This is a genomic window from Actinomadura meyerae, assembly GCF_900188445.1.
Classification (GTDB): domain Bacteria; phylum Actinomycetota; class Actinomycetes; order Streptosporangiales; family Streptosporangiaceae; genus Spirillospora; species Spirillospora meyerae.
On the sequence record NZ_FZOR01000051.1, the window covers coordinates 1 to 56,253 of the forward strand.

At 74.1% G+C, this 56,253-nt stretch carries 51 protein-coding genes, 1 tRNA gene, 1 other RNA gene and 2 pseudogenes (1 of these 55 only partly in view); 36 read left to right on the forward strand and 19 right to left on the reverse strand.

Annotation, left to right across the window (positions count from 1 at the left end):
- Together CHF16_RS34525 and CHF16_RS34530 are read right to left on the reverse strand one after the other, a co-directional pair.
- Nucleotides 1-218, reverse strand: a pseudogene (locus CHF16_RS34525) (IS1380 family transposase); the annotation flags it as partial.
- The gene (locus tag CHF16_RS34530; protein WP_089330389.1) at nt 215-1,192 is read right to left on the reverse strand and encodes a helix-turn-helix domain-containing protein; all 978 of its coding nucleotides are present in this window, start codon (nt 1,190-1,192) and stop codon (nt 215-217) included. The pseudogene CHF16_RS34525 and the gene CHF16_RS34530, both read right to left, overlap by 4 nt.
- Nucleotides 1,193-1,387: 195 nt before the next feature.
- Between CHF16_RS34530 and CHF16_RS34535 the strand changes: the two genes are divergently transcribed.
- Nucleotides 1,388-1,882, forward strand: a complete 495-nt coding sequence (locus CHF16_RS34535; RefSeq protein ID WP_089330390.1) for an ATP-binding protein — start codon at nt 1,388-1,390, stop codon at nt 1,880-1,882.
- Entirely contained in the window at nt 1,879-2,253 is a 375-nt protein-coding gene (locus tag CHF16_RS34540) for a VOC family protein (RefSeq protein WP_089330391.1), read from the forward strand. Before CHF16_RS34535 ends, CHF16_RS34540 begins: the two co-directional genes overlap by 4 nt.
- Nucleotides 2,254-2,338: 85 nt before the next feature.
- On the opposite strand, the gene aceE is transcribed toward CHF16_RS34540, so the two are convergent.
- Complete coding sequence (aceE, locus tag CHF16_RS34545) at nt 2,339-5,119, reverse strand: pyruvate dehydrogenase (acetyl-transferring), homodimeric type (protein WP_089330392.1); 2,781 nt, start codon at nt 5,117-5,119, stop codon at nt 2,339-2,341.
- 322 nt (nt 5,120-5,441) lie between these two features.
- Between aceE and CHF16_RS34550 the strand changes: the two genes are divergently transcribed.
- The 5 genes from CHF16_RS34550 to CHF16_RS34570 all read left to right on the forward strand — a co-directional run bounded on the left by CHF16_RS34550 (nt 5,442) and on the right by CHF16_RS34570 (nt 7,805).
- Nucleotides 5,442-5,639: a DUF1918 domain-containing protein gene (locus CHF16_RS34550; RefSeq protein ID WP_089330393.1), complete on the forward strand. Its 198-nt coding sequence runs from the start codon at nt 5,442-5,444 to the stop codon at nt 5,637-5,639.
- Between the two features lie 90 nt (nt 5,640-5,729).
- Nucleotides 5,730-6,137, forward strand: a complete 408-nt coding sequence (locus CHF16_RS34555) for a YjbQ family protein (RefSeq protein ID WP_089330394.1) — start codon at nt 5,730-5,732, stop codon at nt 6,135-6,137.
- Between the two features lie 243 nt (nt 6,138-6,380).
- Complete coding sequence (locus CHF16_RS34560; protein ID WP_089330395.1) at nt 6,381-6,809, forward strand: DUF3052 domain-containing protein; 429 nt, start codon at nt 6,381-6,383, stop codon at nt 6,807-6,809.
- Between the two features lie 17 nt (nt 6,810-6,826).
- Nucleotides 6,827-7,333, forward strand: a complete 507-nt coding sequence (locus tag CHF16_RS34565; protein WP_089330396.1) for a peroxiredoxin — start codon at nt 6,827-6,829, stop codon at nt 7,331-7,333.
- Between the two features lie 70 nt (nt 7,334-7,403).
- Nucleotides 7,404-7,805, forward strand: a complete 402-nt coding sequence (locus CHF16_RS34570) for a hypothetical protein (protein ID WP_089330397.1) — start codon at nt 7,404-7,406, stop codon at nt 7,803-7,805.
- A gap of 242 nt (nt 7,806-8,047) precedes the next feature.
- On the opposite strand, the gene CHF16_RS34575 is transcribed toward CHF16_RS34570, so the two are convergent.
- Nucleotides 8,048-8,998, reverse strand: coding sequence for a phosphoribulokinase (locus CHF16_RS34575; protein ID WP_089330398.1), 951 nt, complete (start codon nt 8,996-8,998; stop codon nt 8,048-8,050).
- 192 nt (nt 8,999-9,190) lie between these two features.
- On the opposite strand from CHF16_RS34575, the gene CHF16_RS34580 reads away from it, so the two are divergent.
- Complete coding sequence (locus tag CHF16_RS34580) at nt 9,191-9,847, forward strand: response regulator (RefSeq protein ID WP_089330399.1); 657 nt, start codon at nt 9,191-9,193, stop codon at nt 9,845-9,847.
- A complete protein-coding gene (locus tag CHF16_RS34585) occupies nt 9,844-11,049 on the forward strand; it encodes a sensor histidine kinase (RefSeq protein WP_089330400.1) in 1,206 nt (401 codons plus the stop codon). The genes CHF16_RS34580 and CHF16_RS34585 overlap by 4 nt, the downstream gene beginning before the upstream one ends.
- Here the strand turns inward: CHF16_RS34585 and CHF16_RS34590 are convergent.
- Entirely contained in the window at nt 10,985-12,232 is a 1,248-nt protein-coding gene (locus CHF16_RS34590; protein WP_089330401.1) for a saccharopine dehydrogenase family protein, read from the reverse strand. The two genes, CHF16_RS34585 and CHF16_RS34590, sit on opposite strands and share 65 nt — an antisense overlap.
- A gap of 124 nt (nt 12,233-12,356) precedes the next feature.
- On the opposite strand from CHF16_RS34590, the gene CHF16_RS40635 reads away from it, so the two are divergent.
- Complete coding sequence (locus CHF16_RS40635) at nt 12,357-12,533, forward strand: hypothetical protein (protein WP_179271846.1); 177 nt, start codon at nt 12,357-12,359, stop codon at nt 12,531-12,533.
- A 4-nt stretch (nt 12,534-12,537) separates the two neighbouring features.
- On the opposite strand, the gene CHF16_RS34595 is transcribed toward CHF16_RS40635, so the two are convergent.
- The gene (locus CHF16_RS34595) at nt 12,538-13,440 is read right to left on the reverse strand and encodes a LysR substrate-binding domain-containing protein (protein ID WP_089330402.1); all 903 of its coding nucleotides are present in this window, start codon (nt 13,438-13,440) and stop codon (nt 12,538-12,540) included.
- Nucleotides 13,441-13,686: 246 nt separating this feature from the next.
- On the opposite strand from CHF16_RS34595, the gene CHF16_RS34600 reads away from it, so the two are divergent.
- The 9 genes from CHF16_RS34600 (at nt 13,687) to CHF16_RS34640 (ending at nt 20,343) form a co-directional block, all read left to right on the forward strand.
- Nucleotides 13,687-15,120 (forward strand): form I ribulose bisphosphate carboxylase large subunit, encoded by a 1,434-nt coding sequence (locus tag CHF16_RS34600; RefSeq protein ID WP_089330403.1) that lies wholly within the window; start codon nt 13,687-13,689, stop codon nt 15,118-15,120.
- On the forward strand, nt 15,120-15,548 hold the full coding sequence (locus tag CHF16_RS34605) for a ribulose bisphosphate carboxylase small subunit (RefSeq protein ID WP_089330404.1): 429 nt from the start codon (nt 15,120-15,122) through the stop codon (nt 15,546-15,548). The genes CHF16_RS34600 and CHF16_RS34605 overlap by 1 nt, the downstream gene beginning before the upstream one ends.
- Entirely contained in the window at nt 15,545-16,519 is a 975-nt protein-coding gene (gene cbbX / locus CHF16_RS34610; protein ID WP_245869706.1) for a CbbX protein, read from the forward strand. The genes CHF16_RS34605 and cbbX overlap by 4 nt, the downstream gene beginning before the upstream one ends.
- A gap of 79 nt (nt 16,520-16,598) precedes the next feature.
- Nucleotides 16,599-17,507, forward strand: coding sequence for a PAC2 family protein (locus CHF16_RS34615; RefSeq protein WP_218826983.1), 909 nt, complete (start codon nt 16,599-16,601; stop codon nt 17,505-17,507).
- A gap of 117 nt (nt 17,508-17,624) precedes the next feature.
- Nucleotides 17,625-18,044 (forward strand): CBS domain-containing protein, encoded by a 420-nt coding sequence (locus CHF16_RS34620; protein WP_089330407.1) that lies wholly within the window; start codon nt 17,625-17,627, stop codon nt 18,042-18,044.
- The gene (locus CHF16_RS34625; RefSeq protein WP_089330408.1) at nt 18,041-18,676 is read left to right on the forward strand and encodes a dienelactone hydrolase family protein; all 636 of its coding nucleotides are present in this window, start codon (nt 18,041-18,043) and stop codon (nt 18,674-18,676) included. The genes CHF16_RS34620 and CHF16_RS34625 overlap by 4 nt, the downstream gene beginning before the upstream one ends.
- Nucleotides 18,676-19,839 (forward strand): geranylgeranyl reductase family protein, encoded by a 1,164-nt coding sequence (locus tag CHF16_RS34630; protein ID WP_089330409.1) that lies wholly within the window; start codon nt 18,676-18,678, stop codon nt 19,837-19,839. Before CHF16_RS34625 ends, CHF16_RS34630 begins: the two co-directional genes overlap by 1 nt.
- A gap of 57 nt (nt 19,840-19,896) precedes the next feature.
- Nucleotides 19,897-19,971: transfer RNA gene (locus tag CHF16_RS34635), tRNA-Val, on the forward strand.
- 150 nt (nt 19,972-20,121) lie between these two features.
- Nucleotides 20,122-20,343 (forward strand): hypothetical protein, encoded by a 222-nt coding sequence (locus tag CHF16_RS34640; protein WP_089330433.1) that lies wholly within the window; start codon nt 20,122-20,124, stop codon nt 20,341-20,343.
- Nucleotides 20,344-20,474: 131 nt separating this feature from the next.
- Here CHF16_RS34640 and CHF16_RS34645 read toward each other — a convergent pair whose 3' ends face one another.
- The gene (locus tag CHF16_RS34645) at nt 20,475-21,158 is read right to left on the reverse strand and encodes a DUF899 domain-containing protein (protein ID WP_089330410.1); all 684 of its coding nucleotides are present in this window, start codon (nt 21,156-21,158) and stop codon (nt 20,475-20,477) included.
- Nucleotides 21,159-21,241: 83 nt separating this feature from the next.
- Here CHF16_RS34645 and CHF16_RS34650 point away from each other — a divergent pair, with 83 nt between their 5' ends.
- Nucleotides 21,242-21,634: a VOC family protein gene (locus CHF16_RS34650; protein WP_089330411.1), complete on the forward strand. Its 393-nt coding sequence runs from the start codon at nt 21,242-21,244 to the stop codon at nt 21,632-21,634.
- A gap of 38 nt (nt 21,635-21,672) precedes the next feature.
- Here CHF16_RS34650 and CHF16_RS34655 read toward each other — a convergent pair whose 3' ends face one another.
- On the reverse strand, nt 21,673-23,046 hold the full coding sequence (locus tag CHF16_RS34655; protein WP_089330412.1) for an alpha/beta hydrolase family protein: 1,374 nt from the start codon (nt 23,044-23,046) through the stop codon (nt 21,673-21,675).
- A gap of 63 nt (nt 23,047-23,109) precedes the next feature.
- Between CHF16_RS34655 and CHF16_RS34660 the strand changes: the two genes are divergently transcribed.
- On the forward strand, nt 23,110-24,039 hold the full coding sequence (locus CHF16_RS34660; protein ID WP_089330413.1) for an ArsR/SmtB family transcription factor: 930 nt from the start codon (nt 23,110-23,112) through the stop codon (nt 24,037-24,039).
- 63 nt (nt 24,040-24,102) lie between these two features.
- Here CHF16_RS34660 and CHF16_RS34665 read toward each other — a convergent pair whose 3' ends face one another.
- The gene (locus CHF16_RS34665; RefSeq protein ID WP_143228230.1) at nt 24,103-25,167 is read right to left on the reverse strand and encodes a right-handed parallel beta-helix repeat-containing protein; all 1,065 of its coding nucleotides are present in this window, start codon (nt 25,165-25,167) and stop codon (nt 24,103-24,105) included.
- Nucleotides 25,168-25,500: 333 nt separating this feature from the next.
- Here CHF16_RS34665 and glnII point away from each other — a divergent pair, with 333 nt between their 5' ends.
- Both glnII and CHF16_RS34675 read left to right on the forward strand, forming a co-directional pair.
- Nucleotides 25,501-26,517: a glutamine synthetase gene (gene glnII / locus CHF16_RS34670; protein ID WP_245869707.1), complete on the forward strand. Its 1,017-nt coding sequence runs from the start codon at nt 25,501-25,503 to the stop codon at nt 26,515-26,517.
- A gap of 216 nt (nt 26,518-26,733) precedes the next feature.
- Nucleotides 26,734-27,357, forward strand: coding sequence for a hypothetical protein (locus CHF16_RS34675; protein ID WP_089330415.1), 624 nt, complete (start codon nt 26,734-26,736; stop codon nt 27,355-27,357).
- 45 nt (nt 27,358-27,402) lie between these two features.
- On the opposite strand, the gene CHF16_RS34680 is transcribed toward CHF16_RS34675, so the two are convergent.
- Nucleotides 27,403-28,224 carry a hypothetical protein gene (locus CHF16_RS34680; protein ID WP_089330416.1) on the reverse strand — a complete coding sequence of 274 codons (822 nt, stop codon included), beginning with the start codon at nt 28,222-28,224 and terminating at the stop codon, nt 27,403-27,405.
- 335 nt (nt 28,225-28,559) lie between these two features.
- On the opposite strand from CHF16_RS34680, the gene CHF16_RS34685 reads away from it, so the two are divergent.
- From CHF16_RS34685 to CHF16_RS34720, 5 genes are all read left to right on the forward strand, one after another.
- Nucleotides 28,560-29,612 carry an alpha/beta fold hydrolase gene (locus CHF16_RS34685; RefSeq protein WP_089330417.1) on the forward strand — a complete coding sequence of 351 codons (1,053 nt, stop codon included), beginning with the start codon at nt 28,560-28,562 and terminating at the stop codon, nt 29,610-29,612.
- Between the two features lie 268 nt (nt 29,613-29,880).
- The gene (locus tag CHF16_RS34690) at nt 29,881-35,703 is read left to right on the forward strand and encodes a beta-ketoacyl synthase N-terminal-like domain-containing protein (RefSeq protein WP_089330418.1); all 5,823 of its coding nucleotides are present in this window, start codon (nt 29,881-29,883) and stop codon (nt 35,701-35,703) included.
- Nucleotides 35,700-39,935: a beta-ketoacyl synthase N-terminal-like domain-containing protein gene (locus tag CHF16_RS39835; protein ID WP_143228231.1), complete on the forward strand. Its 4,236-nt coding sequence runs from the start codon at nt 35,700-35,702 to the stop codon at nt 39,933-39,935. The genes CHF16_RS34690 and CHF16_RS39835 overlap by 4 nt, the downstream gene beginning before the upstream one ends.
- Nucleotides 39,932-41,173, forward strand: a complete 1,242-nt coding sequence (locus tag CHF16_RS34715) for a glycosyltransferase (RefSeq protein ID WP_089330419.1) — start codon at nt 39,932-39,934, stop codon at nt 41,171-41,173. Before CHF16_RS39835 ends, CHF16_RS34715 begins: the two co-directional genes overlap by 4 nt.
- A gap of 52 nt (nt 41,174-41,225) precedes the next feature.
- Entirely contained in the window at nt 41,226-41,963 is a 738-nt protein-coding gene (locus CHF16_RS34720) for a maleylpyruvate isomerase family mycothiol-dependent enzyme (protein WP_245869708.1), read from the forward strand.
- A gap of 84 nt (nt 41,964-42,047) precedes the next feature.
- On the opposite strand, the gene CHF16_RS34725 is transcribed toward CHF16_RS34720, so the two are convergent.
- Nucleotides 42,048-42,701, reverse strand: coding sequence for a DUF1361 domain-containing protein (locus CHF16_RS34725; RefSeq protein WP_089330420.1), 654 nt, complete (start codon nt 42,699-42,701; stop codon nt 42,048-42,050).
- A gap of 41 nt (nt 42,702-42,742) precedes the next feature.
- The gene (locus CHF16_RS34730) at nt 42,743-45,553 is read right to left on the reverse strand and encodes an ATP-binding protein (protein WP_089330421.1); all 2,811 of its coding nucleotides are present in this window, start codon (nt 45,551-45,553) and stop codon (nt 42,743-42,745) included.
- A gap of 171 nt (nt 45,554-45,724) precedes the next feature.
- Here CHF16_RS34730 and CHF16_RS34735 point away from each other — a divergent pair, with 171 nt between their 5' ends.
- On the forward strand, nt 45,725-47,836 hold the full coding sequence (locus tag CHF16_RS34735; RefSeq protein ID WP_143228232.1) for a hypothetical protein: 2,112 nt from the start codon (nt 45,725-45,727) through the stop codon (nt 47,834-47,836).
- A gap of 49 nt (nt 47,837-47,885) precedes the next feature.
- Here CHF16_RS34735 and CHF16_RS34740 read toward each other — a convergent pair whose 3' ends face one another.
- The 5 genes and pseudogenes from CHF16_RS34740 to CHF16_RS34755 all read right to left on the reverse strand — a co-directional run bounded on the left by CHF16_RS34740 (nt 47,886) and on the right by CHF16_RS34755 (nt 50,597).
- On the reverse strand, nt 47,886-48,920 hold the full coding sequence (locus CHF16_RS34740) for a M48 family metalloprotease (protein WP_245869709.1): 1,035 nt from the start codon (nt 48,918-48,920) through the stop codon (nt 47,886-47,888).
- 135 nt (nt 48,921-49,055) lie between these two features.
- Nucleotides 49,056-49,154: pseudogene (locus CHF16_RS42240) on the reverse strand (DUF2510 domain-containing protein); the annotation flags it as partial.
- Between the two features lie 70 nt (nt 49,155-49,224).
- Nucleotides 49,225-49,623, reverse strand: a complete 399-nt coding sequence (locus CHF16_RS34745; protein ID WP_089330424.1) for a hypothetical protein — start codon at nt 49,621-49,623, stop codon at nt 49,225-49,227.
- A gap of 49 nt (nt 49,624-49,672) precedes the next feature.
- Entirely contained in the window at nt 49,673-50,017 is a 345-nt protein-coding gene (locus CHF16_RS34750) for a DUF6191 domain-containing protein (protein WP_089330425.1), read from the reverse strand.
- A gap of 58 nt (nt 50,018-50,075) precedes the next feature.
- The gene (locus tag CHF16_RS34755; RefSeq protein WP_089330426.1) at nt 50,076-50,597 is read right to left on the reverse strand and encodes a pyridoxamine 5'-phosphate oxidase family protein; all 522 of its coding nucleotides are present in this window, start codon (nt 50,595-50,597) and stop codon (nt 50,076-50,078) included.
- Nucleotides 50,598-50,709: 112 nt separating this feature from the next.
- Between CHF16_RS34755 and CHF16_RS34760 the strand changes: the two genes are divergently transcribed.
- The 4 genes from CHF16_RS34760 (at nt 50,710) to rnpB (ending at nt 53,846) form a co-directional block, all read left to right on the forward strand.
- Nucleotides 50,710-51,531, forward strand: a complete 822-nt coding sequence (locus CHF16_RS34760) for a Nif3-like dinuclear metal center hexameric protein (protein WP_245869710.1) — start codon at nt 50,710-50,712, stop codon at nt 51,529-51,531.
- The gene (locus CHF16_RS40640; RefSeq protein ID WP_179271847.1) at nt 51,528-52,271 is read left to right on the forward strand and encodes a zinc ribbon domain-containing protein; all 744 of its coding nucleotides are present in this window, start codon (nt 51,528-51,530) and stop codon (nt 52,269-52,271) included. The genes CHF16_RS34760 and CHF16_RS40640 overlap by 4 nt, the downstream gene beginning before the upstream one ends.
- Nucleotides 52,268-53,398, forward strand: a complete 1,131-nt coding sequence (locus CHF16_RS34765; RefSeq protein WP_179271848.1) for a bifunctional RNase H/acid phosphatase — start codon at nt 52,268-52,270, stop codon at nt 53,396-53,398. Before CHF16_RS40640 ends, CHF16_RS34765 begins: the two co-directional genes overlap by 4 nt.
- 51 nt (nt 53,399-53,449) lie before the next feature.
- An RNA gene (rnpB, locus tag CHF16_RS34770) (RNase P RNA component class A) lies at nt 53,450-53,846 on the forward strand.
- A 30-nt stretch (nt 53,847-53,876) separates the two neighbouring features.
- On the opposite strand, the gene CHF16_RS34775 is transcribed toward rnpB, so the two are convergent.
- Nucleotides 53,877-55,040, reverse strand: coding sequence for a tyrosine-type recombinase/integrase (locus CHF16_RS34775; protein WP_089330428.1), 1,164 nt, complete (start codon nt 55,038-55,040; stop codon nt 53,877-53,879).
- 2 nt (nt 55,041-55,042) lie between these two features.
- The gene (locus CHF16_RS34780) at nt 55,043-55,645 is read right to left on the reverse strand and encodes a helix-turn-helix domain-containing protein (RefSeq protein ID WP_089330429.1); all 603 of its coding nucleotides are present in this window, start codon (nt 55,643-55,645) and stop codon (nt 55,043-55,045) included.
- Between the two features lie 104 nt (nt 55,646-55,749).
- Between CHF16_RS34780 and CHF16_RS34785 the strand changes: the two genes are divergently transcribed.
- The 3 genes in view from CHF16_RS34785 to CHF16_RS34795 are tightly spaced (each overlapping or abutting the next) and all read left to right on the forward strand, a layout consistent with a single transcriptional unit that may run on beyond the window.
- Entirely contained in the window at nt 55,750-55,944 is a 195-nt protein-coding gene (locus CHF16_RS34785) for a helix-turn-helix transcriptional regulator (RefSeq protein WP_089330438.1), read from the forward strand.
- Complete coding sequence (locus tag CHF16_RS34790; RefSeq protein WP_089330430.1) at nt 55,944-56,240, forward strand: hypothetical protein; 297 nt, start codon at nt 55,944-55,946, stop codon at nt 56,238-56,240. Before CHF16_RS34785 ends, CHF16_RS34790 begins: the two co-directional genes overlap by 1 nt.
- On the forward strand, nt 56,237-56,253 hold the beginning of the coding sequence (locus CHF16_RS34795; RefSeq protein WP_143228235.1) for an AAA family ATPase. Its footprint extends 2,116 nt past the window's final position; only the first 17 of its 2,133 coding nucleotides appear in the window; the start codon lies at nt 56,237-56,239; the stop codon falls past the right edge of the window. The genes CHF16_RS34790 and CHF16_RS34795 overlap by 4 nt, the downstream gene beginning before the upstream one ends.

Here is a 56,253-nt window from a genome sequence, read left to right on the forward strand (position 1 = left end):
AACGCGGTCGGCATCGCCCCGTGCCGCAACCGGTCGGTGTCATCGATGCTGTCGGCTCCGGCGCACATCGCCGCCACCAGCGACATCACCTTCGCGGCCGGGGCGGCGCCGGCGCTGTTGCGCGCACCGCCGATGCGCAGCACCTCGGCCGCCAGCTCGGGCAACCCCGCCCGCTCGGCCAGCCGCACCACCGGCACCAGCCCGGCATCGGCGATCAAGTTCGGCTCGTCGAACGCGGCAGCCACCGCCGATGAGACATGAGAGGATTGCACTTACGGGATGCCTCGTTGCTTCTGCGCTGCTGGACCTTAGACAAGCCCATCATCGCAGGCCACGGGGCATCCCTTTTGTCGTTTCCGCAACCTGAACAGCAATCACCCGGTGGATCGAGGCTTAGGGCTGCCGAGAGCAGCACATCGAACGTCTCCTCGTGGACTGCGACCTCGGCCTCGTCCTCTATGAAGACGCTCCTGTTGAACTGGTCGCTCACCGACACGGTGAGGCGCCCGGGCGGGCGCAGAGCGATGAGAAGGCACGGGGTGATGAGCCAGAGGTACTCACTTGCTGTCCTGGGGAGCACGCGCAAGTCCACATGATCGAGACGCGCTGCCTCGGCCAGTCGCCTAACCTGTGCACGCAGGATTCCGGGATCGCGGCCGATGTGGTTGTGGAGAACTGCCTCCGCGATGATCGGCACGTAGCGAGGTGAATCTGGGCGCCTCAAGACCCGTTGGCGAGATAGCCGGAAATTGACTAGCGCATTGGCGTTGTGCTTTGCGGGGCCGACGGCGATAAGTCTACGGGTGTAGTCAGGAGTCTGGAGGAGTCCGGGGACGACGCAGGGCTCGAAGTTGCGGATCACAGCGGCGTCCTCTTCCAGACTCGCCAGGTCGAGGGCATTGGCGGAGATACGTCCTTCCCATGCTCGTTCCCACTTCCCGGGCTTGTGGGTGGCGAGGTGGAGGAGGGACTCGCGGAGGGGGCCGTCCTCGATGTCGTAGAAGTCGAGGAGGTCGGCGAGTTCGTCGGGGGAGACGACCTGGAGGCCGTTCTCGACCATGCTCATCCAGCCCTGGGAGCGGCCGAAGCGGCGGGCGGCGGTGGCGACGGTCAGGTTGTGCTGGTCGCGGGCTTTGCGGAGCGCCGAGCCGATCCGGCGCTGGCGGACGGTGGGGGCGGTACCGGAAGGCATTCCTCCAGAGTGTCACTGAGCGTGGTCGCCCGTACACGGAATCGCGGCGGATTGAACGTTCAGTCGGGAAACGTTCAGGGCGGGCGACACGAGCGGTTCGGGCGGCGAATGTGGCGGGCGGTTCCGAATCGAAGGGAGGCGCGGAATGGAAGCGCCCGGGAGGACGGGGACACCGGTGGTCCGGCGCGGTGTGTCGTGGACGGCGCGGTGATGAGCGGCGGGGTGGTCCTGCTCGGCACGCTCACGCTGCCGGGTGTCGGGCGGTCGGTGGGGTTGGCGCGGCGGTTCCTGCGCGACCTGCTGCCTCCGGGGCATCCCGCGCTGGACGATCTGGTGACGGTCGGGAGCGAGACCGTCTGCAACGCCATAACCCACACGGCCTCGGGTAAGGGCGGATGGGTGACGGTCAGCCTGTTCGGCGGCGGGGACTTCTACCTGCTGGAGGTCGCCGATGATGGCGCGGGCGGCGGGCGGCCGCGGGTCAAGGGGGAGACGGGCGCCGAGGGCGGGCGCGGGCTCAGGATCGTGGCCGGCCTGGCGGAAGCCTGGGGGTTCCGGGCGGACGGCGACCGCACCATCGTGTGGGCGCGGTTCCCGTCGCCGTGCGGAATCTTGTCCGCAAACACCGACAGGGGGTTGTCGCGAGGCCCCGGGAAGCTCGTTCCAGCGTTCGAAGGAGGAGATCGATGAGCGTTCCCGCTTACAACACCGTCACGTGGTTCCAGGTCGGCACCGACGCGCCGGAGGAGGCCCGCCGCTTCTACGGCGACATGTTCGGCTGGCAGTTCACGCTCGACCCCGACGCCGACGGCTACGACCTGGTCAGGTACCCGGGGTCCGACGTGCCGAGCGGCGGCATCTCGCACGAGCCGGACGCCTCCCGCAACCACGCGATGTTCCTGGTCATGGTGGAGGACGTCGAGGCGGCCTGCGAGCGGACGGTGAAGTGCGGCGGCAAGGTCGCCATGCCCGCGCTGACCACGGTCAGCGGCCTGACGTTCGCCTACCTGGAGGACCCGTCCGGCAACACGTTCGGGGTCTTCAAGCCCCCGGCCCGCTGATGCGAAAGGGCCCCGAGGCGAACCTCGGGGCCCCTGTCCGGTCATTGCGGCCTACACCTCCGCAATCACCGCTTTCAGGCGTCGATCACGCGTCTCCGCCGGTGTTGCTCTCGGCGCTTCCCACGCCGCCTGCGAAGACGTCGCTGACCTCCGCGTTCAGGCGGTAGCGGTCGATCGCAAGGGGGAGGGTCTCCGGTTTGATGTCGCCGTGCCGGGCCAGCCTCGTGAGGACCGCGAGGACGATCGACGCGGCGTCCACGTGGAAGAAGCGGCGGGCGGCGGCGCGGGTGTCGGAGAAGCCGAACCCGTCGGTGCCGAGGGACGTGAAGTCGCCGTGCACCCACGGGGCGATCTGGTCGGGTACGGCGCGCGTGTAGTCCGATACGGCGACGATCGGCCCGGCGACGTTGTCGAGGGTCCGGGTGACGTACGGGACGCGCTGCTCGGCCTCGGGGTTGAGCAGGTTCCATTCGTCGCAGTCGCGGGCCTCGCGGGCCAGTTCGTTCCACGAGGTGGCCGACCAGACGTCCGCGGCGACGCCCCAGTCCTCGGCGAGGAGGCGCTGCGCCTCCAGGGCCCAGCGGCCGCCGACGCCGGACGCGAGGATCTGCGCGCGCGGCGCCTCGCCGGTGCCCGCCTCGGCGGCGCGGTAGCGGTACAGGCCCTTGAGCAGGCCGTCGACGTCGAGGTCCTCCGGTTCGGCGGGCTGCTGGTAGGGCTCGTTGTAGACGGTGAGGTAGTAGAAGATGTCCTCGCCGTTCGGGTGCTCCTCGGACGAGCCGTACATGCGGCGCAGGGCGTCCCGGACGATGTGGCCGAGTTCGAAGCCCCAGGTCGGGTCGTAGTGGACGCAGGCCGGGTTCGACGCCGCGAGCAGCGGTGAGTGGCCGTCGGCGTGCTGGAGGCCCTCGCCGGTGAGCGTGGTGCGGCCGGCGGTGGCGCCGAGCAGGAAGCCGCGGCCCATCTGGTCGCCGAGCGCCCACATCTGGTCGCCGGTCCGCTGGAACCCGAACATCGAGTAGAAGATGTAGACCGGGATCATGTGCTCGCCGTGCGTGGCGTAGGCGGTGCCCGCGGCGATCGTGGACGCCATCGACCCGGCCTCGCTGATGCCCTCGTGCAGCATCTGGCCGCTTTCGGCCTCCTTGTAGGAGAGGAGGAGCTTGCGGTCGACGGCCTCGTAGGTCTGCCCGTGCGGCGAGTAGATCTTGGACGTGGGGAACAGCGAGTCCATGCCGAAGGTGCGGTACTCGTCCGGGGCGATCGGGACGAACCTGGCGCCGATGTTCTCGTCCTTGATCAGGTCCTTGAGCAGCCGGACGAACGCCATGGTGGTGGCGACGTTCTGCTTGCCGGAGCCCTTCTTCATCTCGGCGTAGACGGGGTCGCCGGGCAGCTTCAGCGGCTTGGCGCGCACGACGCGCCTCGGCAGGAACCCGCCGAGGGCGGCGCGCCGCTCGCGCATGTACTGGATCTCGTCGGAGTCCTCGCCCGGGTGGTAGTAGGGCGGCAGCGGCTGCTCCAGCGCCGAGTCGGGGATGTCCAGGTAGAGCCGGTCCCGGAACTCCTTCAGCTCGGCCTTGGTGAGCTTCTTCATCTGGTGGGTGGCGTTGCGGGCCTCGAAGTCGGAGCCGAGCGTCCAGCCCTTGATCGTGTGCGCGAGGATCACGGTCGGCTGGCCGACGTGCTCGCGGGCCGCCTTGAACGCCGCGTACACCTTGCGGTAGTCGTGCCCGCCGCGCGACAGCTTGCGCAGCTCGTCGTCCGACAGGTGCTGGACGATCTTGCGCAGCCGCGGGTCGGCGCCGAAGAACTTCTCCCGGATGTAGGCGCCGGACTCGACGCTGAACGTCTGGAACTGGCCGTCGGGCGTGGTGTTCATCTGGTTGACCAGCACGCCGTCGACGTCCTGGGCGAGCAGCGGGTCCCAGTCGCGGCCCCAGATGACCTTGATGACGTTCCAGCCGGCGCCGCGGAAGAACGACTCCAGCTCCTGGATGATCTTGCCGTTGCCGCGCACCGGGCCGTCCAGCTGCTGCAGGTTGCAGTTGACGACGAAGGTGAGGTTGTCGAGCTCCTCGCGGGCGGCGAGGCCGATGGCGCCGAGCGACTCGGGCTCGCCCATCTCGCCGTCGCCGAGGAACGCCCACACGTGCGAGCGGGACGTGTCCTTGATCTTGCGGTTGTAGAGGTAGCGGTTGAACCGCGCCTGGTAGACCGAGTCGATCGCGGTCAGGCCCATGGACACCGTGGGGAACTCCCAGAAGTCCGGCATGAGCCGCGGGTGCGGGTAGGACGACAGGCCGCCGCCCGGGTGCGAGTGCTCCTGCCGGAACCCGTCGAGCTTCGCCTCGGGCAGGCGCCCCTCGAGGAAGGCGCGGGCGTAGATGCCGGGGGCCGCGTGGCCCTGGATGAACACCTGGTCGCCGGACTCGCCGTGGTCCTTGCCGCGGAAGAAGTGGTTGAAGCCGACCTCGTAGAGGGAGGCGGCGGAGGCGTAGGTGGCGATGTGCCCGCCCACGCCGAGTTCGGGGCGGTTGGCGCGCGAGACCATGATCGCGGCGTTCCACCGGATGTAGGCGCGGATGCGCCGTTCCACGTGCTCGTCGCCGGGGAACCAGGGTTCGTGCTCCGGCGGGATGGTGTTGATGAAGTCGGTGCTGCGCAGGCCGGGCACGCCGACCTGGAGCTCGCGGGCCCGCTCCAGGAGCCGGAGCATGACGTACCGCGCCCTGCCGCGGCCCTCGGTCTTGATGACCGTGTCCAGCGACTCCAGCCACTCCCGGGTCTCGTCCGGGTTGATGTCGGGCAGCTGGCTCGGCAGACCGTCGCTGATGATGGAGAAGCGTTGACGTCCGGAAGCCACGGGGTCCCCTTTGTCCTTACCGTCGTTGCTGGTGAGACCCGTGGCCGCCGCTCGGGAGGCCACCGGTCCCCGGCAGACTGTCGGTCGCTCGTCTGGTGATCCCCATCGTCGCCGTTCAGGACGGCTAACGCATCTCTACCGACCGGTAACCATTCGTGCCGGTCAGCGGCCTGCCGGGCGGCCGATGGCGGCCCGATTTTGCTTGATTTGCCGTGGCGAGACGCGGGAATCGGGGTGAGGCGGGGAACAACGCCTTCAGGTGCCCGCCACAGGCGCGGGACGGCCTGCCCCGGCGGCGGGCGAACGAGCTTGGGGGAGAGCGATGTACGCACAGATCGGAGACCGGCTGCACGTCCACGGCAACGCCGTCGGGCACGCCGACCGGATCGGCGAGATCGTCGAGGTGCGCGGCCCGGACGGCGGCCCGCCGTACATGGTCCGCTTCCCGGACGGCCGCGAGTGCCTGGTGTACCCGGGGCCGGACGCCGTCATCGAGCGGCGCGAAGAGGTGGTCCACTAGCGGCCCGTCCGGTGGCGGCCCGTCCGCTCGCGGCGAGCCCCGTGCCGCCCCGGATGCGTCCGGGCCTGCGGATCGGGTAGACACGGGACCATGGAGAGCACCGTGGTCCGGGTGGCCACCGGTACGAGCGAGACCGTGCACGACATCACGGCCGAGTGCGAGCGGTTCGCCGCGGCCGCGGGCGGAGACGGGCTGCTGCACGTCTTCGTCCCGCACGCGACCGCGGGCGTGGCGATCCTGGAACTGGGCGCGGGCAGCGACGACGACCTGCTGGCGGCCCTGCGCGACCTGCTGCCGGCGGACGACCGCTGGCGGCACGCGCACGGCTCGCGGGGCCACGGGCGGTCGCACGTCATGCCCGCCCTCATCCCGCCGTACGCGACCCTGCCGGTCGTGGGCGGACGGCTCGCGCTCGGGACGTGGCAGTCGGTGGCCCTCGTCGACCTCAACGTGGACAACCCCGACCGCCAGGTCCGCTTGTCCTTCCTCAAGGGATGAGCCTTCCCGAGAGGATGCGCCTTCTTGAGGGGATGAGCCTTCCTGAGGGATGGGAAGGTCGCCGGGAAACGGGGAATCGGGCCATGAGGCGACCAAAAGCCCGGAAGACACTTGCGCTGGAGGCCCTCACTTGTGTGGACTGTCCCGCAAACACCGCACAGGTGCGGGCGGGCCACCCGTGACGGGGGGCCGGAGACGACAGTGCACGGCACCGTGCGGACTGACGACAATGGGAGGACTTTCGTGAGCGCGACCGCGGGTCAGGCGCAGTCTGAGCGCAGCCTGGCCGAACGGCTCGGCCTGAAGGCGGGCCAGGTGGTGCAGGAGATCGGCTTCGACGACGACGTGGACGAGGAGCTTCGTCGCTCCGTCGAAGAACTCACGGGGAACGAACTGGTCGACGAGGACTACGACGACGTGGTCGACATCGTGCTGCTGTGGTGGCGCGAGGACGACGGCGACCTGTTCGAGGGCCTGACCGACGCGATGGTCCCGCTCACCAGCGGCGGCAACATCTGGCTGCTGACGCCCAAGGCGGGCAGGGACGGCCACGTGGAGCCGAGCGACATCGGCGAGGCCGCGCAGACGGCCGGGCTCTCGCAGACCAGCAGCATCAGCGCCGCCAAGGAGTGGTCAGGCACGCGGCTGGTCGCGCCCAAGGTCCGCAAGTAGGCCGGGGGCGGTAGGACTTGGCGGTCAACGCGGGCGCGGACGGCGTCCAGGCGGGCGCTGTGGAGGTGGGCGCCGAGGCGCCCGACTTCGAGCTCGCCGACCAGCACGGCACCCCGGTGCGGCTGTCGGATTTCCGCGGCGAGAAGAACGTCGTCCTGGTGTTCTATCCGCTGGCCTTCAGCGGCGTGTGCACGGGCGAGCTGACCCGGCTGAGGGACGAGTTCAAGGACGCGGGCGACGGGGACGGCGGGAGCGGCGCCCAGTTGCTGGCCGTCTCGGTCGACTCGATGTTCGCCCTGCGGGCCTGGTCGGACCAGGAGGGCTTCTGGTTCCCGCTGCTGTCGGACTTCTGGCCGCACGGCGGCACGGCGCGGCGCTACGGCGTCTTCGACGAGGCCAAGGGCCTGGCGCTGCGCGGCACCTTCATCATCGACACCGAGGGCGTGGTCCGGTGGCGGGTCGTGAACGCGATCCCGGACGCGCGCGACATCGACGAGTACCGCGAGGCGCTCGCCGGGCTCTGAGCAGACGGACCGGTCCCGGCCCGGCCGAGCGGGCCTGGCCGGAACCGGTCCCGGCACCTCTGGAGGTGTGATGCCCTGCTACCGCTGCGGGGCGCGGCAGACCGACCCCGTGCGCGGCGCGAGCCCGTGGAAGCGGGGCGTCAGGGCCGAGCGCCAGGTGCTGGTCTGCCCCGGCTGCCAGGCCGGCCGCGACTGGGCGGGCGACCTGGACCGATGCTCGGCGTGCGGGTCGGCGGCCCTGGTGTGCCGGCTCGGCGAGATCGAGTGCCGCGACTGCGGGCACACCCGTCCCGCCGTCCGCGACGAGCCCGGGGACGCCGGGCTGGTGCGCTCGGGGGCCGACCTCGCGGGCGGTTCCGGCGCGCCGGGCGGAGGCGAGGGCGTGCCGGACGGCGGTGTATCGGACGGCGGACTGTCGGAGGAGGTCGCGGCGGCCCTGTCGCGCGTCCTGAAGCGCGGCCCGGTCAGCTGACCGCCCGGTCATCTCTGACCCGAGAACACTGGATCAAGAACGACGAGTGCCGGGAGGGCACCAGGCGCGCCCGCTCGGGCGCCCTCCCGGCGGCCGCCTGCGCGCGGCCCGGGGCACAGGTCCGAAGCCCCGGGGCCTCCCCGCGCGCACGCGGAGTCTCGCTCGCCGTCCGCCGCCGCGCCACCCTATGCCGTCCGTACGACGGCGCGGCGCGGCGCCGCGCGGCGCCGCGCGGCCGCACGCTATGCGGCCTGGCGGTGGTCGGCGTCGAGCAGGTGGTAGAGCAGCAGCAGCTGGGTGATCGCGAGCGGGTCGCTGGTCCCGGCGTCGCCGAGGCGGCCGAGCGCGTCCGGGTCGGGGAGCGCGGCGCCGGCGCGCGGCCCGAGGCGCTCCCAGATGGCCTTCTTGACGACCTGCGACTCCTCCGGCGAGACGTAGCCGTGGACGTGCAGCGCGTCGACCGGGCGGCCGTCGGTGTCGCGGTGCAGCCGCAGGTGCAGGGCGGTCTCGGTGTCGCCGGCGCCGCCGTCCAGGACGTCGGCCAGCTCGGGGTGGTCGATCGTCGGGCGCAGCAGCAGCTCGGCGGACAGCGGCGTGCCGGGCGGGTCGAGGCGCCCGGCCACGGGCGCGAACCGGACGACGATGTCGGCGTGCTTGCGCTGCGGCCGGATGTAGGCGGCGCTCTCCGGCTCGCGGCGGGCGAGCTCCGCCCTCACCTGCTCGGGGCTGTAGCCGCGCTTCTCGCAGTCGCGGCGGACCTTCCAGGAGTGGCGCAGCGGCTCGGGCGGGTCGAGGTAGACGGTGATGTCGAAGCAGGCGCGCGCCATCCGGGTGTGCAGCGGCAGCAGGCCCTCGACGATCACGAAGTCGCGGGGCTCGACCAGTTCCGGCCGGACGAGCTCGCCCGTGGCGTGGTCGTAGACCGGCTTGAGGATCGGCTCGCCCATCGACAGCAGCTGGAGGTGCTGCTCCATGATGTCGATGTGGTTGCAGTCGGGGTGCAGCGCCGTGAACGGCTTGCCGGCCCGCTCGGCGCGGTCGTAGCGGTGGTAGTCGTCCACGCAGACCGCGGTCATCCGGTCGGCCCCGAGACACTGCACAAGCCCCCTGGTCAGCGTCGTCTTGCCGGCGGCGCTGTCGCCCGCGATCGCGAGCATGACGGGGCGGCGGCCCGCTCCGCGCGCCCGGAGCATATGCACGATCCGATGGGGCACCTGGCTCCTCCGTCCTGCGGAATTCAGTTTTCGTCACAGGAGATTACGGGTCGGCGGGGCGCGGCGCGTCCCCCAATCAGGTGAGGCCGGGGGTGAAACGCCGGAGGGGGCCTCCGCAGCGGGCCCCACGAGGGCTACTGGGGAGTAGCTTCCGGTTGTTATCGTGCCGGGATGGGTGTCCCCGTACGCGTCGTCCTGGTGGACGACCACGAGATGATCCTCGCCGGGCTGCAGGCCATGCTGGCCGGTTTCTCCGGACGGGTGCGCGTCGTCGGGCAGGCGGGGACGGGGGACGAGGCGACCCGGCTGGTGACCGCGCTGCGCCCGGACGTCGTCCTGCTGGACGTGCGGCTCGGGCCGGAGAGCGGCCTGGACCTGTGCCGGCTGATCACCGGCCGCGTCCCGGAGGCGCGGGTGGTGTTCCTGTCGGTCTACGACGACGAGCAGTACGTCTTCGAGGCGCTGCGCGCGGGGGCCGGCGGCTACCTCCTCAAGCGGGTGGACGGCCCTGAGCTCGTCCGGCGGCTGGAGGAGGTCGCGCGGGGCGAGACGGTCGTCGACCCGACGCTCGCCGGGCGGATGGCGGTCACCGCCGCGCGGCTGACCCGCGGCGAGTTCTGGCCGGGCGCCAACCGCGGCCTCACCCAGCGCGAGAGCGAGGTGCTGTCGCTGCTGGTCGGCGGCCTGTCGAACAAGGCGATCGCGGCGCGGCTGGTGCTCAGCGAGGAGACCGTGAAGAGCCACCTGCGCGCCCTCTACCGCAAGCTGGAGGTGGCCGACCGGTCGGCGGCGATCGCGGTCGCGCTGCGCGAGGGCCTGTTCCGGTGACGTCGCCGCTGGAGCTGCTCGCCGGGCGCGGCGCCGACCTGCTCGTCCGCGTCGTCGCCGCGGCCTGCTCCGACCGCGAGCTGCCCCAGATGGCCGACGAGCTGGCCTGCCTGGTGGTGCGGTCGGCGCGCGCGCTGACGTTCTGCGACGTCTACGTCCTGGACGAGGAGGGCCGCGCCCTCGAATGGTCCGGCCAACCCGTCCCGCTGGGGGAGGGCGACGCGGGCTGGGTCGCCGCCCACGGCCGGACGCGCCCGCACGCCGACGGGCGCGGCGCCGCGATCCCGGTGCCGGGCGGCGACGGCGGCGTGATCGCGGTCGTGGACGTCCGGTCCGCCGGGCCCGTGCCGCCCGAGGACCTCGCGCTCGCCACCGCGCTCGCCGGGCTGTTCGCGCCGGTCCTGTCGTCGTGCCGCCGGCTGCGCAGCGCCCGCGAGCGCGAGCGCGCGGCGGAGCGGTTCGCCGAGCGGGCCGTCGAGGCGCAGGAGGCGGAGCGGTCCCGGCTCAGCCGGGAGATCCACGACGGCCTCGCGCAGCGCCTCGCCAGCCTCGGGTTCCACCTGTCGGCCGCCGAGCGGGCGCTGCCCGAGCACCATCCGGAGGGGCTGGCGCAGATCATGATGGCGCGGCGGCTGTGCGAGCTGGCCGCCGCCGAGACCCGCGCGGCGATCGGCGGGCTGCGCCCGCCCGTGCTGGACGACCTCGGCCTGTCGGCGGCGCTCGCCACCCTCGCCCGGGAGGCCGGCGACGGCCCCGGCCCGTCCCGGCCGCTCGACGTCACGGTGACGGTCGAGGGCGAGCTGGAGGACGAGCTGCCCGACCACGTGCAGACCGCGCTCTACCGGATCGCGCAGGAGGCCGTCGGGAACGTCCTGCGGCACGCGTCCGCGACCTGCGTCGACCTGCTGCTGGAGCACTCGGCCGACCGCGTCCGGCTGCGGGTCGCCGACGACGGGACGGGCTTCTCCGTGCGGGACGTGTTCGGGCAGGGCCCCGGCAAGGGGATGCGCCCGGACTGCTACGGGCTGCGCGGCATGCGCGAGCGCGCCGAGCTGCTCGGCGGGCGGGTCGCGGTGCGGAGCAGGCCGGGCGCCGGGACGGTCGTCGAGGCCGTCGTCCCGATCCCCGGCCGCGGCGTCAGCGCTCCTCGGGTGCCCGGCGCTCCTCCGGCACCCGGCGCTCCTCCAGAACCCGGAAGGTGATGCCGGCCGCGACGAGCCGGTCGATCAGCGCGTCCCCCATCGCCGCAGCCGTGGTGACCTGCCCGGACGTCGCGGGCAGGTCGTCGTGCGCCAGGCACAGCGCCGACTCGGCGAGCATCTTGGCCGTCTCGCCGTAGCCGGGGTCGCCGCCCGCGACCTCCGTGACCACGCGCCTGCCGCCGCCCTCGCCGGCGAACTTCACGCTGAACCAGTTGCGGGCGCGGCGCTGCGGCGACGGCCCCTCGCCCGGCGTCGCGAAGCGCAGCAGCGCCCGCCGGACCGGGGGGACCGAGGCCGCCGCGGCCAGGCCGCCGAAGCCGGCCGCGATCCCCGCGGCGGTCGCGAGCCGCCGGACCGCGAGGTAGTGGCCGTAGGAGAAGTTGGGACCGTAGCGGTCGAGGGCCGCCGCCGACCGGGTGACGATCTGCGGGTCGATGGTGGGCAGCGGCAGCGTCCAGCCGTCCCCGACGCGGGACTTCGGCACGGGGGAGCGCGAGATCCGCACCCGGCGCCCGGCGGGCGGCTCCTCCACCCGGCGGCGCTCGCGCTCGGCGCGCAGCATCCCGGCCGTGTCGCCGAAGATGCCGACCGCCGAGTGCACGGTGCCGCCGGACGCCGCCCCCTGCACCCGCAGGAACCCCTCGACGTGCAGCGGGACGCCCTCGGGGAGGTGCTTGACCGTGAAGTAGGCGCCGAGGTCGTGCGGGATCGAGTCGAACCCGCAGGCGTGGACGAGGCGCGCCCCGCTGTCCACCGCCTCCCGGTGGTACTTGACGTACATGCGGTCGACGAACGTGGGCTCGCCGGTGAGGTCGACGTAGTCGGTTCCGGCGCGCGCGCACGCCGCTACCAGGGGCTCGCCGTGCTTGACGTAGGGGCCGACCGTGGTGATGACGACCCGTGCCGCGGCCGCGATGGCCTCGATCGAGGCGGCGTCGGCGGTGTCGGCGTGCAGCAGCTCCAGCTCGGCGCACGCCGGGTCGATCTTCGTCAGCCGGTCGCGGACCGCCTCCAGCTTGCCCCGGTTCCGTCCGGCGAGGGCCCAGCGCGTTCCAGGCCGGGCGGTCGCGGCCAGGTACTCGGCGGTCAGCCCGCCGGTGAAGCCGGTGGCGCCGAACAGCACGATGTCGTACGGGCGCGCGGAGCCGTTCGGGCGAGCGTCGGCTGGGCTGTCGGCGGTCATGGTGGCCCCTCTCATGTTGCCGAATCCGATTCTGTCCTGTCGGGTGGCTCCCGTGTGGCGCGGACGGCCATTGTGAGCGACCGCACTCCCCTAGGGTTGCTCCGGTGACCCGGATGGTGGTGCGGTGACCGCGCTCGCCGCGGCGATGGACGTCGTCGCCGCGGGCTTCCTGGCGTCCTTCGTCTACATGCTGACGCATGCCGGCGCGGCCCCGGGCAACGAGGGCGGCCGGCCGGTCGCGATGGTGCTGCTCGCGATCAGCCTGTCCCTGCTGTCGGTGCCGCTGTGGGCGCTGCCCTAGCCGTTCACCTGGCGCCGGCCGTTCCGGCCGTTCCGGCGGGGCCGGCGGGCGTCCAGCCGGGGGCGTCCAGCAGGTGCCGGACGAACAGCATCGTCGTCGGGGTGGGCACCGCGCCCGCGACCGCGTGCCAGGGCCGGTCGAGCGGCATCCCCGGCGCGCCGACCACCGCGAGGCGGCCCGCGTCCAGATCGGCGCCGATCGCGTCCCGCGACACCAGCGCCACGCCCAGCCCGGCCGCCGCGCCCGCGATGACCGCGCCGTTCGAGCCGAGCACCAGCCGGGGCGGCGCCACCTCCCGCTCGGCCAGGTACGCCTCCGCGGTCGCCCGCGTGCCCGAGCCGGGCTCCCGCATCACCCAGGGCGTCCGGGCCAGGGCGAACCCGGCGGCGACGTCCGGAGCGCCCACCACGACCAGCTCGTTCGGGCGCGTGGCCAGCACCGTCGCCGCCACGTCGGCCGGCGGGCGGCCCGCCAGCACCAGATCGGCCTCGTGCGCGGCGAGGCTGCTCCACACCTGGCGGCGCGACCCCACCTCCAGCGCCAGCTCCACGTCCGGCCAGCGCGCCCGGAACGCGGCGAGCAGCTCGGGCAGCAGCTCGTCGGCGGCCGTCGTCACCGCCGCGAGCCGCAGCGGCCCCCGCCCCGGATCGGCCGCGCCGCGCGCCGCCGCCCGGCCCTCCTCCAGCAGCCCGAGCACCTGCCGCGCGTACCCGGCGTAGACGGCGCCGGCCGGCGTCAGCCGCACGCCCCGGCCCTCCCGCCGCACCAGCGGCACGCCGAGGTCGCGGGTCAGCGCGGCGACCGCCGCCGACACCGCCGACTCGGTCACGTACAGCCGCCGCGCCGCCGCCCGCACCGACCCGGTGTCGGCGAGAGCGACGAGGCTCCGCAGCCGCGCCTCCGTCACGTCCGGCCTCCTCACTCGGGGATGCGGGGGACCGTCCCCCCTTGGAAGTGTTCGTTCAAGCGAATGCTTGATGGTCACCGTAGAACACTTGATGGACATCGCAAGTGTCGGGCGGCCAAGCTGCGAAGCGTCACGGTTCCACGTGAACCGGGACGCGGCGCACCGCCCCGAGTCCCCTGGACATGCCGTCCTTCACCGGGGCGGGCGCCGCGTCCCGGCCGAGCGTCCAGCGGAGGAGAGCGGCGGATGAGCGCGGGCAGATGGTCGGCGGGCGTGATCCCCTACGCCGAGATGGGCTACTGGCGTCCGGACTATGAGCCGAAGGACAGCGACATCCTCGCCGCCTTCCGGATCACGCCGCAGCCGGGCGTGCCGCCGGAGGAGGCGGGTGCGGCCGTCGCGGGCGAGTCGTCCACCGCGACCTGGACCGTCGTGTGGACGGACCGGCTCACGTCCTTCGAGAACTACCAGGGCAAGTGCTACAAGGTGGAGCCGGTCCCCGGGCAGGAGAACCAGTTCATCGCCTACATCGCCTACGACCTCGACCTGTTCGAGGAGGGGTCGATCGCGAACCTGACGTCGTCCATCATCGGGAACGTCTTCGGGTTCAAGGCGCTGAAGGCCCTCCGGCTGGAGGACATGCGGATCCCGTCCCACTACGTCAAGACGTTCCAGGGCCCGGCGCACGGCATCGTCATGGAGCGCGAGTACCTCGGCAAGTTCGGCCGCCCGCTGCTCGGCGCGACCGTCAAGCCCAAGCTCGGCCTGTCGGCGCGCAACTACGGGCGCGTGGTCTACGAGGCCCTGCGCGGCGGCCTCGACTTCACCAAGGACGACGAGAACATCAACTCCCAGCCGTTCATGCGCTGGCGCGACCGCTTCCTCTACTGCATGGAGGGCGTCAACCGGGCCCAGGCCGCCACGGGCGAGGTCAAGGGCCACTACCTCAACGTCACCGCCGCCACGATGGAGGACATGTACGAGCGCGCCGAGTTCGCCAAGGAACTCGGCAGCGTCGTCGTGATGATCGACCTGACCATCGGCTACACGGCCATCCAGTCGATGGCCAAGTGGGCGCGCAGGAACGGCGTCCTGCTGCACCTGCACCGCGCGGGGCACTCCACCTACACGCGGCAGAAGACGCACGGCGTGAACTTCCGCGTCATCGCCAAATGGATGCGGCTGGCGGGCGTCGACCACATCCACGCCGGGACGGTCGTCGGAAAGCTGGAGGGCGACCCGAACAGCGTCCGCGGCTACTACGACACGCTCCGCCTGGACAAGGTCGAGGCCGACCCCGTGAAGGGCCTGTACTTCGACCAGGAGTGGGCGTCGATGCCGGGCACGATGCCCGTCGCGTCCGGCGGCATCCACGCCGGGCAGATGCACCAGCTCCTGCACTACCTCGGCGAGGACACCATCCTCCAGTTCGGCGGCGGGACGATCGGCCACCCGATGGGCATCGCCGCCGGCGCCACCGCCAACCGCGTCGCGCTCGAAGCGATGATCAAGGCGCGCAACGAGGGCCGCGACTACCTCGCCGAGGGCCCCGACATCCTGCGCGCCGCCGCCAAGCGCAGCCGCGAACTCGACATCGCCCTGTCCACCTGGGGCGACATCACCTTCACCTACGAGTCCACCGACACGCCCGACGTCGTCGAGACCCCTGTGAGCATCTGATGCGGATCACCCAAGGCGCCTTCTCGTACCTGCCCGACCTCACCGACGCCGAGATCGCTGCCCAGGTCGCCTACGCCCTCGGCCAGGGCTGGCCCTGCTCGGTCGAGTTCACCGACGACCCGCACCCGCGCAACTCCTACTGGGAGATGTGGGGCCTGCCGATGTTCGACCTCACCGACCCCGCGGGCGTCCTGTACGAGGTCAACGAATGCCGCAAGGCGTACCCGGACCACTACATCAGGCTGAACGCCTACGACGCCCGCTACGGGCGGCAGACCACCGCGCTGTCGTTCATCGTCCAGCGGCCCGCCGACGAGCCCGGCTTCCGGCTGGACCGGACCGAGACGTCCGACCGGCGCGTCCGGTACGGCCTGCACCCCTACGCCCTCGACCGGCCCGAGGGCGTCCGCTACGGAGCCGGGCGTTGAGCGGACGCCCCGGCTTCGGGATGCGCCACAACGGCTCCCCGGTGGACCCCTCCCGCGCTCCCGCCACCGGGGAGCCGTCTCCCCTCCCCGCGCCCGAGCCGCTTCCGCCGGACGCACGCGTCGACCTCGCGAAGGAGCGCGCCGACGCGGGGATCGACGCCGTCCTGGCCGCCCTCGACACCGAACTCGTCGGCCTCGCCCCGGTCAAGACCCGCATCCGGGAGATCGCGGCGCTGCTGCTCGTCGACCGCGTCCGGGCCCGGTTCGGTATCGACTCCGGCCGCCCCAACCTGCACATGTGCTTCACCGGCAGCCCCGGGACCGGCAAGACGTCCGTCGCCGTCCGGCTCGCGGAACTGCTGCACCGCCTCGGGTACGTCCGCCGCGGCCACCTCGTCTCCGTCACCCGGGACGACCTCGTCGGCCAGTACGTCGGGCACACCGCGCCCAAGACCAAGGAGGTCCTGAAACGGGCGATGGGCGGCGTGCTGTTCATCGACGAGGCGTACTACCTGTACCGGGCGGAGAACGAGCGCGACTACGGGCAGGAGGCCATCGAGATCCTCCTCCAGGTCATGGAGAACCAGCGGGACGACCTCGTCGTCGTGCTCGCCGGCTACAAGGACCGCATGGACTCCTTCTTCGCGTCCAACCCCGGCATGAGCTCCCGCATCGCCCACCACATCGACTTCCCCGACTACGACCTGGCCGAACTGGAGGCCATCGCCCGCCTGATGACCGAGCGGGAGGGCTACGCGCTCGCCCCCGAGGCCGAGCCCGTCCTGCGCGAGTACCTGTCCCGGCGCCGCGAGCAGCCGCGGTTCGCCAACGCCCGGTCCGTGCGGAACGCCATCGAGCGGGCCCGCCTCCGGCACGCCGGCCGCCTCCTCGCGCGGGGCGGCGACATCGGCCGCGACGACCTCACCACCCTCCTCCCGGAAGACTTCCGAGCCAGCCGCGTGTTTCGGTGACCCGTGTCACGTCCGAACCGGGGATGAGCCTCCGCATGTCCTAATGTTGGCCCTAAGACATGTAGAGGTGGGGGAGAAGTTGCGTAACCCAGAGGATCTGTACGAGCTCGACGCCGACCTGCCGGAGATGACGGGTCCGGTGCTGCTGCACAGCCTCGACGGCTTCGTGGACGCCGGGTCCACCGGGCAGCTCGTGCGCGAGCACCTCCTGGAATCCCTCGAGCACCGCGTGATCGCCCGCTTCGACGTCGACTCGCTGATCGACTACCGGGCCCGCCGGCCGCCGATGACGTTCGACCGGGACCACTGGGCCTCCTACGACGCCCCGGAGCTGGTCGTCCGGCTGCTGCACGACGAGGCCGGCAGCCCCTTCCTGCTGCTGTCCGGGCCGGAGCCCGACCGGCTGTGGGAGGGCTTCACCTCGGCCGTCCTGCACCTGGTGAAGAAGCTCGGCGTCGGCCTCGTCGTCGGCTTCCACGGCATCCCGATGGGCGTCCCGCACACCCGCCCGGTCGGCACCACCGCGCACGCCACCCGTCCCGAGCTGGTCACCCGCAACTCCTGGTTCGACAAGGTCCAGGTGCCCGGCAGCGCCGCCGGCCTGCTGGAGCTGCGGCTCGGCGAGGCCGGCCACGACGCCGTCGGGTTCGCCGTGCACGTCCCGCACTACCTGGCCCAGTCCGCCTACCCCGCCGCCGCCGTCGCCGCGCTGGAGGCGATCGTGTCCGTCACCGGCCTGGTCCTGCCCGCCGACCGGCTCCGCGACGCGGCCGCCGCGACCGACGCCGACATCGCCGAGCAGGTCGACGGCAACGACGAGGTCGAGAAGGTCGTCCGGGCCCTGGAGCAGCAGTACGACGCGTTCGCCGGCGCCGCCGAGCGCGACAGCCTCCTCGCCGAGTCGCAGGACATGCCGACCGCCGACGAGCTCGGCGCCCAGTTCGAGCGGTTCCTCGCCGAGCAGGACGGGCCCGACTCCGCGGGCTAGACATGCCGCCGGCTGGACATGCCGCCGGCTGGACATGCCACCGGCCGGACATGCCGCCGGCCGGACATATCCCGTCCGCCGCTGGGTAGGCGAGCGCCCGAGAGGGGAGGTTCGCTCATGGCCCAGAAGGTGAACGAGGTGATGACGCCGGTGCCGGTGGCGGTGCCCCCGGACACGTCCCTGACCGAGGTCGGGGACCTCATGCGCCAGCACGGGATCGGCGACGTCCTCGTCGTCCACGAGGGGCGGCTGCGCGGCCTGGTCACCGACCGCGACATCGTGATCCGCGCCGTCGCCGCGCAGCGCGACATGTCCGGCACGAGCGTCGCCGACATCTGCAGCACCAACCTGATCACGGTCGCGCCCGGCGAGGACGCCGACGAGGCCGTGCGGCTGATGCGCGAGCACGCCGTCCGGCGGATCCCCGTCGTGGACGGCGACCGGCCGATCGGCATGGTGTCCATCGGGGACCTCGCCGTCCAGCGGGACGAGCGCTCGGCCCTCGCCGACATCAGCGCGGAACCGCCCAACACGTGATCACGCTGAAGCTCCGGGACGCCGAACTCGACGGCGACCTGGCGATCCCGGAGGGCGCGACCGGCGTCGTCCTGTTCGCGCACGGCAGCGGCAGCTCCCGGCTCAGCCCCCGCAACCGCGCCGTCGCCGAGGGCCTCAACGCCGCGGGTCTCGGCACCCTCCTGATCGACCTGCTCACCCGGCACGAGGACGAGGTCGACCGCGTCACCGCCGCGCTCCGCTTCGACATCGAGCTGCTCACCCTGCGCCTCATCGGCGCGATCGACCGGCTCGCCGAGGGCCTGGAAGCGGCCCCGCACACCGCCGGCCTCCCCATCGGCCTGTTCGGCGCCAGCACCGGCGCCGCCGCCGCGCTCGCCGCCGCGGCGGCCCGCCCCGAGATCCGCGCGGTCGTCTCCCGGGGCGGCCGCCCCGACCTCGCCGGCCCGTCGCTGCCCCGCGTCCGGGCGCCCGTCCTGCTGATCGTCGGCGGCCGGGACCCGGAGGTCCTGAAGCTGAACGAGCAGGCGCACGAAAGGCTCGAACACTCCGAAATCCACATCGTCTCCGGCGCGACCCACCTCTTCGAGGAGCCCGGAGCCCTGGAAGAGGTGACCACCCAGGCCGCTGACTGGTTCAATCGACACCTGTGATGCGCGATGTCATCGTGGTCGGAGCGGGCCCCGCCGGGACCTCCGCCGCCTACCACCTCGCCAAGGCCGGCCTGGACGTCCTGATCCTGGAGAAGTCGTCCTTCCCGCGCGAGAAGGTCTGCGGCGACGGCCTCACGCCCCGCGCCGTCGACGAACTCCGCGCCCTGGGCCTCGACCTCTCCTCCTGGTACCGCACCGAGGGCGTCCGCCTCATCGCCTCGGGCCGCACCCTGGAGATCCCCTGGCCGTCCGGCCACGGCCTCACCCGCACCCGCACCGACCTGGACGAACTCCTGGCCCGCAACGCCGTGGCCGCGGGCGCGACCCTTGAGGAGAACACCAAGGTCACGGCCCCTCTTGAGGGCAAAGGCCGCGTGACCGGCGTCCGCACCTCCACGGGGGACCACGAAGCCCGCCTGGTGATCGCCGCGGACGGCGCCTCGTCCCGCCTCTCCGTAGCGGTGGGCCTGCACCCCCGCCGCGACCGCCCCATAGGCATCGCGGGCCGCCGCTACTACCGCAGCCCCCGCCACGACGACGCCCACCTGGAAATCTGGCTGGACCTGGCCCCCGCGGGCTACGGCTGGGTCTTCGGCATGGGCGACGGCACCTGCAACGTAGGAGTGGCCCTCCTGCGCAGCGAACACCCCGACTACCACCGCCTGCTGACCCGCTGGCTGGACCGCCTACCCGCCGCCTGGGGCTTCACCGACACCAACGCCACAGGCCCCCTGCGCGGCGCGGCCCTACCCATGGGCTACAGCCGCCGCCCCCACTACCTCCCCGGCCTCCTCCTGGCCGGCGACTCCGGCGGCATGGTCAACCCGTTCAGCGGCGAAGGCATCGCCTACTCCCTGGAGGCGGGCCGCATAGCCGCCGAGACCATCATCAAGGCCCAGCGCGCCCCCTCCCCGGACGAGATCCTCCAGACCTACCCGTCCGCCATCCGCGCCGCCAACGGCCGCCCCTTCACCCTGGCCCGAGCCTTCACCCGCGCCCTCGACAACCCCCACCTCATGCGCCTGGCGACCCGCCACGGCCTCACCCGCCCCACCGTCATGCGCCTGGCCCTGACCCTCGCGGGCGGCATGCCCCCCGCCTCCCCGCGAACCGCCACAGACCACCTGGCCGCGGCCCTGACCCGCCTCACCCCGCCCTCCTGACCTCCGATACCGTTTCGCGATTCCCCCCACGAACCGGGTACGCTTTCCCGGCAACCCGGGCGCGTAGCTCAGGGGTAGAGCACTCGCCTTACAAGCGAGGAGTCGGCGGTTCGAAACCGTCCGCGCCCACCAGCGAAAAGACCCTGTTCCCGATCATGGGAACAGGGTCTTCGTGCCATTAGCGTGCCATTAGCCGACGAGCGCGAGCCCCTAACCGCCCCGTCGTCCGGCGTCGAGGTCACAGTGCGGCGGTGCTCGGGCCGCCGGGAGTACCGTTGCGGCATGGATGCGGTGACGTTCTTGGAGGAGCTCCTGGGCCAGGGCGTCAACGCTCTCCTTCGAGTCGACGCCGAGCGCGGCACTCGTCCATGGACCTTTCACGCCAGCGGCGGTCCACTCGCTGACGGGTATGTGCGAGTAGACGCCAACAGCGCCGAGGAATGCCTGCACCGCGCTCGCAAAGCCCTGCGGAAGGCCGGTCTCGCGATGGACGACACCGTTTGAGCTGCCTACTACGCCTCCGCGGTGTCCCCGTCTGCGACGACCGTCGAATGTCGTAGGCGGTTCGTAGGGTCGCGGTGCGCGGTCGTTCGCGGGTTACGGCCGACTCGCGTGTCTTCGGTATGCCCTCGGTTTTATGAGGGGCCGTAGGTGGCGGCGATTGTTTCGGAGCTCGGCCAGCGGCTGTAGGTGGGGGACTGCGGCCAGCCCTCGGGGACGTCCTGCCATTCCTCCTGGCGCCCGTACGGGAGGATGTCGAGCAGGGCGAAGGTGTGGGTCAGTTGCTCCGTGCCTCGGCCGTTGGTGTGCCAGGTGCGGTAGACGGTGTCGCCGTCCCGTAGGAAGACGTTGACGGCGAAGCCGCCTCCAGGGGGCGCGCCCACGTCGCTGCCGAACGCGCTGTTCGCGGTGGAGTACCAGGTCATCTTGTTCCCGGTCCGCTCCTTGTAGGCGAGGGCGTCCTCGATGGGGCCCTGGGTGACGATGACGAAGCGGGCGTCGTAGGCGTCCAGGAACTCCAGGCGGGTGAACTGCGAGGTGAAGCCGGTGCAGCCCGAGCACTGCCAGGTCTCGCCGGGGAACCACATGTGGTTGTAGACGATCAGCTGGGACTTGCCCTCGAAGACGTCGGCGAGGGTCACCGGGCCCTTCTCGCCTTCCAGGGTGTACTCGGGCATCTCGACCATGGGCATCCGGCGGCGCTGGGCGGCGATCGCGTCGAGTTCGCGGGTCGCGGCCTTCTCGCGGGCGCGCAGGTCGTCCAGGTGGCGTTGCCAGGTCGCGGCGTCGACGACGTGTGGTAGCGCTGCGGCGGTCATGTTCTCCTCCGAGGTTCTCGGCTTGTGGTCTCCAGGGGTGGACCGCGCTCGGCCCCGGAACTCATCGCCGGTACTGTCGGCCAGTGCGGATTGAGCTGACCACGATCGTCGTGGACGACTACGACGAGGCCATCGAGTTCTTCACGCGCGCGCTGGGGTTCGAGCTTGCCGAGGACTCGCCTGCGGTGACCAATGACGGGCGGGCCAAGCGGTGGGTCGTCGTCCGGCCGCCGGGGGCGGAGACCGGGATCCTCTTGGCTCGCGCCGATGGGGAGCGTCAGGTGGGTGTGGTCGGCGAGCAGGTCGGTGGGCGGGTCGGGTTCTTCCTGCGCGTGGACGACTTCGATGCCGCGTACGAGCGCATGAAGGCTGCCGGGGTTGAGTTCGTGGGAGTGCCGCGCGTCGAGGAGTACGGGCGGGTCGTGGTGTTCCTGGATGTGGCCGGGAATCGGTGGGATCTGCTCGGGCCTGCGTGACGTCCCCCGTTCCGTTCGAACGGGGGACGGCCTTGGGGCTATCGGAGGTAGGGGGACGGGTGGTAGCTGGTGAAGGACGGGGCTGATGGGTGAAGGCCCTGTTCCGGGTCAGCGTCGAAGACCGTTTGGGTGGCGGAGGGAAGCTGAGCCGCCGCCTTGTTCAGTGCCGTGGGGCGCGTTGTGGGCCAGTGGCCCGTGTTGATGCGGGTCAGGAGCGTCTTGAGCGTTGTTATCTCTTCGGACGCGGTGAAGGTGCAGTGGTAGCCGCGGTCCACGTAGAGCTGCTTCAGGTTGGCGGGGTTGCCGGCCCGGTGTACCTGGGCGGCGTAGCGGCGCTGGTTCTCCGGCGGGACGCTCCCGTCCTGCGTTGAGTGCAGGGTGACCACTGGCCAGGGCGTCCTGCCGGTGGGGGTGCCGTAGCGGTTCAGGTAGGCGACGGCCTCAGGGTCGGCCTTGATGCGTGGGCCCGCGTTCAGGCGGGCCAGGTCCTTGCTCAGGCTCAGGCCCGCTTCGCGGTACGCCTTCTTGACCAGGGCCTTCTGGGACGAGCGGGCGAAGAGCACGCGGTAGTCGACGCCGGTGTTCCAGGACGGGTTGCTGCCCGCGCGGTTCTCGATGTCCGTGCGGTTCAGGCCCCAGAACGCGCCCCGGTCGTAGGCGGCGTAGAAGTACTGCTGCTGGATCTGGCCCGTGGTCGTCTCCGGTGCGGGCGCCCGGGAGGTGTAGCGGCCGGGGATGTCCGCGAGGGCGGCGGAGAGGGCGAGGCGGGCGCGGCCTTCAGGGGTGTTCAGTGCTGAGGTCAAGGCGCCCCGGGCGTTGGACGTGTTCGCCTGCGGGTCCTTGATGCGCACCAGGTCCAGGTTCGGCGCTACGAGCCTTTTGAACGCGTAGTTCGCGTCCAGGGCGCTGTTGAAGTGGCCCGTGGTGCCGCCGACCACGCCGCAGAGAGACGCGACGCCGGTGAAGCGGCCGGGGTTGCGTTCCGCCAGGAGGACCGAGGTCAGGCCGCCCGCGGACGCGCCTGCGGAGATGGTGCGTTCAGGTTTGGCCACGTTTCGGGTGAACCAGTTGAGGAGGGCGATCTGGTCCTTCAGGCCGGATTCGACCACGCCCCAGCCCTGTGCCGTCCGGTACTGGGAGGCGGCCAGCGCGTAGCCGTGGTCGAGCAGCCACTGCTCCGTGGCCGGGTGATTGGTGAGCGCGATCTCCGACGGGGGCGGGAACTCCAGGCTGTACGCGCCGTGGCTCCACAGCAGCAGCGTTCCGTTCCAGCGGCTCGGGACCTCGACGCGGTAGGGGACGCCGCCGATCTCGCCGTGCCGGACGCCGGCGTGCGCCGGCGGCGCGGCGGTGACCAGGGCGGCCAGGAGCAGGAAGGGGGCGGTGCGGCGGAACGCGCGGAGTCCGTTCATGGGCGCACCTTCCCCGGGGCGCCGACCTGGACGCAATGATTTCGGAAATGACTAAAATGTCGCATGCTGCGGCTGTGGCTCGACTACGACGATCTCACCCGGGTCCGCGTGACTCCGGGCCTTTCGCCGGTCGCCCAGACCGTTCTCAGCGCCCAGGCCCCGCGCTCGCGGCGGCGCCCGGGGCTCACCGGCCCGTCGCGGCTGCTGCTCGACCTGGTGCCGCCCGGACGCTGGGTCCCCGACTTCCTGACGCCCTACACCGATGTGCCGGGGCTCGAAGCGGAGCTCGACGCCGTCGCCTCGACGCCCGTCCGGCGGATCCGCGCCGAGCTGGAGCGGTCGTGCGGGCCGCGTCCGGCGCCGTGGCCGCGCCGGCTCGCCGCGGGGGACCGCGAGGCGATGGGGACGCTGGTCCGCGGGCTGCGCGACCTGCACCGGGTCGCGCTGGCGGACCGGTGGGCCGACCTGGGCGCGCACCTGCGCGCGGAGGCGGCGGGGTTCGCCCGGACGATGGCGCGGGACGGGGTCGGCGGCCTGCTGGGGAGCCTGCACCACGGGGTCCGCTGGACGCCGCCGGTACTGGAGATCGAGACGCTGCGCGACGGGGACGTGCACCTGCGGGGGCGGGGGCTGCTGCTCGTCCCCTCGCCGTTCGTCACGGGACCGCGCGTCCTGGTCGGCGGTAACGGTCCGGCGACCGTGGTGGTGCCCGCGGCGCCGCCGGCCGGCGGGGCGGGCTCCGACCCCCTGCCGCTGGTGTTCGGGCGGACGCGCGCGGCGGTGCTCCGGTCGGTCGCGGACGGGGAGGTCACGACGGGGGCGCTGGCCGCCCGGCTCGGGGTCAGCGCGGCGTCGGCGTCCCAGCACGCGACGGCCCTGCGCGGTGCCGGGCTCATCACCAGCGAGCGCCGGGGGAAGACGGTGCACCACGCGCTGACGCCGCTCGGCGAGCGGGTCCTGCGGGGCGGCTCGCCCTGGCCGACCGGACGGTGATCGTCCGGGAACCCGGAGAAGACCCCGGGCGGGGACGGGGTCTTCTCCGGACCGATGGTCAGGTCAGCAGAGGCCCCGCGGGTTCGAGGTGCGGCACTTGTTGCGCTTGAAGCGGTTGGTCTTGCTGCCGCTCCGGTCGACCAGGTCGTACGGCCGGTTGCCGAAGGCGGTGTTCGCCTCGACCAGGTTGAACCGGGCGGGACGGGCGGAGCCGTTCTGCGGGGCCACGCCCGGGAACAGGACGATGCCGCCGGAGTAGGGCAGCCGGCCCCGGTTGTCCTTCACGGTGTTCTTGGCGATCGAGTTGTGCTCGCCGCCGAAGAGCAGGACCCCGGTACCGCCGAACGGCGGGACGGAGCCGTGCGCGGCGCACGACCGGTTGTTCTCGACGACCTTGTTGTCCCAGACCTTGTTGTGGCCCTGCCCGCCCTTCTGGCCGTCGTCGACCAGCGCGACGCCGACGCAGTTGCGGCTGACCTCGTTGTCGCGGACCGTGACGTGGTGGGCGTGCCGGACGAGCACGCCGAGGGTGTTGCCGGACGTGTGGTTGTTCGCGACCTGGGTGCCGCGCGCGTTGGCGATGTCGCCGACGTACAGGCCGGCGTCCGCCTCGTTGTCGAGGGTCCAGTTCCAGACGAACTGGCCGCGAGTGGAGCGGAACTGCGCGATGCCGTACTCGCCGTTGTTCTTGGCGAGGACGGCCAGCACCGTCATGCGGTCGGTGTACATGCCGTGGACGCCGTTGGCCTTGAAGCCGCGGACGGTCAGGTTGCGGATCGTCGCGCCGGTGACCGGGTGCTTGGCGCGGCCGATCACGCAGATCCCCATGCCGGGCGCCTTGGCCTTGGCGCAGTTGTCGTGGCGGCCCGGCCGCAGGACGGTCTTGTTCCCCTCCCCGCGGATGGTGAGGCGCTTGCGGACGAGGACGCCGCCCGCGTAGTAGCCCGCCTTGAGCCGGATGGTGTCGCCGGGCCGGGCGCGGTCGACGGCCTTCTGGATCGAGTGGCCGGGCCGCACGACGTGCGTGCGCCCGGCCTTGCCGCCGTCCGCCTGCCCGGCCGCCGCCGGGGCGGCGAGCCCCGCGAGCACGACGGCGGTGCCGACCGAGGCCGCGAATATTTGCCTCATCCCTATTTCTCCCGTTCTGTTTTCCTTGGTAAGGAATGCGTCACGACGCATGCCGGGACGGCATTCCTCGATCATCCTGGAACGGGCGGTGCAATAGGCGGATGGGAAAACGGTAAACAGTCGGCGGGCTTTGCGGCAAACCGCCGGCCGCCGCGAAACGCCGGGAGCGGGTCGCGCGGCGCAAGGGGGCGCGGCGGAGGTGGATGTGACGAAGGTCTCCCCAGGTCACGGTGGTGTGTTACACGCCGTTCACAAACGGGCAACAGGTGCGAAATGCCCGGTTGGCACGTTTCTAGGGCCGAAGCCGTGAGGCCGGGCGAGATGAAGGGACCGATGTTGAGCTACAAGGCCGAGTACATCTGGATCGACGGCACCGAGCCGACCGCGCGGCTGCGGTCGAAGACGAGGATCCTCGCCGACGGCGCCGATCTGCCGGAGTGGGGGTTCGACGGGTCCAGCACCAACCAGGCCCCAGGCGACCGCTCGGACTGCGTGCTGAAGCCGGTCTTCTCCTGTCCCGACCCCATCCGGGGCGGTGACAACGTCCTCGTCCTGTGCGAGGTCTACCTGGTGGACGGGACGCCCCACCCGACCAACACGCGCGCCAAGCTCCGCCCCGTCGCCGAGCAGTACGCGTCGCAGGACTCCTGGTACGGGATCGAGCAGGAGTACACCTTCTTCAAGGACGGCCGCCCGCTGGGCTTCCCCGAGCGCGGCTACCCGGCCCCGCAGGGCTTCTACTACTGCGGTGTGGGCTCCGACGAGGTGTTCGGGCGCGACATCGTCGAGCGGCACCTCGACGCCTGCCTGGACGCCGGCCTGAAGATCTCCGGGATCAACGCCGAGGTCATGCCGGGCCAGTGGGAGTTCCAGATCGGCCCGGCCGGCCCCGTCGAGGTCGGCGACCACATGTGGATCGCCCGGTGGCTGCTGTACCGCATCGCCGAGGAGTTCGACGTCTCCGCGACCCTCGACCCGAAGCCGGTGGAGGGCGACTGGAACGGCGCCGGCGCGCACACGAACTTCTCGACCAAGGCCATGCGCGAGGGCTACGACGCGATCATCACGGCGTGCGAGGCGCTCGCCGAGAAGGCCGACGAGCACGTCGCGAACTACGGCGCCGACATCCAGCGCCGCCTGACCGGGATGCACGAGACGGCCGCCTGGAGCACGTTCAGCTACGGCGTGTCCGACCGCGGCGCGTCGGTGCGCATCCCGTGGCAGGTCGAGGTGGACAAGAAGGGCTACATCGAGGACCGCCGCCCGAACGCCAACGTCGACCCGTACGTGGTGACCCGGCTCATCACCGGCACGTGCTGCGCGGCGCTGGAGAAGGCCGGCCAGGTCTGACGAACGGCCGGACCGCGAGCCGGCGACACGGCGATTCCCCGGGCGCACCGCCCGGGGAATCGCCGTTTTCGCGGGCGGCGACCGCCTTTCACGCGCAATGAGCGCGCCGTTTCCGCGGTGCGCGCCGCGGCCAAACATCTGCAAATTGTGGCTCTTGGGGGAGTTGCCCCCTCGGTGCCGGGTAGCACGTCTACGTTCGCACCCGGGGGAGGGAACATGCCCGACTCGCCATCGGGGCGGTACTCCGGCGGCCTGCCCGGCAGGAGCACCGGACGCCCCGCGCCACGGCCCTGGGAACGGTCGTTCCGCTGCCCCTCGACGGCGCGGCGCCGCCCGCCCGAGGCGCCGCCGCGGCGCTACGAGGACTTCGTCGCCCTGCACGAGGAGCCCGCCTCCGGGCCGCCGCTGCGCCCGCTGTGGTGGACGGGCGTCTCCGCGTCCCTCGTCGGCGGGGGCCTGGCGTTCGCGGCGGTGATGGCGCTGCGCATGATGTTCGGCGTGGAGGTCCCGGTGTTCGCGGGCGTGCACACCCCGGCGGTACCGGCCGCGACGAGCTACGCGCTGTGCGCCGGGGCCGCGACGATCCAGGCGACCGCGCTGATGCACCTGCTCCTCGCGACGGCCGCGCGTCCCGTCCGGGCGTTCGCGTGGATCGGCGCGATCGCCGTCACCGTGCTGGCGATCCTGCCGCTGACGGTGCGCGGGCCGATGGACGCGGCGCTGGTCACCGCCGGGCTCAACCTGGCCGGCGGGGCGGCCGTGGTCGTGCTGCTGTCGGCGGTGGTCGCGGCCTCGCGGCAGTTCCCCTGGGACGCCCCGTTCCGCCGCGGCCGGCGGTGACGGTCAGGCGGTGACGGTCAGGCGGTGACGGTCAGGCGGTGAAGGTCATGCGCGGCCGATGGTGATCGTCAGCGGGTCGGGCGCGACGGAGGACGCCACCCGCGTGTGCCGGAGCCGCCGCCACACGCGCACGTCCACCGGCTCCCCGGCGGCGAGCAGCCGCAGCTCGCGGTGCATCCCGGAGAAGCCGAGGCACAGCGAGACGTCCCAGGTCCCGCGCGGCAGGGGCTCGTCGACGATCGCCCGCGTCACCGGCACGGCGGCGGTGTAGCAGAGCCGTCCGGGACGCTCCTCCAGCAGGGCGATGACCTCGAACGTGCGGTCCGAATGCCGCTCGGACAGCACCAGCGTCCCGGAGACCGGCATGTTGATCTCCCGGAGGTCGAGGTGCCCGGCGATGACGACCTCCCGGCGCGCGGCGTTCCAGTGGGTCGCGTCGGCGCGGGCCGATCCGGCGGCGTGCGGCCGGCCGCCGACGTCGACCGCCAGGATGCCGTCGCGGTCGAAGTAGGCGATGACGGCGGCGGAACCGGGCGGGAACAGCCGCTGCGGCGCCGCGTCCAGCCCCGGGCCGCGGCGGAGCGGGAGCACGGTGCGCTCCGCGGGGCCGCCGACCGCCAGCCGGACCTCCCACAGCCCGCCGGGCAGCGGGTCGCCGTTCGTGATCGCCGCGATGTCCACCCGCGCCTCGAAGGTGACGGCGTCGCCGCGGGCCGCGGCCGTGGCCGGCACCCGCACCACCGCGCCCTCCTCGCGGTCGCTCAGCACCAGCTCGACCTCGGGGACGGGGCCGCCGGGCCCGAGCCGCCCGGCGAGGAGCAGCGCCGACCCCGCCCAGCCGACCTCCGTCAGGTGCGGTTCCGGCATCGCCACCCCCGCCTCGTGCGTCCTCGGTGCCGTTCTTCTACCCGTCCCCAGCATGGCGCGGCCGAACCGGCGGGACGGGCGCGGGGGCGGCCCGCACGGGGTCCGGGCCGCCCCCGCCACGGACCGTGACCGTCATTGTCCGCGATGTCGCCGCGCCGCGCGAGATTCTCCCGAGGCCACCTCCGGCCCCGCTGTCAAGCCGAATTCACGCAGGATTAACAGCCCGATGTTCTCGGTGCGCGGTGACCAGTGTAGAAATGGCATGGACGGGAGGGGGCCGCCTTGGGCCAAAGCGCTCCGGCCGTCATCGCCGAATGCGGATGGATAATGACGAAATGATCCTTTCCCCGCGAGGTCTGCGCGACGCGACGTCCAACGCGCTCCGGCTGGCGGTGTCCGGGCGGGTCGCCGATCTGCGCCCGATGCCGGCCGAGGCGGTCGGCGACGGGCCGGGCCGGGCGGTGTCCCGGTACCGGCCGCCGGAGGGGGTGGTGCCGGCCGGGCCGCCGGTGCTGCTCGTCCCGCCGCCGGCCGCCCCGGCGCGCTGCCTCGACCTGCGCCGGGGGTGCAGCCTGGCCGAGCATGTCGTCCGCGCGGGCCGCCTCAGCTACCTGCTCGACCCCGCGGCCGCCCGCCTGGACGGCTCTGACCTGGGTGTTCGCGGCTGGGTCCGGGACGTCCTGCCGGGCGCGGTCCGCGCGGTGAGCCGGGACGCGGGCGGCCAGCCGGTCCAGATCGTCGGCTGGTGCCTGGGCGGGGTCCTCGCGCTGCTGGCCGCCGCCGACGACCCGGCGCTGCCGATCGCGTCGGTCGCGGCCGTCGCCGCGCCGGTGGACGCGGGCGCGGCCCGCCTCCCCGAGCGGTTCGCCGAGGAGTGCGCCGCGGCACCGGGCGGCGGGGGCCCGCGGGCGGCGGGCCTCGACCACTACATGCTCCGGCAGATCAGCGTGCTCACCCACCTCGACAATGCCGATTTCCTCGCGCAGATCGAGGCGATGGATCATTTCCGGCATTTGATGATCGCCCATCCCGGTGACGCCGCGCGGCGCATTTACCGGTCCCTTCTCGGTGACGGCGCGCTGCTGCGCGGCGGCGCGGTGATCGGCGGGCGGAAGGTGGAACTCGACCGGGTCGGCGTGCCGGTGCTGGCCATCGCGGGACGCGGCGACCATGCCGCGCCCGTCCAGGGCGTCCGGTACCTCGCGGGCCTGCTGAGCGGGGCGCCGCAGGTGCGGGTCGAGGTCGCGCCCGGCGGTCATCTCGGCGTGCTGACCGGCCGGGCGGCCCGGACGACGACATGGCGGCACCTCGACCGGTGGCTCGACGAGGGGATCGTCCGGCACGGGATCCGCGCGCCGCGCGCCGCCCGCACCGCCCTGACCGTCTGACCGCGTCCACTGGCTGATCCTGCTTCACCGGCTGACGGCGTCCACGGAACCGTCCACCGGGGTGCGCTTCCGCCGGATCCATCGCCCGATCGTGCGCATCGCGGGTCTTCCGCACGCCAAGGGACGTTCCAATCTCCTTTGCGGCGGCGCCATCAACACGCTCGCGGGTGTGTCGTCTCGGTGATCGAACTGTCGCCGACCGTAATGTGGCGCTCCGTTGTTTCCGCAGGGAGGACGTCGGGGGGCACTGCATGTCGGGGGGCACTGCATGACGTCGGACACGGGCGAGTACGGCGCGGCGCGGGGGGAACGGGCTCCCGTGGAGATCATCGGGATGGGCCCGTCCGGCCGTCCCGCACCGCATCTGGCCGTGGCGGTGGCGCGCGCGGGCGGGACGGGCGTCCTGGCCCTCGGCCATGACCGGGCGCCCGCGCTCGCGGCGCTGGCGGACGTCCGCCGCTGGTGGGCGGGACCGTTCGGCGTCCGCGTCCCGGAGGGCTGCCCGGTGCGTCCGGCCGACGTCCCGGCCGAGGCGGGCACCGTCGTCACCGGCGCGTCCGCGCTGCGGTCGGACGGCTGGCTCGACATCGCCGGGTTCGCCCGCGGGCGCCGCCTGCTGATCGAGGTCGCGGACCCGGCCGAGGCCGCCGAGGCCGTCCGCGTCGGCCGCGGCCTGACCGACGAGGTCGGGATCATCGCACGGGCGCCCGATGGGGCGGCCGGGCCGTCGCTCTTCACGCTGCTGCAGCGGCTGACCGCGGGCGCGGACGTCCCGGTCTTCGCCGCCGGCGGGCTCGGCCCGCACGCGGCAGCGGCGGCGGTCGCCGGGGGCGCCGCCGGCGTCGTCCTGGACGAGCAGCTCGCACTCGTGCGCGAGATGGAGCCCGCGGGCCAGGCACCCGACGGCCCCGCACACACCGAGTCCGCCCGTCCGGCCGCGGCGCTCGCGGGCCGGTACAAGACGGCCGGGGGAGTGGTCCAGGCCGTCCGCACGGAGATCGTCCGGCACATCCGGGCCGCCGTCCGTGCCGAGCCGCTCGCGCCGCGCCCGGAACCGGTCGCCGTGCAGGGGCCGATGGCGCAGGTCAGCGACGCGTCGGCGTTCGCGGGCGCGGTCGCGCAGGACGGCGGCCTGCCGTTCCTCGCGCTCGGCCCGCTGGACGGCGCGCGGACGCGGGAGCTGCTGCGCGACACCGCCGACCGGCTCGGCGGCCGGCCCTGGGGCGCCGGCGTGCTGGAGGGGACGCCGCCGGAACTGCGCGCCGAGCAGCTCGCCGCGGTCGGCGACGCCCGCGCCCCCTACGCGATCATCGGCGGCGGGACGCCGGCGGAGGCGGCCGCGCTGGAGGCCGCCGGGACCGCCGCGTACCTGCCCGTCCCGTCGCCCGAGCCGCTCGGGCGGCTCCTCGGCGAGGGCGTGCGCAGGTTCGTCTTCGCGGGGAGCGAGTGCGGCGGCCCGGCCGGCCCGCACGCGAGCCTCCGGCTGTGGGACGCGCAGGTCGAGCGGCTCCTGCACTTCGCGCGCGGAGGCGGCGACGCCGCGGAGCTGTCGCTGATGTTCGCGGGCGGCGTGCACGACGCGCGGTCCGCCGCGATGGTCGCCGCCATGGCCGGGCCGCTCGCCGAGCGGGGTGCCGACATCCGCGTCCTGATGGGCACCGCGTACCTGTTCACACCGGAGGCCGTCGCCGCGGGCGCGATCCTGCCCGGCTACCAGGACGTGGCGCTCGCCTGCGCGGAGACCGTCCTGCTGGAGACCGCCCCCGGGCAGGCGGTCCGCTGCGCCCGCACCCCGTACGCGGAGGCGTTCGAGCAGACCCGCCGCGAGCTGGAGCAGGCCGGGACACCGCCCCGGGAGTTGCGGCGCCGCCTGGAGAAGCTCAACCTCGGCCGGCTGCACCTCGCCAGCCGGGGGCTGCGGCTCGACACCCCGGTCGGCGAGGCCCGGCAGCGGGAGGAGGGCCTGTACGCGATGGGGGAGGCGGCGGTGCTGCGGTCCGAGACGGTCGGGGTCGCCGCCCTGCACGAGCAGGTCACGGCCGAGGCCACCGGCCTCCTCGCGGCGCGGGCCGCCGACCTCGGCATCGGGCCGCGCGCCGCCGCACGGCGCGCGCCGCGCCCGGCCGACATCGCCGTCATCGGCATCGGCTGCGTCTTCCCCGGCGCCCCCGACGCCGACCGGTACTGGGCGAACGTCGTCGCCGGCGCCGTCCAGGCCGGGGACGGGACGCCGTCGAAGTGGGGCGGGCTCGTCCCCGGCATCCCGTTCGACCCGGACGCCTACGGCATCGCTCCCGGCGAGATCGGCGGCATCGACCCGATGCACCTGCTGTCGGTGGAGGTCGCGGCCCGCGCGCTGCGGGACGCCGGATACGCCGACCGGCCCTTCGACCGGTCCCGGACCTCGGTGTTCTTCGCCGCCGAGGGCGGCGGCGACCTCGCCGCCGGGTACGCGCTCCGCGCCGCCCTCCCGTCCTACTTCGGCGAGCTGCCGCCCGGCCTGGACGAGCAGCTCCCGCGCCCGGCGGGCGACTCCCTCGACGGCGTCCGCACCGGCGCCGTCACCGGGTGGATCGCCGGGCGGCTCGGCCTCGGCGGGACGGCCTGCGCGGTCGGCGCGACGTCCCTCGCGGCCCTCGACGCCGCCTGCAAGGACCTCGCCGCGGGATCCAGCGCCATGGTGCTGTGCGGCGGCGCCGACCTGCGCGACGGGGTCCTCGACCGGCTGCTGCCCGAGTCCGCGGGCGGCGGGGAGGGCGTCGTGCTCGGGGAGGGCGTCGCGTGCGTCGTCCTCAAGCGACTCGCGGACGCCGAACGCGACGGCGACCGGATCTACGCCGTGGTCAAGTCGGTCGCGGGCGCCGGTGGGCGCCGCCGGGCGCTGGACCGCGCCTACGAGCGCGCGGGCGTCGCCCGGTCGTCCGTCGGTCAGGTCGCGTTCGGGTCGGTCGCGGCGCAGATCGGCCACACCAGGTGCGCGGGCGGTCTCGCCGGGCTCATCAAGACCGCGTACGCGCTGCACACCGGCGTGCTGCCCGAAGACGGAGGCGGGGCCCGGCCGTGGCCGGTCCGCCCCGGCGAGCGATGCGCCGGGGTCGGCGGGTCGGGCTCCGGCGGCGCGCACTTCCACGCCGTCCTCGCCGGTTACGAGGGCGCCCCCGAGCCCGTGTCGGGCCTCGCGGAGTGGCCCGCCGAGCTGTTCCTGATCCGGGGCGAGGACCGCGCCGCCGTCCGGGCCGCCGCCGACCGGCTGGCGCGCCTGGCCGAGGGGACGCCCCGGATGCGCGACCTGGCCCGTACCGCCGCCTCCCTCGACGGCCCGGTGCGCGCGGCGTTCGCGGCCACCGGACCGGACGACCTGCTCGCGAAGCTCGCGCTCGCCGCGGAGCTCCGCCCGGCGCCCGGCGTCCACGTCGGGGCGGGGGAGCCGGGGGAGGTCGCGTTCCTGTTCCCGGACGCCGCGGGCGCGGACACCGGAGCCGCGGACACCGCTGACGCGCCGGGGGCGATCGCCGACCTGTTCGTGGCCTTCCCCCGGTTGCAGCGCCTGCTGCGCCTCGCCGGCGGCGCTCCCGGGGCCGCCGCCGCGGTTGCCGGGCTCGCCGTCCACCGGCTGCTGACCGCCGTCGGCGTCCACCCCGACCTCGCCGCCGGGGAGGGCCGGGGCGAGCTGGCCGCGCTCTGCGCCGCCGGTGCCATCGAGGACACCGACATGGCCGAGATCGGCGCGGACCCGTCCCGCGGTGGGCTCCTCGGCCGCGACCTGCGCTCGCCCGCCTTCCCCGTCTGGGCGGCCGCGACCGGACGGCCCTACGAGACGGAGCCGTCCGAGCTGGCCGCGGTCCCGTCCCCGCCCGTGCCCGCCGCCGCGCGGATCGAGGCGATGTACGGGGCGGGCGCCCGGACGTTCGTCGCGACCGGAGGCGCCCTCGCGGGCCTCGTCACCGCCACCCTCGGCGACCGTCCGCACACTGCGGTGAGCTGCGCGGTCCCCGGCGAGAACGGCCTGGTGACGCTGCTGCGCGCGCTTGCCGAGCTGGCCGCGGCGGGCGTCCCGGTCGACCCGCTTCCGCTGTTCGCCGGACGCGGTGCCCGCCTCCTCACCGAGGTGCCCGCCGCGCCCGGCTGGATCGTCGGCGGGCACTCCGTCCGCACGGCGGAAGGCGACTACCCGGAGGGTGCGCTCCGCCCGCCCCGGCGCATCCCGGGCCCGTCCCCGGCGGACGCCGCGGTGCTGGAGTACCTGCGCACGAGCCGGGAGATCCTCGCCGCCCAGCGGGACGTCGTCCTGCGGCACCTGGCGGCCCCGGTCCCGGCGTCCCGCCCGGCCCCGGCCGACGACGCCCCGGTGCCCGCCCGGACCAGCGCCCACGTCCGCACGGCCGCCCTGTCCGGCGGCCCCGCCGCCGCACCGCAGCGAGACGAGCAACCGCAGACCACCCCGCCACCGGCCAGCCTGGACACTGCGCCGCCGGCCAGCCTGGACACTGCGCCGCCGGTCGAGCCTGACGAGGCGCCGCCGGCAGAGCCGCTGGTCCAGCCCGACGACGCGCCGCCGCCCGCTTCTTCGGAGCAGCCCGACGACGCGGCGCCGGTTGAGCCGTCTGTTCAGCCCGATTCGCTGCAGCGTTCTGTTGGGGCCGATGCGATGCCGACGCCCATGGCGCCGGTTCAGTCCGACGTGGTGCCGCCGTCCGAGGCTCCGGCTCGACGCGAGGCCGCGCCGGTGTTCGAGCCGTCCATCCGGCCTGATCTGGTCTCGCCGGAGGCGGCCGGTGGTCCGTCCCTCGACGCGGGCGTGCCGCGGATGCGGCGGGTGGACACGCAGGTGTGGCCCCGGCCCGAGGAGCGGGTCGCGCGGCAGGTGGTGCGGCGCGTGCCGCGGCTCGTGGACCTCGATCCGCTGCCGGCGCCGCCCGACTCCGGGACGGTCTTCGCCGGGCGGCGGTTCCTCATCGTGGACGACGGCTGCGGCATCGCCCTCGAACTGGGCGACCTGCTCGAACGCCACGGTGCGCAGGTGCGGACGCCGACGGACGTCGACGGGCCCTGCGACGGGCTCGTCCACCTGGCGGCGCTCCGGCCGGGCGCGGCGAGCGTGCTGCCCGGGGCGTTCGCCGGGATCCGGCGGGCCCTGGAGGGCGGGCTGCGGTGGCTCGTCCTCGCGAGCGGCGCCGGGGGGACGTTCGGGCACCGGTTCCGGGGCGGCGGCATCGGCGACCCGGCCCCGGGCGCGGGGCTGCGCGGCCTGGCCCGGACGGTCGCCCGGGAGCATCCCGAGGCGCTCGTCCGGGCGGTCGACATGGACACCAAGGAGACGCCGCGGGCGATCGCGCAGCGCGTCATGGCGGAGCTGCTGGCCGCCGAGGCGCCGGTCGTCGTGGGGCATGAGAACGGCCTGCGGCACGGGCTGGAACTGCTGCCGGCGGAGCCGCTCGGCGGCGGGCCGGCCGACCTCGGCCTCGGGCGGGACGCGGTCGTCCTGCTGACGGGCGCCGAGCACGAGCTGACCGTGCGGCTGGCCCTGGAACTCGCCCGGACGAGCGGCTGCCACATCGAGCTGGTGGGCGGCGCGGCGGAAGAGAACCTCTTGCTGGGCGACCTGCGCGAGCACGCCGCCTCCGTCCGGTACCACGCGGTGGGCGATCCGTACGCCCTGCAGAGGGTCGTCGAGGACGTCCACCACACCCACCGGCGCCTGGACGGCGTGATCCACGGCGCGGCCCTTCCCGAGGCGGCCGACTCGCACGAGCGGGCCTACCGGGCGAAGGTGGAGGCCGCGGTCGCGCTCGTCCAGGCGGTCCGGCCGGACCTCGGTTTCCTCGCGGTCCTGTGCGGGCTCGCCGGGGTGCGCGGCGAGCGCGGCCGGGCCGGTGACGCGGCGGCGGACGACGCCTGCGGCACGCTCGCGCACGTGTGGCGCGCGCGGCTGCGGGGGCGGGTGCTCGCCGCGTCCGTCGGGCCGTGGGCGGCGGGCGGCGCGGAGCCGTCCGGCGTCCCGCTGGATCCGGACGCCGCCGCGGCGGCGCTGCTGCGCGAGATCGCGCACGGGGACGAGACGCACGTCGTGCTGACCGGAGACGTCCGGTGAGCGAGGACCGGGTGCCGATCGCGATCGTCGGCGCGGGCGCGGTGTTCCCCGGCGCCGGGTCGGCCGCCGAGCTGTGGCGCAACGTGCTGGCGGGCTTCGACGCGATCACCGAGGTGCCGCCGGGCCGCTGGGACCCCGCGCTCTACTACGACCCCGGCGCCTACGCCCGCGCCCCGGAGAGCGACCGGTTCTACTGCCGGCGCGGCGGGTTCGTCGACGACGTGGCCACCTTCGACCCGGCGCGGTTCGGGATCGCGCCGGCGGCGGTGCCGGGCATGGAGCCCGACCAGCTGCTCGCGCTGCGCACCGCCGGGGACGCCATCGCGGACGCGGGCGGCGGCGACCGGCTGCCCGACCGGTCCCGGATCGGCGTGGTCGTCGGGCGCGGCGGCTACCTCGCGCCGGGCGCGGTCCGCCACGACCAGCGGGTCAGGACGTCCCACCAGGTCGCCGGGATCCTCGCCGAGCTGGTGCCCGAGCTCGGGCGGCCGCGGCTGGAGGAGATCCGCCGCGCGTTCTGCGACCGGCTCGGCCCGGACGCGCCGGACGCGTCCGCCGGGCTGGTGCCGAGCCTCGCCGCGGCCCGCGTCGCCGCCGCGTTCGACCTGCGCGGCCCCGCCTACACGCTGGACGCCGCGTGCGCGTCGGCGCTGCTGGCGGTCGAGCACGCCGTGCGGGCGCTGCGCCACGGGCAGGCCGACGCGATGCTGGCCGGGGCCGTCCACCACGCGCACGACGCCGCCGTGTGGGGCGTCTTCAGCCGGTTGCGGGCGCTGAGCCCGACCGAGACGATCCGCCCGTTCGACCGGGCCGCCGACGGGACGCTGCTGGCGGAGGGCACCGGGATGGTGCTGCTCAAGCGGCTCCCGGACGCCGTGCGGGACGGCGACCGCGTCCACGCCGTCATCCTCGGCGCCGGGTCGTCCAGCGACGGCCGCGCCGCGGTCGGCGCGAGCCCGCTGGTGGACGGGCAGGTCCTCGCGGTCGAGCGCGCCTGGCGCGACGCGGGCCTGGACCCGGCGGAGCCCGCCGCGGTCGGGCTCGTCGAGGCGCACGGCACCGGGTCCCCGGCGGCCGACGAGGCGGAGCTGGCGACGCTGCGCCGGGTGCTCGGCGCGGACGGGCCGCCGGTCGGCCTCGGCACCGTCAAGTCGATGATCGGGCACGCGATGCCCGCCGCCGGGATGGCCGGGCTGATCAAGGCGGCGTTCGCGCTGCGCGACGGGGTGCTGCCGCCGACGCTGCACGCCGACGACCCGCATCCGGCGCTGGCGGACGGCCGGCTCCGGCTCGTCCGGGAGGCCGCCGAGTGGGAGCGGCGCGGCGGGCCGCGCCGGGCCGTGGTCAACGCGTTCGGGTTCGGCGGCGCCAACGCGCACCTGGTGCTGGAGGAGCCGCCGCGGACCACCCCGCGCAGGGCCCGGCGCCGGGTCGTCGCGCCGGAGGACGGCGAGGCGGTGCTGCGCCTCGCCGCGCGCACCCCCGAGGAGCTGGCCGAGGCGCTGGACGTCCCCGACGAGGAGCTGCTCGCGCGGGCCTGCGGCGACGTCCCCGACCTGCCGTGCCGGCTCGCCATCGTCGGGCCGACGCCGCGCCGGATCGACCTGGCGCGCGCCGTCGTCCAGCGCGGGACGGCCTGGCGGGGCCGCAGCGACGTGTGGTTCTCGCCGCGGCCGCTGCTCGCGGAGGGCGGCCGGCTGGCGTTCCTGTTCCCCGGCTTCGAGCCCGCCTTCGACCCGCGCGTGGCCGACGTCGCCGGGCACTTCGGCATGCCGTCCCCGGAGCTGACCGGCCGCGGCGACCTGCTCGGCCGCGCCGCCGACGCCATGGCCGCCGGGCGGCTGCTCGCCGACGCGCTCGCCGCGCTCGGCATCGAACCGGACGTCGTCGCGGGGCACGGCCTCGGCGAGTGGGCGGCGATGGCCGCGGCCGGGGTGTGCGACGCGGGCGCGCTCGTCCGCGACCTCGACGGCACCGCCGGGCCCGACGCCGTGTACGCGGTGCTCGGCTGCGGGGCCGCGCAGGCGGAGGAGGCCGCGGCGGCGGTGCCGGGGGTCTTCGTCAGCCACGACAACTGCCCGCACCAGTCGGTGGTGTGCGGCCCGGAGGCGGCGGTCCGGGAGGTCCTCGGGCGGCTCGCGTCCGAGGGCGTGCTCGGGCAGGAGCTGCCGTTCCGGGCGGGGTTCCACACGCCGCTGGCCGAGGCGTCGGAGAAGCAGGTGCGGCACTCGCTGGAGGGCCTGGAGATCCGCGCGCCGCGCGTCCCGCTGTGGTCGGGGTGCACGGCCGCGCCGTTCCCGTGCGCGCCGGAGGAGGTCCGCGACCTCGCCGTCCGGCACCTGCGCGAACCCGTCCGGTTCGGCGAGCTGGTCGAGGAGCTGTACGGGACGGCGCACGTGCGGGCGTTCGTGCAGGTCGGGCCCGGCGGGCTGCCGGGGTTCGTCGCCGACCGGCTCGGCGACCGCGAGCATCTGGCGATGGCCGCGAACGTCCCGAAGCGGGACGGGATGGCGCAGCTGCGCCGGGTCGTCGCCGCGCTGTGGGCGGAGGGCTACGGCGCCACCGAGCCGCCCGCGCCCGCGGCCGCCGCCGGGATGCGGCTCGACCTCGGCACGCCGCTGGTCAGGCTGGACGGGGCGGTGGAGCCGATCCGCCCGGCGCCGGGCGTGCCGGCGCTGCCCGCCGGCGATCCCGTGCTGGCGGAGCTGGAGGCGCTGCTCAACGACGCGGCGACCGGGGCGCAGTCGGTCCTGGAGGCGCTCGGCGCGGGGGCGCCGGCGCCGGTCGCGGCGGGCGAGCCGTCCCCGGCGGGCGCCGAGCTGAGCGTCTCCCGGGTCTTCTCCGTCGAGGCGATGCCGTACCTCGCCGACCACTGCCTGGTCGCGCAGGCGCCCGGCTGGCCGGAGCTGTCGGACCGGCTGCCGACGGTCCCGCTGGCGACGCTGGCCGAGGTGATGGCGGGCGCCGCGCGGGAGCTGCTGCCCGACATGGTCGTCGTCGGGTTCGAGAACGTCCGCTCCGTCCGGTGGGTGGTCGCGGCGCCGCCGACGACCGCCGGCGTCCGCGCCTACCTCGCCGGCGACGGCGACCGCGTGCGCAGGGTGAAGGTCGACATCCCCGGCTACGCGGACGGGACGGTCCTGCTCGCCGAGCACTACCCGCTGGCGCCCGTCCCCGACCGCACGCCGCTCACCATCGAGGGGCCGCCCATCGTCACCGCCGAGCGGCTGTATGAGGAACGCTGGCTGTTCCAGGGGCCTCTCTACCGGGGCATCAGCGAGATAACGGCTCTGGCGGAGGACGGTGTGCGCGCCGTCCTGACCGCCCTGCCCACGCCGGGCGCGCTCCTGGACAGCGCCGGACAGCTTTGCGCCCACTGGATCCAGGTGTACGGCGACACCAACCAGACGGTGTACCCGGTGGGGATCGAACGGGTCCTGCTGTACGGGCCTATGCCGCCCCCGGGTGAACGCCTGGAGACGACCATCTGGAACCAGTCCCTCACGGACACGGCCATGCGCTGCTCGGCGGAGATGCTCCACGAGAACGGGACGGTGTGGGGACGCATCGACGGATGGACCGCGCACCGCTTCTACACCGACGAAGCCCTCTGGCGGATGAAGTTCACCCCGGAGGTGTCGGGGACGGGGGAGGCCCAGCCGGGCGGCTGGACCGTGGCCCGCAAGCGCTGGGACGGCACCGCGTCCCGCGACCTCCTCATGCGCCAGTACCTGGGCTCGGGGGAGCGCGCCGAGTACGAGGCCCTTCCGCCGGTCTCGCAGGGGCCGTGGCTGCTCGGGCGCATCGCCGCCAAGGACGCCGTCAGGGACCACCTCTGGCGCAACGGCCACGGGCCCCTGTTCCCGGCCGAACTGACCGTCCACGAGGGGCCGACCGTGACCGGCCCCTTCGAGGAACCCGTGACGGTCTCGATCGCCACGGCCGCCGAACTGGGCGTCGCCCTGGTGCGGCCCGGCCGGGCCCAGGCCGGCATCGGCGTCGCCGTCAACGAGAACAACGCGCGCGTACGCGCGGCCAAGCAGGCGGTGCTGCGGGCGATGAACTCGCAGGCGGACGGTTCCGGGCTCGCCGTGACCGTCGCGGACGCCGAACGGCTCCTCATCGCCGCCGGCGGCACGGTCACCACGGTGCAGACCCGCGAACTCGACGGGCACGTCGTCGCCTGGACGACCGCGTCCGGCGGACCCGACATGGAGGAGAGCCGAGCATGACCCAGCGCCGCGCGAGCGCCCGCCGCGTCCAGGTCCCGTCCATCCTCGGGGACCCTGGCATCCAGCGGGCGCGGACACCCGAGCGCCGCTTCCTGTTCGCGATGCCGCCGCTGGCGGGCCACACCGCCCCGGCGGCGGCGGTCGCCGCCGAACTCGGCCGCCGCGGGCACAAGGTCGCCTGGGTCGGCCACCGCCCGTCCCTGGAGGCCGTCCTGCGGCCCGGGGCCCGGATCTTCTCCGCCGCCGGGGACGAGTGCGCGGCGATGCGGGACCGCTGGCTGGAGCGGCGCGGGCCGGACGCCCTCCGCCTGCTGTGGGACGACTTCCTCGTCCCGCTCGGCGACGCGATGATGCCGGGCGTCGAGGAGGCCGCCGACCGCTTCCGCCCGGACGCGGTGGTCGCCGACCAGTTCGTCCTCGCCGCGCCGGTCGCGGCCCGGCACCGGGAGATCCCGTGGGCGACCTCCGCGGCCTCGCCCGCCGAGTTCACCCGCCCGCTCGCGGACATGCCGGAGGCCGAGGAGGAGATCCGCGACCTCATCGGGGAGTTCCAGCTCGACCACGGCATCGACGACCTCATCGACCTGCGCTTCTCCGACCACCTCACGCTGGTGTTCTCCACCTCCGCGCTCGTCGGCGACACCTCGTTCTTCCCGGACCACTTCGCGTTCGTCGGCCCCGCGCGGGGACGCTCCGCGCCGTGCGCGTTCCCGTGGGAGTGGCTGGACGGCCGGCCCGCCGTCCTGGTCACGCTCGGCCGGATCACCGGGCCGGCGGCGGCCGGGTTCCTCCGGGCCGCCGCCGAGGCCGTCCGCGGCATGGACGTCCAGGCGGTCGTCGAGGCGGCGCCGGAGAGCGTGCCCGAGCCGCCGCCGAACGTCCTCGTCCGCGAGCGGGTGCCGCGCGGCCGGCTCCTCGAACGGCTCTCCGCCGTCGTCTGCCACGGCGGGCACGCGACGGTGTGCGCGTCGCTCGCGCAGGGCCTCCCGCTGGTGGTCGCGCCCGTCCGGGGCGACCAGCCGGTCATCGCCCGCCGGGTGGAGGCCGCCGGGTCGGGTGTCGCCGTTCCGTTCGAGGACGCCGACCCGGAGGAGCTGCGGGCGGCGCTCGCGGCCGTCCTGGCGGAGGACGGCCCGCACCGCGCCGCCGCCGAGGCCGCCCGCGGCACGTTCGCCTCCACCGGGGGCGCCGCCGGGGGTGCCGCCGCGGCCGCCGACCGGCTGGAGAAGCTCGCCTGACCGACTGTGGCCGCGACGCCTGAACCGAATCGCATTCGGTTATCGTGGCGGCATGGTGGACGTCTTCGATGACCTGACCGCGGAGCTCCGGCAGCTGGACGCGATGCTGGCGGCGCTGGAACCCGGGCAGTGGGACCGCCCGTCCGGCGCCGCGGGCTGGAGCGTCGCCGACGTCGTCCTGCACCTGGCGCAGACCAACGAAGTCATCAGTGACCCGGAGGCCGGGGAGGCCACCGCCTTCCTGTCGCCCGACGCCGCCAAGACCGTGGACGGCGTCGTCGCGGACATGGTCGCCGCCGAGCGCGGCATGCCCCCGGAGGAGCTGCTGGAGCGCTGGCGCAAGGGCGCCTTCGGCGCCGCGGACTTCCTCCGCGCGCAGCCGCCGGGCACGCGGCTGTCATGGGTGCGGACGCCGCTGTCGCCGCGCACGCTCGCCACCACGAGGATCGCCGAGCACTGGGCGCACGCCCAGGACATCGCCGTCCCGCTGGGCCTCCCGTACCCCGACACGGCCCGGATCCGGCACATCGCGTGGCTCGCGCACCGCACGCTGCCCTACGCCTTCTCCGTCGAAGGTCTCCCGGACGCGCCCGTCTTCTGCGACCTCACCGCGCCCGACGGGACGCACTGGACGTTCGGCGACCCGGCCGCGCCGTCCCGCGTCACCGGCCCGGCCGCCGACTTCTGCCGCGTCGGGGCCCGCCGCCTCACCCCGGAGCGGACCGCGCTGACCGCCGAGGGCCCGCATGCCGCCGACGCCCTCCGCGTCCTGCGCAACTACGCGGCCTGAGCCCACGGGCCGCCGGAGGTCCAGGCCGGGGCGGGTTCAGTTCGCGCGGTCCAGTACGCGCGCGGGTTCAGGACGCGCGCGGGTTCAGGACGTGCGCGTCGCCCGGAGCCGCCGGGCGCTCTTCAGCGTGGCGTCGAACGAGGCTTCGGCGATGGCCTTCGTCATGAAATGGCACATCCAGGTGACCAGGAAGACCGCCAGGATCAGGACCGGCGCCCACGTCCAGGTCAGCTGCACGACGATCCGCTCGATGGCGCCGTGCGGGTCGACGACCGGCTCCCAGCTGTTCAGGCGGGCCCAGCGGCCGAGGAAGACGCCGATCGCGCAGAGCGCGTGCGCGGCCACGGTGACGCGGCCGCTCCACGCGCCGAGGCCCAGCCGCGCGAGGTGCCGCGTCGCGGCCGACAGTGCCAGGTAGTACGCGAGGAAGCCCGAGCCGATGAGCGCCGCGTAGACGGGCAGGACGGCCGTGACGACCGGCCCGCCGCGGTCGGCGAGCAGCATGTCGTTGCGGAGATGCACCAGGTCGGTGACGACGTAGGGGGCGTTCGGCAGGAACAGCACGAACAGCACGAGCCCCGCCCACCAGAGCGGTGACCGGGACATGCGGTGGCCGCGGAAGAGCAGGAGGGCCAGGCCGACGGGGATCCAGGCCAGGATCGTGTTCCAGCCCATCCATACGGCATCGCGGCGGAGGACGTCGACAAGGTTCGGCGCGACCTGCTCAAGGATCCCCATGGCTCCATGGTGCATGAACGATCTCCCGTCCGGCGGACTTCTCATCCGCCGGAGACGAACGACCCGACGATGCCGTCCGCGTTGCGCAGGCGCGATGCGGCCTCGCGCAGGCGGTCGCTCCAGTCGGGGTCAGTTCGCAGTGCCCCTACGGCGTCCTCCAGAGCCGAACCGGTGCCCCAGAGGGCGAGGGCGCGCGCGTCCAGATCGCGCTGGTCGCGTTCCCACCAGGCGGAGACGGCGCTGAGCTGCTCGGCGAGAGTGCCACCGGGGATGGTCCGCTGGTAGCGGGCCTCCCATTCGGCGTTGAGGTGGTGACGAGGGCCGTCAGGGGCGTCCTTGTGGGCTTGCTGGAGTTCTTCCAGGACGAGGCACCAGCGGTAAGGGGCCGCGAAGTAGACGGCTTCCTCGTCGGTGCACGCGGCCCCGTTCAGGGACGCCACCATGTGCTCGGCCAGCGCGCCGGGCGCGGCACGGGACGCGACGGCGGCGTCCACCGCATGGGAGACGGCGCAGTCGGCGAGGCGCCGGGGCAGGCCGTCCAGGACGGCGATGTCGAGCCCCGGCGCGCCCCAGCCCGTCAGGTGCGCGGCGGCGGACAGTTCCGCCCACAGCACCAGTTCGGGACGCTCGGCCACCGCGCGCTGAGCGGTGCGCATGTCGCGGAGCGTGCAGGGGGAGTCGTGGCAGTCCGGGCCGCACGTCCCGCTCCGGGGGGTCACCAGCACCCCGGGCGAGGCGAGCGGCGCCGGCCGCTCCGGATGCTCCAGCCCGGAACCGTCCGGGACGCGCACCAGGTGCGGGAAGTCCATGCCGTCGGTGAACACCGCGCCCTCGCCCGGCGTGAGCGTGACCAGGAACCGCGACTGCGCCTCGGTGATGTTCATCGTCGCGCCGACCGCGTCCCGGTCGTCCCGCGCGGGCAGCCGGTGCACGATCTTCACGGCGGTGTTCTTGATGACGTCCGGGACGAGCTTGGACGGGATCTGCTCCGCCACGACCAGGCCCTCCCCGTAGGCGCGGATCTCCGCCAGGAGGCTCGCGAACGTCTCCACGGCGTGCGCCGCCGGGCCCGCGGTCCCGCCGCGCCGCAGCAGCCGGTGCGCCTCCTCGAACACCGTCAGGTGCCGCAGCCCCGCCGGACCGCCCGCGCCCTGCCGCAGCCGCAGGTGCTCCACCAGCCGGACCAGGACGGTGCCCATCAGGAACGCCTTGTCGCGGTCGTCGCCGACGTCCTCGATCTCGAAGACGGCGTTGCGGGCGAGCAGCGCGTCGAAGTCGATCGGATGGCCGCCCTCCAGGAACCGCCCGGTCGTCCCGAGCCGCAGGCTGGACAGCCGCACCCGGATGAACCCGCGCACGTTGTCGGTGATCTCCTGGCCGTAGCCGATGTCGGTCACGACCTGCTCGGCGGCGGCCTGGAGGTCGCCGAGCGTCGGGTAGCGCGGACGCGGTGCCCGCCGCGCATAGGCGGCGCCGAGGGGTTCGCCGAGCGCGAGGTCCCAGCCGAGGCGCTCGTAGCAGCGGGTCAGCGCCGCCGACAGCACCTGCGGGAACGGCTCGTCGGCCTCGAACGCGGCGAGGAACAGCGCCCGGACGAGATCGGCGTGGGTCTGCAGCGGGAACGGCCGCCCGTCCGGGCCGCGGGCCGGTTCGAGCGGGTTGATCCCGGCCGCGACCGCCGCCGCGTCGCCCGGCCGGATCGCGACGACCTCCGCGCCCGGCACTCCCGCCGCCGCCAGCCGGGACGCCATCGCCCGGTACTCCGCCTTCGCGGGCTCGACCACCAGCCAGGGCAGCCCGGCCGCCGAGGCGGCGGTCAGCAGCGACCGGATCGTCTGCGACTTGCCGGCGCCGGTCGCGCCGCACACGAACGTGTGCCGGTTCAGGCTCCCGAGGGGCAGGGACAGCGACCCGACCTCGCGCCGGTCGCGGTCCAGGACCCGTCCCAGCGGGACGCCCTCGCCGCCCTCGCCGCCCTCGCCCGCCGGCTCGGGCGTCACGTCGAACTCCGGCCGCAGCACGAACCGGACCCCGGCGACCTCCCGGGCGGGCGGGCGCGCCAGCGCCGCCACGAGCCGCGTGCTCGCCTCGAAGGGGCCGTCCGCGCCCGGGACCAGCGTGTACGGGAGGCCGGTCAGGTCCGCCGACGCGCACACCAGCGCCGCCACCCGCGCGGCCGCCGCAGGGGTCGCCGCCCCCGCCGCGAGGTGCACCCGCCATAGCCCCGACGTCGCGGCCCGCCGCAGTTCGCGGTGCCGGTGCTCCATCCGGGCGGCGGCCACCGACTCCTCAGGCGACAGGTCCGCCATCGACCGGGCGCGCCGCTGCCGGTCGGCGAGGTCGTCGGCGAGGCCCGCGGCCTCGGACGCGTCCACCGGTTCGGCCAGCAGCAGCCAGGCGAACGGCTGCGCCCACACCGAGAGCAGGCCGTCTTCGAGGGACGGCCTGGCGGGCTCCTCGCGGGCGGCCGGGTCGTCGTTGAGCAGATCGTCGGCGAGCAGGCCGTCCGCGATGCCGCCGATGCCGACCCAGTGCGGCATCTCGGCGGCGGCCGCCCCGTCCGGCAGCAGCACGCCGCGTCCGCCCGCCGGCAGGCTCAGCGCCGCCGCGCTCCCGTCCAGGCCGGCGACGAGCCCGGAGCCGCCGACGAGCACCTCCGTGGGCCCGGACGCCGCCGCCCGCCGCCAGCCGACCAGCACCGGCTCGCCGCCCGCGTGGTACGCCGACACCAGTGCCGCGAGCCGCTGGTCGCGCCCCTCGTCCCGGCCGTCGTCGCGGTCCGGGCGCGGCATCTCCAGCAGCCTGCACACCGGCAGGCCGCGCACCGCGTCCAAGATCTCCGCCCCCGCCATGGGCAGTCAGGCTATTGAGCAAGACCCTCGTTGGGAAGGCCGGTTCGCGACGGGGGGCCTGACAAGTTCCGTGTCAATCTGCTTGGGTTGTTCGCGCATCACCGTGCTCACCACCCTCACCCGGTGCGCGGTGGCCGAGCCGGTACCCGAGGAGAGCGGGGGGTCAGCGTCGTGAGGGGTCGACCGGCCGATCACGAAGGACCGCTGTCGCGCCGCGAACGGCTGTTCAGTCCCGACCCCCGCATCGGATGGGTGTTCCGGGACCGCTGGTGGTTCCTCACCCCCTTCCCCGAGGCGCCGCCGCGGCAGCAGGCGCTGCCGGACTACCTGGCGCGCCGCGTGGCCGAGACCGAGGCCGCCGCCCGCCGCCGGATGGGCCGGACGCTCCCGGGCAGCGCCGGCATGGCGGCCGTTCTGGTCGTGCTCGCCGCCCTCGCCGCCGGACTGTCCACGAGCTTCACCGTCGGCCTGCTGCTCCTCGCCGTCATCGCGGTAACGCCGGGCGCCGTGCTGACCTGGTGGGCCCTCCGGCAGCGGGAGGGCGCGCGCAGGGCACACGAACTGGCACAGAAGCAGGTCACCGGCGGCTATCACGAGCAGGCGCAGCAATGGCAGGCGCGCAAGCAGGCCCACGAGGCCGCAGAGCGCGCGCGGCTCGACCAACTGCCCGAGTGGGGCGCCGCTCCGCGCCCCGGCCGCCGCCTGGACGTGTTCGGCGGGACGCTGTGGGCATGGGAGGCGCTGCTGACCACCTATGGGACGTCCACCCTCGCCGTCCAGCCGCTGCTGGTGCTCGACCTGTCGCGGGAGGTCGTCAGTCGCGAACTGGCCGAGCTGTCCCGCGCCGCCGGGATGGAGGTGGACGAGCAGCTGCTGCCCAGCCGCCAGGCGTCGTCCACCTTGCTCACCGACATGTCGCCGCAGGAACTCGTCGACGCGATCGTGGAGTCCATGCACGGCGGCGGGCCCGACACGACCCGCGCCGAACGCAGCATGGACGACCGCATCCTCAGCAAGGTGTGCGGCGCCCTCGGCGGCGACATCACCCTCGCCCGCATCGCCGCGGCCCTCCGCGTCCTGATGGGCGAGCCCGAGGAAGGCGACGCCCTGACCCGCGACGAGCGGCGGCGCGTCGGCACCGAGCTGTTCACGGTCGAATACCGCCGCCAGGCCCACGCGAACCTGTCGCGGATCGAGTCCTACGTCCACCCGCTGGAAGACCTCGGCACTCGGCCGTCCGGGACGGGTCCGGGGTACCTGACCTGCATCGCGCTGGACAGCCAGGCCCGCAACGTCCGGTCGGAGCTGCTCACCGACCTGATCGTCCAGTGGGTCACGCACCGGATCACCGCGTCCTCGGCGGCGACGCCCGCCCTCGTGGTCGCCGGGGCGGACGAGCTGGCCCGCCGCCACCTGGAGCGGCTCTCGGACGCCTGCGAGCGGCGCGGCGTCCCGCTGACCCTGCTGTTCCGGCGGCTGCGCGAGACGTCCGCCGAGCTGATCGGCGGCGGCGCCGTCGCGTTCATGCGGCTCGGCAACCACGAGGACGCCGCGCGGGCCGCCGACTTCATCGGCCGCGACCACCGGTTCGTCCTGTCGCAGATCACCAGGAACGTCGGCGGGACCGAGTCGCACACGACGACCGACACCCGCGGCGAGGGCGACTCGGAGACCCGCAGCACCAGCCGCACGACCGGTTCGTCCCGCACGTGGGGGACGAGCAGCTCCGGCGGCGTCTCCCACTCGGGCGGCGAGATGTTCGGGCTGTTCCCCGACCGCTCGACGTCCAGCCAGCGCGGCCGGAACCGGGGCGGCTCCGACAGCCGCAGCGCCACCGAGGGGACCGCCGTCGCCACCACGCGGAACTGGTCGGCCGCCTCCTCCTACGCCGAGGGCACCAACTGGAGCGACGCGGACAGCAGCCAGCGCGTGTACGAGTACGTCGTCGAACCCGTCACCCTCCAGCACCTCCCGGACCACGCGCTGCTGCTCGTCCAGTCGGCGCCCGGCGGCGGCCGCACGGTCACCCCGGTCGAGTGCGACCCGGCGATCGTCACGCTGGACCGCGTCACCACCGGCCCCCTCCCGGACCCGCCCGCCCCGCGCGCCGTCCCCGGCCCCACCGCCCCGGCCGGGCAGCAGTCCCCGCAGTGGACCGCCCCGCCTCCGCGGTGGGCGGCGCCTCCGGCCCCGCCGCCTCCGCGAGCGCCCCTCACCCCCGACCCGGGCCGCCCGGCGGGCCGCGACCAGGGCCCGCCGCCCCTGTTCGGCGGCCGGGCCTGATCAGGCCCCGCCTGATCACCCGTCCGGTTTGGCCACCCTCCGGGGCCGCTCAGCCGAGCCGTCGCCGCAGACCCTGTGCCCGCCGGACGAGGGGGAGCGGCAGCCTGTCCGGGGCCTTCTCGATGCGCTCCTCCACCACCGCGACCAGTTCGGCGCCGAACCCGAGCCGCACCGCCACCGCGTCCGCCCGCGCCTCCCCGCGTGCGGCCGGGAGCCGCGCGCCCAGCGCCGCCGCCCGCGCGGCCCCCGCCGGCAGCGCCACCACCGCCGTGACCGCCGTGGCCAGCACCCCCAGTACGAGGACCAGCACGAAACCGATCGGCCGGTGCCACGCCACGGCCCGCTTCCACATCGGCCCGATCGGCGACCACACCTTGCGCAGCGTCCACAGCAGCGCCCGGCTCGGCATCGTGACCTGCGCGTGCACGAACGCCGGGACCGTCCGCCACCCCAGCAGATGGCCCAGCTCATGCGCCAGCACGGCCTCCAGCCGCCCAGGCGGCAGCGAACGCGCCGACGCCGACGTCACCGCCACCGTCCGGCCGAACGGCACGCAGGCGTTCAACCCGTCCGACTCGACGACCACGACCCGGTAGCCGCCGACCCCGGCACGCCGCTGGACGTTCCGCCACGCCTGCTCCACCCGCTCGTCCGGGCGCGGCTCCCGGTACCCGTGCACGCGCCGCGCGCCGAGGGGCGCCAGCAGCATCAGCCCCCACACGGCGACGACGACGACCGCGCCCCAGACCGTCCACACCAGGTGCGCCCCGACCGCCACCGCCGCGACGAGGACGCCTTCAACCCCGACGATGGCCGCAACCGGAACCCCGCCCCGCCCGGCCGGCTCCTGACCGGGCGGCAGGTAGCGCGGAGTCTCGGGAACGTGCCATCCCTGCTGCCCGCCGGCGCCCGGCACCACCGGCGCCTGGGCGCCGACCGGCACGTCCGAGACGCGCCGGGTCCCGTACCGGGGCTCCGGCACGGACCGCGTTGCCGGGGGCTGCTCGGCCCGTTGCGGCACGGCGGGCGGCCGCACCGCCATGAGCGGCTCCTGCGGCGTCGTGGACGCGCTGAGCGGCGACACACCCGCCTCGGTCGGGGCCGAGCCTCCGTGACGGGGTGCGGGAGCTTCGGAAGGCCGCGAGGGCGCCGCAGAAGGCCGCGCCGGGGGCGCGGGAGGCTCGGGCGCAGGCGGGTCCTGGCGGCGGCGGGTGCGGGGTTCGTAGCGGCGCGACCGGTCGGTCCAGGTCTGGCCGTCCCAGTAGCGCTCGCGGCCCATCCACTCCGGATCTGGGTACCACCCAGGTGGTGTGCTCACCCGAACCCGCCTCCCCGTCAGCAACAGAGCACAGGCTTGCGCACCCTCCGACAGGGAGTCAACGGGATCGTCACAGCTTGGGGGTGAAGGGGCGCCGGTGGGCCGGATCGTCGGGGTCGGCGAGGCCGCGCAGGGCCGTCTCGACGAGTTCCACGGCGCGCAGGACGGCGACGAGGCGGGCGCCCTCGCGGCGGTAGGCCTCCAGGACCGACTCGACGCCGTGCGGCGGGACGAGGTCGCCGAGGTCGACGCGGGCGGTGCGGAACCCCTCGCGGGCCGCCTCGACGGACGCGGCCACGTGCTGGCGGGCCATCCGGGCGAGCGTGATCGGGTAGCGGCGCAGGACGCCGTAGCGGCGGTACTCGGGCGGGACGAGCTCGAGCAGCCAGCCGAGGGCGGTGTCCTCGAAGCGGTCGGTGCCCGGTGGATGCACCTGCGAGGGCCAGCCGGGCGGGACGTAGGTGCTCACGAGGGCAGGATAACCCGTATTCGAACCTACGTTCGAGACAAAACGGACACTATTCGGGCGGCGGGGTGCGCCGGATGCGGATCTTGCCGGAGTCGAGGTCGTCGCGGGTGCGGCCCGAGCCGGTCTGCTCGTGGTCGTCCTGCCGCATGACCTTCTGCCGCTCCTGCTCCTCCATCTTGACCTTCTTGGAGCCCTCGAAGGCGGAGGCGAGGTCCTCGAACATGCCGCCGCCGAACCCGGCGCCGGTCTCGCCGTCGCCGCGGATGGCGCCCATCAGGGACGACTTGCCCGTCCCCTCGCGGGGCCACTCGACGGTCTCCGGCTCGGCCGCCTCCGGGCGGTTGCCCATCGGACGGCCCTTGACGCGCTTGCGGCGTCGAAAGGGTGACTTCACACAGACTCCAACGCGATGAGTCTCCAGATTGATCCCAGCGGACGTTCAGATTGGACATTCAGCTTGGAAACGACCACCGGGTGGGAGAACCGGTGAAATCTCCCTGGCGGAGCCCGAACACCGACTGTGGGCGCACCGCGACGGTGGCGTTCACCTCCGGGTCCAGGAAATCGACACGATAGCGGGTCGCGTACTTGGAGTTGACCAGGTCGATGAACCGCTGGAGGTCCTTCTGCTCGGTGAGGATCTCCGCCCGCCCCTCGATGACGACCGGGTTCTCGGCCTCCTCGGTGGTGACCACGACCCGCGGGTTCGCCCGCAGGTTCACCATCTTGCGGGACGGGACGGCGCTGCTGAACAGCAGGGCCTCGCCCGACCAGGCGCCCCACACCGGCATCGCGTGCGGGCGTCCGTCCGGCCGGACCGTGCACACCCAGAAGTTGCGCGCCGCGCGCAGCCGCTCCTCGGCCCACGACCAGGGCAGCAGGCCGCTTCCCTCGTCCGGCCCCTGGATGCCGTAGCCGGGCATGTACGGACGTTCCGCGATGGGCTCCGGTTCCGCGGCGCCGGCATCCGACATGGCGTTCTCCTTCCCTCGTGCACTGTCCCGTTCATATCGTTACAGACGGCGGCACCTCGCGGTGACGCTCGGTGGCTCGTTGGGAGCGGCTCGGCGCGGTAGCCTGCGGGACGTGCGCCTATCCCATGTCATCACGGTTCTGGAGGAGCTTTACCCGCCGGCGTGGGCGGAGTCCTGGGACGCCGTCGGGCTGGTCTGCGGAGACCCCGACCAGGAGGTCGCCCGGGTCCTGTTCGCGGTCGACCCCGTCGCCGCCGTGATCGACGAGGCGCTGGAGTGGGACGCCGACCTGGTGGTCACCCACCACCCCCTGCTGCTGCGCGGTGTCCACTCGGTCGCCGCCACCACGCCCAAGGGCCGGCTGATCCACCGGATGATCACCAACGGGGTCGCGCTGTACACCGCGCACACCAACGCCGACCGCGCCGATCCGGGCGTGTCGGACGCGCTGGCGCGGGCCGTGGGCCTGACCGGCGGGCTGCGGCCGATGGTCCCCGCCGAGGACGACCCGCGCCGCGGCCTCGGCCGGATCGGGGAGCTGGCCGCGCCCGTCCCGCTGCGGGAGTTCACCCGCCGGGCCGCGGCCGGGCTGCCGACCACCGCCTGGGGCGTCCGCGCGTCCGGCGACCCGGACGCGCTCGTGCGCACCGTCGCCGTCTGCGGCGGCGCCGGCGACTCCCTCCTCGACACCGCGCGCGCCGCCGGTGTCGACGCCTACCTCACCGCCGACCTGCGGCACCACCCCGCGTCGGAGTTCGCCGAGCACGGCGGGCCCGCCCTCGTGGACGCCGCGCACTGGGCGACCGAATGGCCGTGGCTGGCCGACGCCGAGCGCCTGCTCGGCGCGTCCTCCCCCGAAGCGGGCAAGTTGGAGACCAGGGTGTCCACGCTCGTCACCGACGCGTGGCGCCTTCACGAAGAAGGAGCACTGTGAAAGCCGCACCGCAAGCCCAGCTTCGACTGCTCGACCTGCAGGAGCTCGACAGCTCGCTGGACCGGCTGGCGCACCGCCGCCGGACGCTGCCCGAGCTGGCGGAGATCGAGCGGCTGGAGGGGCGACTCACCGAGCTGCGCGACGCGATCGTCGCGGCCGAGACCGAGCTCGGCGACCTGCAGCGGGAGCAGAGGAAGGCCGAGCAGGACGTCGACCAGGTCCGCACCCGCGCCGACCGCGACCAGAAGCGGCTCGACTCCGGCCAGGTGACCTCCGCCAAGGACCTCAGCAGCCTGCAGGCGGAGATCGAGTCGCTGCACCGCCGCCAGTCCGACCTGGAGGAGGTCGTGCTGGAGATCATGGAGCGGACGGAGGAGGCCGAGGGGCGCGTCGCCGCGCTCCGCGCCGACCAGGCCGCCGCCCAGGAGGAGCTGGCCGGGCTCAGCGAGCGGCGCGACGCCGCGCAGCGCGAGATCGACGAGGAGGCGGGGACGACCAGTACCGCGCGCACCGCCGTCGCCAAGGACATCCCGGACGACCTGCTCGCCCTCTACGAGAAGCTGCGCGGCCAGTTCGGCGGCGTGGGCGCGGCCAAGCTGTTCCGCGGCGCCTGCCAGGGCTGCCACCTGGCCCTGAACACCGTCGACCTGAACAACATCAGGGCCGCCGCCGAGGACGAGGTCGTCCGCTGCGAGGAGTGCCGCCGCATCCTCATCCGCACCCCCGAGTCGGGCCTGTGAGCGCAGCCGCGGGAGGGCGCGGGGCCGCGGGCTCGCGCAAGCTGGTCGTCGAGGCGGACGGGGGCTCGCGCGGCAACCCGGGCCCCGCCGGGTACGGGGCCCTCGTCCGGGACGCGCTGACCGGCGAGGTCCTCGCCGAGGTGGCCGAGTCGATCGGGCACGCCACCAACAACGTCGCCGAGTACCGGGGCCTGATCGCCGGGCTGGCGGCGGCGGCGGACCTCGACCCGTCCGCCCGCGTCGAGGTCCGGATGGACTCCAAGCTCGTCGTGGAGCAGATGTCCGGCCGCTGGAAGATCAAGCACCCGGACATGGTGCCGCTGGCGCTGCGCGCGAAGGAGCTGGCCGCCGGGCTCGGCTCGGTGTCCTACGGCTGGATCCCGCGCAACCGCAACGCGCACGCCGACCGGCTGGCGAACGAGGCGATGGACGCCGCCGCCCGCGGCGAGCACTGGGTCCGCAAGGTCGAGGAGTCGCCGGGGGCGCCGGAGCCGCCGCCGCGGCGCCCGTCGTCCGCCCCGACGACCACGGTCCTGCTGCGCCACGGCGAGACGCCGCTGTCGGTGGAGAAGCGCTTCGCCGGCACCGGCGACGTCCCGCTCACCCCGAACGGCCTCGCCCAGGCCCGCTCCGCCGCCCTCGCCCTCAAGGACCGCGGGCTCGACGCGATCGTCACCTCGCCCCTGGCCCGCTGCCGCGACACGGCCGCCGAGGTCGCCGCCGTCACCGGGCTGGACGTCCGGGTCGAGGACGGCTTCCGGGAGACCGACTTCGGCGAGTGGGAGGGCCTCACGTTCGCCGAGGCGGGCAAGGGGTGGCCCGCCGAGATGAAGGCGTGGCTGGCCGACCCCGAGGCGGCGCCGCCGGGCGGGGAGAGCTTCGCCCAGGTGTCCCGCCGCGTCCGGACCGCCCTGGACAAGCTCAAGGTCCGCTACCGCGAGCAGACGGTCCTGGTGGTCTCGCACGTCACCCCCATCAAGCTCCTGGTGAAGGACGCCCTGGGCGCCCCCATGGCGTCCCTCTACCGCATGCACCTGGACGTGGCGGCCCTGTCGACCGTCGACTGGTACGCCGACGGCCCCGCGACCCTCCGCGCGTTCAACGACGTCCACCACCTCCCCTCCTGAGCCGGGGAACAAGGGGTTCGCGTGAACCGCTAACCTTGGTGGGACGGCGGACGAGCCGGCCGGACGGCCGCGTCGGGGAGCGATCCCCGTCGAGGAAAGTCCGGGCTCCACAGGGCAGGGTGGTCGGTAACGCCGACCCGGGGTGACCCGCGGGACAGTGCCACAGAGAACAGACCGCCACCGGTCCGCCGGTGGTAAGGGTGAAACGGTGAGGTAAGAGCTCACCAGCGCCCACGGTGACGTGGGCGGCTCGGTAAACCCCACCCGGAGCAAGGTCAAGAAGGGGCCCCGCAAGAGGCCCCGCGCAGGTGCCTGAGGGCGGCCCGCCCGAGCCTGCGGGTAGACCGCTGGAGGCCGCCGGCAACGGCGGTCCGAGATGGATGGCCGTCACCCGCCGCCCCGCAAGGGACGGCGGGCACAGAACCCGGCTTACAGGCCGACTCGTCCGCCGCTACCTCTCTCACCTGTGGTTCCGCCATCACGACTCGGCGGAGTTCCGCTGTGGTTCCGTCCGCGCTTCGTCGAGCAGGCTCTCTATCGCCCCGCGGCCAATCTCTTCGTCGTCCGGGAACAAGTGGCCGTAGGTGTCCCACGTCTCGGCCATCGTGGCGTGCCCCAGGCGGGACTGGACGACCTTCGGGTTCAGGTTCGCTCGGATGAGCCCGGACGCGTAGAAGTGGCGCAAGTCGTGGAACCGCGTCCCCTCCGGCAGGCCGGCCGCCGCGACCGCCTCGCGCCAACAGGTGTTGAACGACTTGCGCTGAGCGATGCGGCCGCACCGGTTCGTCACGAGCACGTCCTCTGGCCCGGCCCGCCACCCCGGCCGCTGCATGTGTCGCGTGATCTCGGCGAGGATCAGGTCGTCGGCGGGGACGCGGCGCCGGGACGCCTTCGTCTTGAGCTCGACCAGCTGCCCGCCCTGGGCCTGCTGCTCGATGCGGACGACGCGCCGCAGGAAGTCGATGCGCGGCACCGTGAGGCCGAGCGCCTCGCCCTCGCGCAGGCCGAGCCCGGCGCCGAGCCACACCGTGACGCGGTACCGCTCGGTGATGGCGTCCGCCAGGGCGAGGACGTCGGCCGCCGCCATCGGCACGACGACGCGCGGCTCTACGCGCGGCAGCGGCACCCGCGCGCACGGGTTCGACGGGATCATCCCGTCATCGACGGCCGATTGCAGGAGGGACCGGAGGACGGCGAACACGGTGTGCACGGTGGACGGCGCCAGCTTGTCGGCAAGCAGGCCGACGAACGCCTTCATGTCGGAGCGCTGCAACTCGCCGAGCCGGCGTCCGCCGAACATCGGGAGTATGTGCGTCCGCAGATGGCTGCCGTAGGTGTCGGCCGAGTTGGGCCGTAGGTGCACCTGGGCGGGCAGCCATTTGCCGGTGGCGTAGTCCTCCAGCGTCACCCGGCCGCGCTTCTGGTCGACGTACACGCCGCGCAGCCGGTCGGCCTCCTGAGCGGTCGCGTGCGCCTGTGCGTGCGCCTTGACCCTGAACGCCTTCGTCTCCTCCTTGCCGGACGACCCCACCCAGCACGCGAGCCACCGGGCCGCCCGCGGGTTCCCGCCGTTGTCCGGGTGCCGCTTCGTCTTGCGCTTCGGCTCACCGGACGTCCACCAGAGATCCCGGACGCGCGCCACGGTCAGCCGTCCTCTGCCTGGACGGGCACCTCGTCCGGGTGCTGTAGCCAGCCCTCGGCGCGCATGAGGTCGAGCCACTGGGGCGGGACGGCCGGCGGCACGATGCCAGCCGACACCATGGCATCGATGACGCGCGCCAGCTCCCGCACGGACGCGTTGAACGGCGCTGGGTCGGCGCTGATCTCTCGACGTGCCGCCTCGCGGAAGTAGGTGAAGAACGCGCGGTGCTGCTGAACGGGACCGACCGTCTCGCGCCACCGGCGGCGCCGCTCGCGGTCGGTCGGCTCGTCCTCTCCCGAGACCCAGAGCAGGGCTTCCCACGAGCGCATCGTGAGCTTGGGCGTGATCTCCAGGTCGGTGTGTCCGTCGAGCGGGATGAACAGCAGGACCGGCGGGACGTCGAGCGCGCGGGCGAGGACGAGCAGCTCCTCGACCGTGACCATGCCTCGCCGGCCGTTCTCCAGGTTGGTGATGGCCTGCCGCTTAAGGTCCGGCATCCCCAGCTCGGCGCACCGGTCCGCGAGGGCCTGCGCGCTCATCTCGCGCCGTGCCCGTAGTTCCCGCAGCCGTCTGCTGATCACCTGTGTGGGCGTGAGTTGTTCCATAGCCGCACAGCTTAAGCGATGAATTGACAAGCGACCACGGATGTCGGCAGTCTGGGGATGTCGATCTCGCGCACTACTTGTGCATGAGATGAACAGGAGTGATCGTGTCCGAGAAGCACCTGAGCCCCCAGGAGTTCGCCGACCGTGAGGGCGTGCCCCTGGAGACCGTCTACCAGTGGAACAGCCGCGGCACCGGTCCGCGGTACATGAAGATCGGCCGCCACGTCCGCTACAAGCTGGCCGACGTGATCGCGTGGGAGAACGCCCGGTACGCCGAGACGGGCGGGACGGCCGCCTGATGACGACCAACGAGAGCGCCCCCGGCTGCGGGACCGGGGGCGCTGGGGACGAGCAGGCGGCGGGCCGGGTCGTCGGTGCCAGCATACGCCGCTACCCCGTGGCGTACGCGTCGCTCTACGCCCCGGCCGGCCGCCGCCGCTGCTGGTGGTTCGCCATCCGGTGCCCGCACTGCAACGCCGGTCACTTCGGCCGCCTGCGGGACCGTGACGCGCTCGACGGCGTCCGCCGCGCCGGGTGCGGCCGACTCGTGTGGGTCGTGGTCGCCCGCACCTACGGAACGGAGCGCGCCGCGTGACGGCTCTTGAGAA

Bases quoted from the DNA above. Each gene is read 5' to 3' on its own strand.
- CHF16_RS34530 (WP_089330389.1), bottom strand. From the start codon at position 1,192: ATGCCTTCCGGTACCGCCCCCACCGTCCGCCAGCGCCGGATCGGCTCG.
- CHF16_RS34540 (WP_089330391.1), top strand. From the start codon at position 1,879: ATGAGCGTTCCCGCTTACAACACCGTCACGTGGTTCCAGGTCGGCACC.
- CHF16_RS34550 (WP_089330393.1), top strand. From the start codon at position 5,442: ATGTACGCACAGATCGGAGACCGGCTGCACGTCCACGGCAACGCCGTC.
- CHF16_RS34555 (WP_089330394.1), top strand. From the start codon at position 5,730: ATGGAGAGCACCGTGGTCCGGGTGGCCACCGGTACGAGCGAGACCGTG.
- CHF16_RS34570 (WP_089330397.1), top strand. From the start codon at position 7,404: ATGCCCTGCTACCGCTGCGGGGCGCGGCAGACCGACCCCGTGCGCGGC.
- CHF16_RS34575 (WP_089330398.1), bottom strand. From the start codon at position 8,998: ATGCTCCGGGCGCGCGGAGCGGGCCGCCGCCCCGTCATGCTCGCGATC.
- CHF16_RS34580 (WP_089330399.1), top strand. From the start codon at position 9,191: ATGGGTGTCCCCGTACGCGTCGTCCTGGTGGACGACCACGAGATGATC.
- CHF16_RS34590 (WP_089330401.1), bottom strand. From the start codon at position 12,232: ATGACCGCCGACAGCCCAGCCGACGCTCGCCCGAACGGCTCCGCGCGC.
- CHF16_RS34600 (WP_089330403.1), top strand. From the start codon at position 13,687: ATGAGCGCGGGCAGATGGTCGGCGGGCGTGATCCCCTACGCCGAGATG.
- CHF16_RS34605 (WP_089330404.1), top strand. From the start codon at position 15,120: ATGCGGATCACCCAAGGCGCCTTCTCGTACCTGCCCGACCTCACCGAC.
- CHF16_RS34620 (WP_089330407.1), top strand. From the start codon at position 17,625: ATGGCCCAGAAGGTGAACGAGGTGATGACGCCGGTGCCGGTGGCGGTG.
- CHF16_RS34630 (WP_089330409.1), top strand. From the start codon at position 18,676: ATGCGCGATGTCATCGTGGTCGGAGCGGGCCCCGCCGGGACCTCCGCC.
- CHF16_RS34640 (WP_089330433.1), top strand. From the start codon at position 20,122: ATGGATGCGGTGACGTTCTTGGAGGAGCTCCTGGGCCAGGGCGTCAAC.
- CHF16_RS34645 (WP_089330410.1), bottom strand. From the start codon at position 21,158: ATGACCGCCGCAGCGCTACCACACGTCGTCGACGCCGCGACCTGGCAA.
- CHF16_RS34655 (WP_089330412.1), bottom strand. From the start codon at position 23,046: ATGAACGGACTCCGCGCGTTCCGCCGCACCGCCCCCTTCCTGCTCCTG.
- CHF16_RS34660 (WP_089330413.1), top strand. From the start codon at position 23,110: ATGCTGCGGCTGTGGCTCGACTACGACGATCTCACCCGGGTCCGCGTG.
- CHF16_RS34665 (WP_143228230.1), bottom strand. From the start codon at position 25,167: ATGAGGCAAATATTCGCGGCCTCGGTCGGCACCGCCGTCGTGCTCGCG.
- glnII (WP_245869707.1), top strand. From the start codon at position 25,501: ATGTTGAGCTACAAGGCCGAGTACATCTGGATCGACGGCACCGAGCCG.
- CHF16_RS34675 (WP_089330415.1), top strand. From the start codon at position 26,734: ATGCCCGACTCGCCATCGGGGCGGTACTCCGGCGGCCTGCCCGGCAGG.
- CHF16_RS34680 (WP_089330416.1), bottom strand. From the start codon at position 28,224: ATGCCGGAACCGCACCTGACGGAGGTCGGCTGGGCGGGGTCGGCGCTG.
- CHF16_RS34685 (WP_089330417.1), top strand. From the start codon at position 28,560: ATGATCCTTTCCCCGCGAGGTCTGCGCGACGCGACGTCCAACGCGCTC.
- CHF16_RS34690 (WP_089330418.1), top strand. From the start codon at position 29,881: ATGACGTCGGACACGGGCGAGTACGGCGCGGCGCGGGGGGAACGGGCT.
- CHF16_RS34715 (WP_089330419.1), top strand. From the start codon at position 39,932: ATGACCCAGCGCCGCGCGAGCGCCCGCCGCGTCCAGGTCCCGTCCATC.
- CHF16_RS34720 (WP_245869708.1), top strand. From the start codon at position 41,226: ATGGTGGACGTCTTCGATGACCTGACCGCGGAGCTCCGGCAGCTGGAC.
- CHF16_RS34725 (WP_089330420.1), bottom strand. From the start codon at position 42,701: ATGGGGATCCTTGAGCAGGTCGCGCCGAACCTTGTCGACGTCCTCCGC.
- CHF16_RS34730 (WP_089330421.1), bottom strand. From the start codon at position 45,553: ATGGCGGGGGCGGAGATCTTGGACGCGGTGCGCGGCCTGCCGGTGTGC.
- CHF16_RS34755 (WP_089330426.1), bottom strand. From the start codon at position 50,597: ATGTCGGATGCCGGCGCCGCGGAACCGGAGCCCATCGCGGAACGTCCG.
- CHF16_RS34780 (WP_089330429.1), bottom strand. From the start codon at position 55,645: ATGGAACAACTCACGCCCACACAGGTGATCAGCAGACGGCTGCGGGAA.
- CHF16_RS34790 (WP_089330430.1), top strand. From the start codon at position 55,944: ATGACGACCAACGAGAGCGCCCCCGGCTGCGGGACCGGGGGCGCTGGG.